32 protein-coding genes are annotated in these 40564 nt (G+C 58.4%); 20 read left to right on the forward strand and 12 right to left on the reverse strand.

Going from position 1 to position 40564, the window contains the following annotated elements; translation table 11 throughout:
- Positions 1-364: 364 nt before the first annotated feature.
- On the reverse strand, positions 365-1153 hold the full coding sequence (gene rsmA / locus FY528_RS19925) for a 16S rRNA (adenine(1518)-N(6)/adenine(1519)-N(6))-dimethyltransferase RsmA (protein ID WP_149072778.1): 789 nt from the start codon (positions 1151-1153) through the stop codon (positions 365-367).
- 197 nt (positions 1154-1350) lie between these two features.
- Here rsmA and FY528_RS19930 point away from each other — a divergent pair, with 197 nt between their 5' ends.
- From FY528_RS19930 to FY528_RS19990, 13 genes are all read left to right on the forward strand, one after another.
- On the forward strand, positions 1351-2799 hold the full coding sequence (locus FY528_RS19930; RefSeq protein ID WP_149072779.1) for a leucyl aminopeptidase family protein: 1449 nt from the start codon (positions 1351-1353) through the stop codon (positions 2797-2799).
- A 75-nt stretch (positions 2800-2874) separates the two neighbouring features.
- Positions 2875-3885, forward strand: coding sequence for a 4-hydroxythreonine-4-phosphate dehydrogenase PdxA (pdxA, locus tag FY528_RS19935; RefSeq protein WP_149072780.1), 1011 nt, complete (start codon positions 2875-2877; stop codon positions 3883-3885).
- A 225-nt stretch (positions 3886-4110) separates the two neighbouring features.
- Positions 4111-4479 carry a helix-turn-helix domain-containing protein gene (locus FY528_RS19940; protein WP_149072781.1) on the forward strand — a complete coding sequence of 123 codons (369 nt, stop codon included), beginning with the start codon at positions 4111-4113 and terminating at the stop codon, positions 4477-4479.
- 78 nt (positions 4480-4557) lie between these two features.
- Positions 4558-5094 (forward strand): YceD family protein, encoded by a 537-nt coding sequence (locus FY528_RS19945; RefSeq protein WP_149072782.1) that lies wholly within the window; start codon positions 4558-4560, stop codon positions 5092-5094.
- A 56-nt stretch (positions 5095-5150) separates the two neighbouring features.
- Entirely contained in the window at positions 5151-5375 is a 225-nt protein-coding gene (rpmF, locus tag FY528_RS19950) for a 50S ribosomal protein L32 (protein ID WP_149072783.1), read from the forward strand.
- Between the two features lie 128 nt (positions 5376-5503).
- Positions 5504-6445, forward strand: coding sequence for a phosphate acyltransferase PlsX (plsX, locus tag FY528_RS19955; RefSeq protein WP_149072784.1), 942 nt, complete (start codon positions 5504-5506; stop codon positions 6443-6445).
- Between the two features lie 62 nt (positions 6446-6507).
- Positions 6508-7521 (forward strand): beta-ketoacyl-ACP synthase III, encoded by a 1014-nt coding sequence (locus FY528_RS19960; RefSeq protein WP_149072785.1) that lies wholly within the window; start codon positions 6508-6510, stop codon positions 7519-7521.
- A gap of 166 nt (positions 7522-7687) precedes the next feature.
- Positions 7688-8251 carry an elongation factor P gene (efp, locus tag FY528_RS19965; RefSeq protein ID WP_149072786.1) on the forward strand — a complete coding sequence of 188 codons (564 nt, stop codon included), beginning with the start codon at positions 7688-7690 and terminating at the stop codon, positions 8249-8251.
- Between the two features lie 28 nt (positions 8252-8279).
- Complete coding sequence (accB, locus tag FY528_RS19970) at positions 8280-8771, forward strand: acetyl-CoA carboxylase biotin carboxyl carrier protein (RefSeq protein WP_149072787.1); 492 nt, start codon at positions 8280-8282, stop codon at positions 8769-8771.
- A 107-nt stretch (positions 8772-8878) separates the two neighbouring features.
- The gene (accC, locus tag FY528_RS19975; protein ID WP_149072788.1) at positions 8879-10225 is read left to right on the forward strand and encodes an acetyl-CoA carboxylase biotin carboxylase subunit; all 1347 of its coding nucleotides are present in this window, start codon (positions 8879-8881) and stop codon (positions 10223-10225) included.
- 27 nt (positions 10226-10252) lie between these two features.
- Positions 10253-10750 (forward strand): EamA family transporter, encoded by a 498-nt coding sequence (locus FY528_RS19980; RefSeq protein ID WP_262384069.1) that lies wholly within the window; start codon positions 10253-10255, stop codon positions 10748-10750.
- Between the two features lie 238 nt (positions 10751-10988).
- On the forward strand, positions 10989-12800 hold the full coding sequence (locus tag FY528_RS19985; RefSeq protein ID WP_187632219.1) for an alpha-amylase: 1812 nt from the start codon (positions 10989-10991) through the stop codon (positions 12798-12800).
- Between the two features lie 290 nt (positions 12801-13090).
- Entirely contained in the window at positions 13091-14287 is a 1197-nt protein-coding gene (locus FY528_RS19990) for a hypothetical protein (RefSeq protein WP_149072789.1), read from the forward strand.
- A 72-nt stretch (positions 14288-14359) separates the two neighbouring features.
- On the opposite strand, the gene FY528_RS19995 is transcribed toward FY528_RS19990, so the two are convergent.
- The gene (locus FY528_RS19995; protein WP_149072790.1) at positions 14360-14941 is read right to left on the reverse strand and encodes a DUF3109 family protein; all 582 of its coding nucleotides are present in this window, start codon (positions 14939-14941) and stop codon (positions 14360-14362) included.
- 185 nt (positions 14942-15126) lie between these two features.
- On the opposite strand from FY528_RS19995, the gene FY528_RS20000 reads away from it, so the two are divergent.
- From FY528_RS20000 to murA, 3 genes are all read left to right on the forward strand, one after another.
- Positions 15127-17379, forward strand: a complete 2253-nt coding sequence (locus tag FY528_RS20000; RefSeq protein ID WP_373281637.1) for an ATP-dependent helicase — start codon at positions 15127-15129, stop codon at positions 17377-17379.
- Positions 17380-17529: 150 nt separating this feature from the next.
- Entirely contained in the window at positions 17530-18255 is a 726-nt protein-coding gene (locus FY528_RS20005; protein WP_149072792.1) for a DUF4290 domain-containing protein, read from the forward strand.
- A gap of 121 nt (positions 18256-18376) precedes the next feature.
- The gene (gene murA, locus FY528_RS20010) at positions 18377-19681 is read left to right on the forward strand and encodes a UDP-N-acetylglucosamine 1-carboxyvinyltransferase (protein ID WP_149072793.1); all 1305 of its coding nucleotides are present in this window, start codon (positions 18377-18379) and stop codon (positions 19679-19681) included.
- A 67-nt stretch (positions 19682-19748) separates the two neighbouring features.
- Here murA and FY528_RS20015 read toward each other — a convergent pair whose 3' ends face one another.
- The 8 genes from FY528_RS20015 to FY528_RS20050 all read right to left on the reverse strand — a co-directional run bounded on the left by FY528_RS20015 (position 19749) and on the right by FY528_RS20050 (position 29974).
- A complete protein-coding gene (locus tag FY528_RS20015) occupies positions 19749-20084 on the reverse strand; it encodes a phage holin family protein (protein WP_149072794.1) in 336 nt (111 codons plus the stop codon).
- A 157-nt stretch (positions 20085-20241) separates the two neighbouring features.
- Positions 20242-21327, reverse strand: a complete 1086-nt coding sequence (locus tag FY528_RS20020; protein ID WP_149072795.1) for an agmatinase family protein — start codon at positions 21325-21327, stop codon at positions 20242-20244.
- 29 nt (positions 21328-21356) lie between these two features.
- A complete protein-coding gene (locus FY528_RS20025) occupies positions 21357-21995 on the reverse strand; it encodes a chemotaxis protein CheC (protein WP_232066312.1) in 639 nt (212 codons plus the stop codon).
- A gap of 65 nt (positions 21996-22060) precedes the next feature.
- Positions 22061-23689, reverse strand: a complete 1629-nt coding sequence (locus FY528_RS20030; protein ID WP_149072797.1) for a chemotaxis protein CheA — start codon at positions 23687-23689, stop codon at positions 22061-22063.
- Positions 23686-24726 carry a chemotaxis protein CheB gene (locus tag FY528_RS20035; protein ID WP_149072798.1) on the reverse strand — a complete coding sequence of 347 codons (1041 nt, stop codon included), beginning with the start codon at positions 24724-24726 and terminating at the stop codon, positions 23686-23688. Before FY528_RS20035 ends, FY528_RS20030 begins: the two co-directional genes overlap by 4 nt.
- 86 nt (positions 24727-24812) lie before the next feature.
- Positions 24813-25223 carry a response regulator gene (locus FY528_RS20040; protein ID WP_149072799.1) on the reverse strand — a complete coding sequence of 137 codons (411 nt, stop codon included), beginning with the start codon at positions 25221-25223 and terminating at the stop codon, positions 24813-24815.
- Positions 25224-25265: 42 nt separating this feature from the next.
- Complete coding sequence (locus tag FY528_RS20045; protein WP_149072800.1) at positions 25266-25802, reverse strand: chemotaxis protein CheW; 537 nt, start codon at positions 25800-25802, stop codon at positions 25266-25268.
- A 77-nt stretch (positions 25803-25879) separates the two neighbouring features.
- Positions 25880-29974 (reverse strand): HAMP domain-containing protein, encoded by a 4095-nt coding sequence (locus tag FY528_RS20050; RefSeq protein ID WP_262384070.1) that lies wholly within the window; start codon positions 29972-29974, stop codon positions 25880-25882.
- Between the two features lie 340 nt (positions 29975-30314).
- On the opposite strand from FY528_RS20050, the gene topA reads away from it, so the two are divergent.
- From topA to FY528_RS20065, 3 genes are all read left to right on the forward strand, one after another.
- On the forward strand, positions 30315-32777 hold the full coding sequence (gene topA, locus FY528_RS20055) for a type I DNA topoisomerase (RefSeq protein WP_149072801.1): 2463 nt from the start codon (positions 30315-30317) through the stop codon (positions 32775-32777).
- Positions 32778-32935: 158 nt separating this feature from the next.
- Complete coding sequence (locus tag FY528_RS20060; protein WP_149072802.1) at positions 32936-33838, forward strand: DUF4846 domain-containing protein; 903 nt, start codon at positions 32936-32938, stop codon at positions 33836-33838.
- 82 nt (positions 33839-33920) lie between these two features.
- Complete coding sequence (locus tag FY528_RS20065; RefSeq protein WP_149072803.1) at positions 33921-34616, forward strand: SIR2 family NAD-dependent protein deacylase; 696 nt, start codon at positions 33921-33923, stop codon at positions 34614-34616.
- Positions 34617-34697: 81 nt separating this feature from the next.
- On the opposite strand, the gene FY528_RS20070 is transcribed toward FY528_RS20065, so the two are convergent.
- On the reverse strand, positions 34698-36161 hold the full coding sequence (locus FY528_RS20070; protein ID WP_149072804.1) for a carbohydrate-binding protein: 1464 nt from the start codon (positions 36159-36161) through the stop codon (positions 34698-34700).
- A gap of 539 nt (positions 36162-36700) precedes the next feature.
- Here FY528_RS20070 and FY528_RS20075 point away from each other — a divergent pair.
- Entirely contained in the window at positions 36701-40396 is a 3696-nt protein-coding gene (locus FY528_RS20075; RefSeq protein ID WP_149072805.1) for a BamA/TamA family outer membrane protein, read from the forward strand.
- Between the two features lie 85 nt (positions 40397-40481).
- On the opposite strand, the gene FY528_RS21855 is transcribed toward FY528_RS20075, so the two are convergent.
- On the reverse strand, positions 40482-40564 hold an 83-nt coding region (locus FY528_RS21855), incomplete at its 5' end, for an integrase core domain-containing protein (protein WP_149072669.1).

A 40564-nucleotide genomic window follows, 5' to 3' on the forward strand; every position in this document is an offset into this window, starting at 1 on the left:
GCCCCCACCCGTACCCGGACGACCCAAAGTGTGCGGTTCGACCAATTTCCATTCCCGTTCGCTTAATTCATGGCGGCGTAGCATGCCGCTAAGCTACGACCACTGTCCACACTCCCTAGGGTAAACACTACTCGCGCTGCTTTATCCAGCAATTGTTTTTGGTTATCTGACAGGAATCTTTCTTTCAACCTGCGAGTGCTGATCATGATAAACGGCTGAAAAAATGCACATATAAATAGAAGCAAGGAGAGCCAATGAGCAGTTTTCATAGTGTCAAGGGCCTGTGCTGTTTGCTTTTGATCATTTTTTGAACGGCACTACCAATAGCTCGGCCCCTGACTGATCCGGCACGAATTATACCTTCCTACGCCGTCTTATGCGCCTCTACGTGCTGCGTCAGCCCCACGAAATCCTGCACGCTGAGCTGCTCAGCGCGCTTGTCGAAGATGGCGTCGGTGGTAGCTTCGGGCGGCATGCCAAAGGGCTTGAGGGCATTGCGCAGCGTTTTGCGGCGCGTCTGGAAAGCCTGCTTCACTACCCGGAAAAACAGCTTCTCGTCGCAGGCCAGGGACACCGTCTGGTTGCGGGTGAGGCGGATGACGGCCGACTGCACCTTGGGCGGGGGACTGAACACGTGCGGGGGCACCGTAAACAGGTACTCAATGTCGTAGAATGCCTGCAGTAGCACGCTCAGAATGCCGTAGGTTTTAGAGCCGGGGCCCTCGGCCAGGCGGTCGGCCACTTCCTTCTGAATCATGCCCACGCACTCGCGCACCTGCTGGCGGTGGGCCAGCACCTGGAAGTAAATTTGGGAGCTGATGTTGTAGGGAAAGTTGCCGATGATGCTCAGGGGCTGCCCGGCGTAGAGCTTGCCCAGGTCCATTTTCAGGAAATCCTGGGAGTAGATGCGGCCTTCCAGCGCCGGGTAGTGTTGCTGCAAGTACGCCACCGACTCGCGGTCAATTTCCACCACGGCGGTGCGGTACTCTTGGTGCTGGAGCAGCGTTTGAGTAAGCACGCCCATACCCGGCCCGATTTCCAGCACTTCCGTCACCCCATCGGGCAGGCGTAGGGCCTCCACAATGTTGCGGGCAATGTTGGGGTCGTTGAGAAAGTGCTGCCCGAGGTGCTTTTTGGCTTTAACGGAATCCATAGGGGAGAATGAAGAATGAGGCGTGAAGAATGAGAAATGAAAACAAGGGAACAGCCGTTGGCTTATTCCTCATTCTTCACGCCTTATTCTTCATTCCTAAAAGGCTTACCTTCGCTACCCCAAAGGTAGGGCCGGTGCTGCTCACTATGCGCGGCGGAGCCTTCCTTCCGGAGAATAAACGGTCTATTTTCCTTCTCATGCCGCTTCAATTAGCCTACGCCGCCGATTTTCCGTCCATTGCCGACACCGTTTTCATTCTCCCGGCCGGCACCAGGGAGCTTTCCGTTGAAACCGCCGCCGACCTGCCCGCCCCCGTGCGCCAGTACGTAGCCGAGCAGCTGGCCGCCGACGTAAAGCTGATTCGCATCAACCAGTATTCCCACCACCACTACTATGTGGTAGCCGAGGAAAAGAAAACAGCTGCTCTGAGCGCCGAAGCCCTGCGCAAAAGCGGCCACCAGCTGCACGCCCTCGTTAAGCAAGACAAGGTAAAAGAGCTGTTTGTGCAGGATCTGACGGAAACCGGGGCGCTGTACCTAGCCGAAGGGCTGGCCCTCAGCGCCTACCAGTTTACCGGCTACAAGACCGACGAAAAATCCAAGCAGGCTCCGCATTTGCAGCGCCTTACCCTGGTAGGTGCCAGCGTTACGGCAGAACAGGTACAGGAGCTGGAGGGTGTGCTGGCCGGCGTATACCTGGCCCGCGACCTAGTAAATGCTCCCCAAAACAAGCTCAACGCCACTCAGTTTGCCGAGCAGATGGAAGCGGCCGGCGCCGACGCAGGCTTTCACGTGGAAGTACTGGACCTGGTGCGGATTGAGGCCCTGCGCATGGGCGGCCTGCTGGCCGTCAACCAGGGCAGCCCCGAGCCGCCTACGTTCACCATCATGGAGTACAAGCCCGCCACAGCTACCAACCAGCAGCCCATTGTGCTGGTGGGCAAAGGTGTGGTCTACGACACCGGCGGCCTGAGCCTCAAGCCCACGGCCGGCGGCATGGACACGATGAAGTGCGATATGGCCGGCGGTGCAGCCGTGGTGGGCACTCTGTATGCTCTGGCCAAAAATCAGGTTCCCCTTCACGTTATTGGCCTCGTGCCGGCCACTGACAACCGCCCCGGCGGCATGGCCTTCGCCCCGGGCGACGTCATCACCATGTACAGCGGCCTCACGGTAGAAGTACTGAACACCGACGCCGAAGGCCGCCTGCTGCTGGCCGATGCGCTGGCCTTCGCCAAGAAGTACAACCCCGAATTGGTGCTGGATTTTGCCACGCTTACCGGTTCGGCGGCCCGCGCCATCGGCAAGGAAGGCATCGTGTGCATGGGCACGGCCGATGAGGAAACGTTGAGCGCCCTCAAGCAGGCCGGCCACCGCACCCACGAGCGGCTGGTGGAATTTCCGCTCTGGGACGAGTACGCCGACCACATCAAGAGCGACCTGGCCGATATCAACAACCTGGGCAAGGCCGAAGCCGGGGCCATTTCGGCCGGCAAGTTTCTGGAGCGCTTCACCGAGGGCTACCCCTGGGTACACTTCGACATTGCAGCGCCGGCGTTTCTGGCCGCCCCCGACTCCTACCGCGGCAAAGGCGGCACCGGCACGGCTGTGCGTCTCACCTACGAATTTCTGAAAAGCAAAGTGTAGCCTGGGCCTAAGCCTTCTACCCTTGCTGGCAGGGACTATATGCCCTGCTTATCCTCTAATTAGTACAGTTACAGAATGCTTCCACGCATTGGTATTTCCGTCGGCGACCTGGCCGGCATCGGGCCCGAAATCATCTACAAAACGTTTCTGGATGCGCGGCTGCTGAAGTTCTGCACGCCCGTGGTGTATGGCACCGCTACCGCGCTGTTCGACGACTTCCCCGTAGCCCAGGGAGCCGAGCCGCTGACGTTCCGGCAAGTGCGCGCGGCCCAGGATATTGCTCTGGGCAAACACAACGCCGTGACCTGCTGGGAAGATGACTTCGCCCTCACCCCCGGCCAGCCCTCCGAAGCCAGTGGCCGCGCCGCCCGCCAGAGCCTGCTCGCCGCCGCCCGCGACCTGAAAGCCGGCCTACTCGATGCCATGGTAACAGCCCCCATCAGCAAGGAGAATACCCAGGCCGATGACTTCCGCTACCCCGGCCACACGGAGTTTTTGACCAGCTTTTTCGAAGCCCGCGAAAGCCTGATGCTGCTCGTGAGCGAAGATCTGCGCGTGGCTACGGCCACCGGCCACATCCCCCTAAAAGATGTTTCGGCCCGCGTTACCCCAGCCCTGCTCACCACCAAACTGCGGATTTTGCTGCACTCCCTCCAGCACGACTTCGGCATTCTGAAACCCCGCGTAGCGGTGCTGGGGCTGAACCCCCATGCGGGCGAAAACGGCCTTCTAGGTACAGAGGAAGCCGATACCGTGACCCCGGTGCTGCGCCAGCTCCAGGACGAAGGCCACCTCGTGTATGGCCCCTACCCAGCCGACGGCTACTTTGGCACCGGGCAGTTCCGACAGTTCGATGCCACCCTTTCCCTCTACCACGACCAGGGACTGATTCCTTTTAAAACCTTAGCCTTCGAGCGGGGCGTAAATTTCACGGCGGGCTTATCGGCTATCCGCACTTCTCCCGACCACGGTACGGCTTATGGCTTGGCCGGCCAATACAAAGCCGACGAAACTTCGTTCCGGGAGGCCTTATACCTGGCTTGCGACTTAGTACGCCGGCGGAAAGAGCAACTGCAAACGAAGTAGTACCGGGCCTTTTGGCTATTGATCTACGGGGCACTGAAAGGAGCATTGTCAAGCGACAAAGCCTCTTTTAGCGCTCCGTAGGCCGTTTATTTGGGTTGAAAGCACAACTGAACCCCACTTACCAGGGTGAAATATTCTTTCCAAAAGTGAAATTTTCTTTGCTGATTCAGAACTATGCCGTAGCTTTGTGGCCTCTTCCCTGCTTTCTGCTTTTTCACTGCTTCCATGACGCTTCAAACCCCCGCTGATTACCGCACGGCCCTGCGGCGCCTTGATGCGCTGGTGGCAGCTGGGGTGGAGGGCAATGCGGCGCTGGAAGTAGAGTTTCGGGAGCTGATTGTGGCCCTCGACACCTACGAAAGCAAGCTGGGGCTGCTGCCCATTCCCAACCTGCCCACTTCCCTGGCTGAAATGATCGAGCTGAAGCGCCAACAAATGCGCCTCAAGCAAAAGGAGCTGGCCCAACTTCTCGAAGTACCTGCGGGCCGCCTCTCCCAGATCCTGAGCGGTAAACGGCGCGTTACCCTCGACTTGGCCAAGCGCCTGTACGAGCGGCTGGGCATCCCGTCAGACTTCATTCTCAAGAACGCCTGACTTGATTCCCGTTATATAGCCTGCCTTTTCATCCCGGCAAAATCTTCCTACTTTTGCCCCCTGCTATTTACTTGACTCGTGAAAAAAGACGCTCAATTTGACTTGGCCATTGCCAAACTAGCCGACAAAACGCACCATTTCGCGTTTGAGCTGGACCGTGCGTTCTTCGAGCAGTTCGACCAGCAGCTAATTCCCGACGGCAACCTGCACGCCGACGTAACGCTCCACAAAACGGACCGGCTTCTGACGCTGGACTTCGCTATCAAGGGCACCGTACGCCTGATCTGCGACCGTAGCCTGGATGAGTACGATCAGCCCCTGGATATTCAGGAGCAGCTACTGGTGCGCTACGGCGACCGGGAGGTGGAACTGGATGATAACGTCCTGCAAATTACCCAGGACACCCAGACGCTACCCATCGCCCAGCACCTGTTCGATTACATCGGGCTGGCCCTGCCCATGAAGAAGCTGCACCCCCGCTTCCAGAATGAGCCCGATGAGAACCCCGAAGCTGAAACCAAGCTCATCTTCACCACCCGCCAAGAGGGCGACGATGAGGATGACGACAACGACGGCATTGACCCGCGCTGGAACGCGCTGAAAAACCTGAATTAGACTGTGTTCAGCTAATTCTTCATTCTTTACTTCATCTTTTCTAATTTCTTTTCAACATGGCACATCCTAAACGCCGGACCTCCAGCGCAGTTCGCAGAAAGCGTCGTACCCACTATAAACTGACTCCGAAGCCAGTTTCCATTTGCCAGAACACGGGTGAGTTGCACCTGCGTCACAAAGCCTACGTAGTTGACGGCGACCTGTACCTGAACGGTAAAGTAGCCATCAAGGACTACGCGCCCGTAGCCACGGCCGCCGCGGCCGATACGGACGAAGAATAGCCTCCGCCCTCCCTGACCTTCCCTCTCCCCTCTGTTCCTCGGTATGAGGCGGCGGCGCCTCTTGTTGCCCCTGGCGGGCGGCAAGAGGTGCCCGGGGGTACTCTCCAAGACATCTTGAACGTTCGTACATGAAGATAGCCCTGGACGCTATGGGGGGCGACTTTGCCCCCCAGGCTGCGGTCGATGGCGCGGTACTGGCGGCTAAGGCCCTGGCCGGCAAAGCCCAGATAGTGCTGATTGGTCAGGAAGACGCTGTGCAGCCCTTGCTGGCACAACACGGTGCAGCCGCGGCTGACCTCCAATTCGTTTCTGCTTCGCAGATCATCGAAATGGGTGAACACCCGGCCAAAGCCTATCAACAGAAACAGGATTCCAGCATTGCCGTGGGCTACCGTATGCTCCACGCGGGCGAGGTAGAAGCCTTTTGCTCGGCGGGCAATACTGGCGCTATGCTGGTAGGCGCCATGTTCAGCGTGAAAGCCGTACCCGGCGTGCTGCGGCCGGCCATTGCGAACTTCGTTCCCAAATTGCACGGCAGCTTTGGCATCATGCTCGACGTGGGCGCCAATGCGGAGTGCAAGCCCGAAATGCTGGAGCAATTTGGAGAGTTGGGCTCTTTATATGCCCAGTATGTGCTGGGCATCGAGCAGCCTAAAGTGGGCCTCATGAACCTCGGCGAAGAGGAAGGCAAAGGCACCACGCTTTTGCAGGCAGCACACAACCTGCTGAAAGTGAATCCCCATATTCACTTTATTGGCAATATCGAGGGGCGCGACCTGTTCAATGACCGGGCCGACGTTATCGTCTGTGACGGCTACACCGGCAATGTGTTGCTGAAAATGGCTGAGTCGATTTACGACATCATGGCCGAAAAAAAACTGCACGACCCCTTCTTCGACAAGTTCAACTACGAAGCAGTGGGCGGCTCCCCCATTCTGGGCATCAACGACAACGCCATCATCGGGCACGGAGTGAGCACGCCTGCAGCCATCTGCAACATGCTCATGCAAGGCTACCAAATGGCGCACTCTGGTATTTCCGACCAGATAAAATCCACCTTCAAGTCCTAGCGACTAAGTCCGGCCCCGGCCGGACTTTTTCTTAGCCGCGCTTTTTCGTTTTCTCGTTTTCGATGAAAGTTACCGCTGCCATTACCGGAGTGGGTGCCTATGTACCCGATTACGTACTAACCAACCAGGAGCTCGAAACTCTGGTGGATACCACCGATGAGTGGATTACCACCCGCACCGGTATTAAAGAGCGCCGTATTCTGAAGGGCGAAGACCAGGGCACGTCCGTGATGGGCATCAAGGCCGTGGAGCAGCTGCTGGCCAAAACGGGTACCCGGGCCGAGGACATCGACCTGCTGATTTGCGCCACCACCACGCCCGACATGGTGTTTCCGGCCACGGCCAACCTCATTACGGCCGGCGTAGGCGCTACCAAAGCCTTTGGCTTCGACATGCAGGCGGCCTGCTCAGGCTTCCTGTTCGCCCTCACCACCGGCGCGCAGTTTATTCAAACCGGCAACTACAAAAAAGTAGTGGTAGTAGGCGCTGATAAGATGTCGTCCATTGTGGATTACACCGACCGCGCCAACTGCATTATCTTCGGGGATGGCGCGGCGGCCGTGCTGCTGGAGCCTAACACCGAGGGCTACGGCCTGCTCGACCAGCAGCTGCACTCTGATGGCAACGGCGCCCGCTACCTGCACCAGAAAGCCGGTGGTAGCCGCCGCCCGCCAACGGCCGAAACGGTAGCCAACCGCGAGCATTATATCTACCAGGAAGGCTCCACGGTGTTCAAGTTTGCCGTAACCAACATGGCCGACACAGCTGCTCTGGTGGCAGAGCGCAACCACCTCACGGCCGACGATATAGCTTGGCTGGTTCCCCACCAGGCCAACAAGCGCATCATCGACGCCACGGCCAACCGCGTGGGCATCGGGCCGGAAAAAGTGATGCTCAACATCCACCGGTTCGGCAATACCACCAATGGTACCATTCCGCTGTGCCTAGCCGATTACGAAAGCCAGCTTAAGAAAGGCGACGACTTGATTTTCGCTGCTTTCGGCGGCGGCTTCACCTGGGGGGCGCTCTACGTGAAGTGGGCATACGACGGTGCGCCCGTTGCAACCGGCATCTAAACCGGTTTAGGCGGCACGCACGCGGAAAACCTCTATACTTGCGGCTGCAAGTAAGAGTGAAGCAGTAATGAGGAAGGCTGACGCTTTACCTGGACCTTGGTTTTTTGCCTGTTCCAGCTCATTCTTCATTACTAATTCTTAATTACTAATTCCAATCTCCCACCCCATGGCCACTACTGCCGACTTTCGCAATGGGCTCGTGTTGAACTACAACAACGAGCTGCACGTCATCACCGAATTCCAGCACGTGAAGCCCGGCAAAGGCCCGGCCTTCGTGCGTACCAAGCTCCGCAACATCAAAACCGGCCGCGTGATTGACAACACGTTCAATGCCGGGGTGAAAGTGGAAACCGCCCGCGTGGAGCAGCGCCCCCACCAGTACCTCTATAAAGATGAGTACGGCTTTACGTTCATGGACAATGAAAGCTTTGAGCAGGTAGTGCTGCCGGAGGCCATGGTGCCATTTGCCGACCTCATGAAAGAGGGCCAGGTGGTCACCATCCTGTTCCACGCCGAAACCGAGCAGCCCCTCACGGCCGAGCTGCCCACCACGGTGGAGCTGGTGGTAACGTACACCGAGCCGGGCCTGCGTGGCGACACCGCCACCAACACGCTAAAGCCCGCCACCGTGGAAACGGGTGCCCGCATTCAGGTGCCGCTGTTTATTGATACTGACACCAAAATTCGCATCAAGACCAGCGACTACTCCTATGTCGAAAGAGTCAAATAAGCAGCCCAATAAGCCCTCAGCCGCCGCCATGAAAGCCAAAGAACTGCAAGACCTGATTGACTTTATTGCCAAGTCGGGCCTGAACAAAGTAAACATTGAAACCGAGGAGTTTAAGATTTCGGTACAGCGTGAGCCCAGCACCAAGGTAGTGAGCAGCGGCGTAGCCATGGCTGCTCCGGCTCCGGCCCCGGCCGCTCCGGCCCCAGTAGCGGCTCCAGCTCCTGCCCCGGCTGCTCCCAGTGCCCCCGCCGCTCCCGCGGCCGAAGCCGCTGGTGGCAACTACGTGCCCCTGAAAGCGCCGATGATTGGCACCTTCTACCGCAGCAGCTCCCCGGATGCCCCGCTGTTTGTACAAGTGGGCGACTTGGTAGAGAAAGGCCAGGTTATCTGCATCATCGAGGCCATGAAGCTCTTCAACGAAATCGAAGCCGAGCACTCGGGCCGCATTGTGAAGGCCATGGTGGAAAACGCCTCCCCCGTGGAGTACGACCAGCCCCTGTTCCTCATCGAGCCGATGTAATTTCAGAACTGAGCAAGCAGAGCTTAGAACTTAGAATTGTGGAGTTGGCCGCGCGCCGTCTCTCGTCTAAGTTCTAAGCTCTCATTTCTCACATCTACCCTAGAGCTGTGTTCAAAAAAATACTGATTGCTAACCGGGGCGAAATTGCGCTGCGCATTATTCGCACCTGCAAGGAAATGGGCATTAAGACGGTGGCCGTGTACTCCACCGCCGACAAGGAAAGCCTGCACGTGCGCTTTGCCGATGAGGCCGTGTGCATTGGCCCACCCGCTTCTTCGCAGAGCTACCTGAGCATTCCCACCCTGATTGCGGCCGCCGAAATCACCAATGCCGATGCCATTCACCCGGGCTACGGCTTCCTGAGTGAAAACGCCGAATTCTCGCGCGTGTGCCAGGAAAACGGCATCAAGTTCATCGGGGCCTCGCCCGAGATGATCAACCAGATGGGCGACAAGGCCTCGGCCAAGGACACCATGAAGAAAGCCGGCGTGCCCTGCATTCCCGGCTCCGACGGCCTGCTCGACTCCGTGGAGCAGGGTAAGAAGGTGGCGGCCAAAATCAAGTACCCGGTTATTCTGAAGGCTACGGCCGGCGGTGGTGGACGCGGCATGCGCATCATCAACTCCGAGGACGAGTTTGAGAAGGCCTGGAACGACGCCCGCACCGAAGCCAAAGCCGCTTTCGGCAACGATGGCGTGTATCTGGAGAAGTTTGTGGTGGAACCCCGCCACATCGAGATTCAGATCTGCGGCGACCAGTACGGCCGCGTGTGTCACCTCTCGGAGCGCGACTGCAGCATTCAGCGCCGCCACCAGAAGCTGGTGGAAGAAGCGCCTTCGCCCTTCATGACGGACGACCTGCGCGAGAAGATGGGCAAGGCCGCCATTGCCGGCGCCTCGGCCATCAACTACGAAGGCGTAGGCACCATTGAGTTCCTGGTCGACAAAAACCGGGACTTCTATTTCATGGAGATGAACACCCGCATCCAGGTGGAGCATCCTGTGACGGAGGAAATCATCAACTACGACCTTATTAAGGAGCAGATAAAAGTAGCCGCGGGCATCCCGATTTCGGGCACCAGCTACTACCCCAAGATGCACGCCATGGAGTGCCGCATCAATGCCGAGGACCCCTCGAAGGATTTCCGCCCTTCGCCCGGCAAAATCACCACGCTGCACATTCCCGGCGGCCACGGGGTGCGCGTGGATACGCACGTGTACGCGGGCTACCAGATTCCGCCCAACTACGACTCCATGATTGCCAAGCTTATTACCGTGGCCCAGACGCGGGAGGAGTGCATCGTAAAAATGAAGCGCGCCCTGAGCGAGTTTGTAGTAGAGGGAGTGAAAACCACTATTCCCTTTCACCTCGCCCTCATGGACAATGCCGACTTCAAGGAAGGTAACTTTACCACCAAATTCCTGGAGTCTTCGTTTGATTTCTCGTTGCTGTAACGCTGAGAACGTGGTTATTTACCTGCAATGCCCGGCCAGCAAGCCGGGCATTGTTGTGTGGTAGCCGTTGCAATTATGCTGAGTGAGTGCCCACTTTTCCCTTTGCCTATGTGGTGGTTTTACGCGTTGCTTTCGGCTGTTTTCGCCGCTTTAACGGCCATTTTGGCTAAAGTCGGGGTAAAAAATGTAGACTCTAACCTGGCTACTGCCCTGCGCACCGTTGTTATTCTCGTGTTGGCCTGGGGCGTTGTCTGCTTTCGCGGTGGGCTGGCCCAGGTACAGCACTTATCACGCACCACGCTGTTGTTTCTTGGGTTATCGGGCCTGGCAACAGGCTTATCGTGGCTCTTTTATTTCAAGGCCCTGCAGCTTGGAACCGTGACGCAGGTGGCGCCAGTAGACAAACTCAGCGTAGCGCTGGCCATCCTCCTGGCGGTAGTTTTTCTGGGCGAAAAGCTGACCTGGCAGACTGGTTTGGGCGCCGGTTTCATCCTGCTTGGCACGCTGATTTTAGTCTGGCGTTAGGTCATCTTCTCAACCTCAACCAGACAATTGTACTAATTAATTATTAGCGAATACTTTTTAAAGGCGAAATTTCGCCATAAGCAAATTAACACAAACGTTTAAAATGCTGTAGTTCAACGTTTTGAGTGATTACTCACCCGTAGAATGCAGGCTAAAAATGCCAAAATTCTATTCCAATATTTCCTAGGATTATACCTAGTATTGCTAGCATAATCTCTCTTACAAAAACCCACCATTCATGAAAAAATTACTTGCGGCGGCCCTGCTAGGGCTGTCAGCTACGGGCACCCTTGTGTCCTCGTGCACGAAAGATCAGGTGCAGCCTGGCCGGACGCAGGCACCCATGACTGCCACTACTACCAAGAACGCCGTGGCGGTGAATGGCGTGATGATGCAGGCTTTTTACTGGGATGTGCCCATTAGTAACGCCCAAGGTACTTGGTGGCAGGTGCTGGGCTCCCGGGCCGCGGAACTGAAAGCAGCTGGCATTACGGCCCTCTGGCTACCCCCGGCGTACAAAGGTGGCAGCCAGGCCGATGTAGGCTACGGCGTGTACGACCGCTACGACCTAGGCGAATTCAATCAGAAAGGCACCGTGGCTACCCGCTATGGCACCATCGGCCAGCTGCAATCGGCTATTACTTCGCTGCACGGCCAAGGCATTCAGGTGTACGAGGACATGGTGATGAACCACCTGACCTGGGCCGATGCGCAGGAAAATGTGAACGGTAACCTGGTGTATACCAAGTTCAACTTCCCTGGCCGCGGCAACACCTACAGCTCCTACAAGTATACCTTCAACAACTTTACTGGCACGCAGCAGGCGCCCAACAATGGCTGGTACCAGTGGAAAAGCTGGGACTTCCAGCCCTACGCCAACAACGACGCCTACGATAACCTGCTGGGCTCGGAAATTCAGTACAACAATAACTCCGCCAACGCCACCGAAACCATCAACTGGGGTAACTGGATTACCACTAAGCTACAACTTGACGGCTACCGTCTGGACGCCACCAAGCACATCTATACGCCCTACGTAAACCAGTGGCTGGATGCTGTGAAGGGCACCAGTGGCCGCTTTGCCGTGTCGGAGGCTTGGTTCCGTAACCTGCAGGATCTGAAGAACTATGCCGCCGCTACGGGTGGGCGTACCAGCCTCTTCGATGTGCCCCTGCACTACACCTTCCAGGACATGAGCAATGGCAACGGAGCCTGGGATATGCGCGGCCTGCAGTTCGCCGGCTTCACCGAGTCGAACCCCACGCTGTCCGTGTCGTTCGTGGATAACCACGATACCGACCACCCCGGCGCCCTGTACTCGCCCGTGACCAACCTGAAGATGCTAGCCTACGCCTACATCCTGACCCGGGCCAACGGCTACCCCTGCGTGTTCTACAAAGACTACTACAACTACGGCCTGGGCAACCAGATCAAGACCCTCATCGGGATTCGCCAGGCCAACGCCTACGGCGCTGCCTTGGAGTACACCAGCGCCAACGACGCCGACGTATACGCTTACTCCCGCGCTGGCGACTCTTCGCACGCTGGTTTGCTGATGTTGCTCAACGACGGCGGCTCGGCCCGCACCAAAACCCTGACCACGCCCTTCAAGAACGCTACGCTGACCGACAAAACCGGCAACACCAGCGGCACTGTAACCACTGATGCCAACGGCACCGGCAACTTCCCGGTAAATGCCCGCAGCTACGCCGTATGGGTACCCGGTGGCACGCCTCCTCCCCCGCCACCACCCACGGGCACCACGGCCGTTTCATTTAACGTCAACTACAGCAACACCGTAACGGGTCAGGATGTATACGTAGTGGGCAGCACCGCCCAGTTGGGCAGCTGGAACACCGCCAACGCCATTAAGCTCAGCGGCGCCACTTGGCCTGTGTGGAAAGGCACCGTAAGCCTGACCAGCGGTGTGAGCGTGCAGTACAAGTACATCCGCAAGGATGGGGCCGGCAACGTGCTCTGGGAAGGCGGTTCCAACCGCACCTTCACGCCCTCGGGCACCAGCATGACGCGCACCGACACCTGGCAGTAATTGCCTTGACAGCCTAACAACAGGCCGCCTACCTCGTAGGCGGCCTGTTTTATTATCTGCCCCCCGTTGCTCCAAAGCTCAGCATCCGCTCCTTCCAAAGTTAGGAACGGTGCCCGCTTTCACGAGGCCACCCGTGGGCATATACCCCGGGGAAAGCGGCGGGTTGAGCAAGCAACTACCTACCGCAAGTCGGCCCGTTCCAGTTGTTTCTCTTCGACTGCCTAAGTAAATCCAATGCTTGACTTTAGGAGCTTGTATTCTATATTCAAACACTACTGTATTTGCTACTAATGTCCTCCTCCCCCGCTTCTCCCGAACTGCGCCCGCGCCCCTCCGGCTGGCACCAACTGAATACCGTGGCCGCCGCCGCAGGCCTCGGACTGGTGCTAGCCCCGTGGCTGTACGAAGCATCCGTAGCCTTGGGACTGATTGAGCCGCTGGCCGAGGTAAGCTCAAGTTGCGGGGATACCCCACCGCAATGGCTGGCCCTCCGCGTTGGACTGAGTTGGGGTTTGTTGACCGGCATCAGCCTGGCGCTGGCTCAGCAGTGGACGAAGCGGCGGTGGGCCGTGGGGGCCGTCTTGCTCGACGTGATTGTCCTGTACCTGAGCATGCAGCTGTTTGTCTATGGTAGCTCGAAAGTGTTTGCCACCCAGTTTCCACGCCTGTGGGCCAACCTCGATACGCCCCCGGCCGAGCTGACGCCCATGCGCGTGGCCTGGCAGTTTTTTGGCTATTCGCGGGCGTATCAGCAATTTCTGGGGTGGGGCGAGGTCCTGCCGGCAGTGCTGCTGTTGTTTCGTCGTACCCGCACCCTGGGTGCTTTTGTTGCCACGGTGGTGATGCTCAACGTGTTCGTCATCAACCTGTTTTTCGACGTGTGCGTGAAGATTGGCTCGGGCACGTACCTGGCCCTGGCGCTGCTGCTCCTGGCCCAGGATGCTGACCGGCTCTGGCAGTTCTTCATTTTGCACCGCCCGGCCGCCCCCCGCACCCTGCCTGCCACGGGGGCCCGCTTCGGGCCGCGGGGGCGCTGGGTATACTGGGGCCTGGGCACCCCGCTCACACTGGCTATGCTCTATGTCGTGGGGCAGGACACCATTGGCGTTCGGGCCTACGCCGCCGAGCAGGCCCAGGTGCTGCCCGTTACCGGCGTGTGGGAAACCGTGCAAGCCGAGCGGTGGACGGCGGGCCGCTGGCAGCCGGTTGCCGCCACCGACTCAGCCTGGCCGTCCCGCGCCTACTTTCAGGCGGCCAACGCCGTGCTACGCAACGCCTTCCGCCGCGACCGGTTCATAACGGAACCCGACTCGGCGCAGCCCCAATTGGTTCTGCAGCTCATTGCCCGCAGCGAAAACAACGAGTACGGTGCCCCCCGCCCCTGGCAGTACACGCTGGCCAAGCCGGACACGCTTCGTTTGCTGGGCCGCTGGCGGCAGGACTCCTTGCGCCTGTCCTTGAAGATGCGGCGGGACTTGATGAAGTAAAGGACTACCAACTTCAATCAGCGGCCAAGAATCCCGGACCGTAACGCACTACCCGGCCGGCGTTTGCTTAATCTAAGAGTTAACCGGCGGGCTGTTCGTCTCAATTTCCGTCACCAGCTCCCCGTACCACGCCTCGCCGTACTTGCGAATCAGGGGCTCCTTCAGGAACTGGTAGATGCGCACGCCCAAGTTGGCCCCGAATGAGCAGGCCGGGTTGCAGATGTTCCACCGGTCGTAGTTCAGGGCCTCGAAGTCCTCGTACTTGGTGATGCGGATGGGGTATAGGTGGCAACTGATGGGCTTTTTGAACGAGGTAGCCCCGGCCAGATAGGCTTCCTCGATGCCGCACTTGAGAATACCCCGCTCATCGTAGAGGGCGTAGGCGCACTCCCGGTCGTTGATGGTAGTAGTGCTGTAGTCGTCCTCCCAGTCTTTGATGTAGAGGCCTTGCTCTTCAATAGCGGCGCGGCCGGCCTCCGTCAAAAAGGGCTTAATGTTCTCGTACTCCTGCTCCAAAATGGCCAGCTCGGCGGTTTCCAGCGGCGCGCCCAGGTCGCCCTCCACGCAGCAGGCCCCTTTACAGGCCTCGAGGTTGCAGACAAAGAAGTTGTCCCGAACGTCGTCGGAAATGACGGTATTTTGAATGATAATCATGGCAGTGGGTTCCCGCAGAGGGCGCAGAAGGTTTCGCAGGGGGCGCAGAATGTTCTGCGTATTCGGCGAAACCTTCTGCGGGAAATCGGAAACACAAAGATAACCCCGTTTCGTCACGCGGTGGCAAAGCCGTACCTTTGCTAACAAGCCAACAAGCTTAGTTTCCGACTGACTTTCGCATGGGACTGGATTATCTTTCGTTATTGAACCCTTCGCAGGCGGCCGCCGTGATGCAAATCGACGGGCCCTGCATGATTATAGCCGGCGCGGGCTCGGGCAAAACCCGGGTGCTCACCTACCGCATTGCCAACCTGCTGGAGCAGGGCGTTGACCCGTTTCACATCCTGGCCCTCACCTTCACCAACAAGGCGGCCAAGGAAATGCGCGCCCGCATCGAGAAAGTGGTGGGCCCGAATGCTAAGAACTTGTGGATGGGCACCTTCCACAGCATCTTCGCCCGCATTCTACGCTCTGAGGCCGATAAAATCGGATACCCCCGCTCCTTCACCATCTACGACACCCAGGACAGTAAAACCCTCATCGGCCAGATTCTGAAGGAGCTGGAGCTGGACGACAAGATGTATAAGCCCAACATGGTGCTGAGCCGGATTTCCTCGGCCAAGAACAAGCTGATTTCGGTGCAGCAGTACCTGAATGACCCCGTCATCCGCCAGGACGACGAAGCCTCGATGCGGCCCAAGCTGGGCGTGATTTACCAGCAGTACGCCAACCGCTGCTTCAAGGCCGGGGCCATGGACTTCGACGACCTGCTCTACCAGACCAACGTCTTGTTCAAGGACCACCCCGATGTGCTGAACAAGTACCAGCACATTTTCCGGTACGTGATGGTGGACGAGTACCAGGACACCAACTACTCCCAGTACCTGATTGCCCGTAAGCTGGCCGCCAAGGACCGCAACATTTGCGTGGTGGGCGACGACGCCCAGAGCATCTACGCCTTCCGCGGGGCCGATATTCAGAACATTCTCAACTTTGAGAAGGACTACCCCGAGCTGCAGGTGTTCAAGCTGGAGCAGAACTACCGCTCCACCAAAACCATTGTGAAGGCGGCCAACTCCGTCATCAAAAACAACCAGGCCCAGCTGCGCAAAGACGTCTTCTCCGACAACGAGGAAGGCCCGCTGATTGAGGTGCTGAAAGCCGCTTCCGACAACGAGGAAGGCAAGCTGGTGGCCAACAGCATCTACGAGGACAAGATGAACCAGCACTTGTCCTACGACGACTTTGCCATCCTGTACCGCACCAATGCCCAGAGCCGGGCCATGGAGGAAGCCCTGCGCAAGCTCAACATCAAGTACAAGATTGTGGGCGGCCTGAGCTTTTACCAGCGCAAGGAAATCAAAGACTTGGTAGCCTACCTGCGCCTCACCGTGAACCCCAACGACGAGCAGGCGCTGCGCCGCGTCATCAACTACCCCAAGCGCGGCATCGGCGACACCACCATTGCCAAGCTCATCAACGCGGCTGAGGAGTCAAACCACACCATCTGGGAGGTTGTCAGCAATGCCGACCAATTTCTGCCCACGCGCGCGGCCAACCCCATTGTAGACTTCGCCGAGAAAATCAAGGCGTACACGACCGTGGCGGCCAAGGAAGATGCGTTTGAGGCCGCTAAGTTCATTGCCAAGAACTCGGGCATGATTGAGGAGCTCTACGCCGACAAAAGCATCGAGGGCCTCTCCCGCTACGAGAACATCCAGGAACTCCTGAACGGCGTCAAGGCCTTCGTGGAAGATCCTGAGCGCGAAGAAAAAAGCCTCAGCGCCTTCCTGCAGGACATTGCCCTTGTTACAGACGCCGACACCAAGGACGCCCAGAGTGAAGGCGAGCAGGTAACGCTGATGACCATCCACTCGGCCAAGGGGCTGGAGTTTCGCAACGTGTACATCGTAGGCCTGGAGGAAAACCTCTTTCCTAGCCAGATGATGATTACCTCCCGGGCCGATCTGGAGGAGGAGCGCCGCCTGTTCTACGTGGCTATTACGCGGGCCGAGAAAAAGCTTACCCTAAGCTACGCCACGTCCCGCTACCAGTGGGGCAACCTGCGCAGCTGCGAGAAAAGCCGCTTCCTCGACGAAATCGACCCGCAGTACGTGGACTTCAAGTTCTCGGCCGGGCCCATCGGCAGCGCCGGACCGGGCGAGTCGCCGTTCGGGCACGTGTTTGAGCGGCGCAGCAACTTGGTCCCCCAGGCTCCGCGCAAGCTGGCCGCCACCAAGTACACCCCGCCCGCCGATTTCAAGCCCTCCGACACCAGCAACCTGCAAACCGGCCAGCGCGTAGAGCACCCCAAGTTCGGCTTTGGCACCGTGACCAAGCTCGAAACCGTGCAGGGCTCCACCAAAGCCATTATTGAGTTTGAGGAAGTAGGCGAGAAAACGCTGCTGCTTTCCTTCGCCAAGCTGCGGGTACACTAAGTTCCCTGCGCATCTTGTTGTTATTCGCGCTACTTTAGGTGGCGCATTTCTCTTTCGCGCTACCGCGCTTTGCCTCCTGTCCGGGTCGTAGCTAGTCAGCTGACGGTCGGCGGGAGGTTTGGCGTATATTTGGCGACCTTTTCTTTTCCCATGCCATTACCTTCCCTGCATAAACACGAGCTGCTACAGCGCGAGTACGGCCAGAGCACCTACCAGCTTATCCAGCAGCTCCACGATATAGAAGACCGGGATGAGCGCAGCAAGCGGGCCCAGCAGCTGGTGCAGCTTATTTTCCGCCTGCAGCCCGGCTTGCGCGATCAGCCCGATGCCCAGCAGAAGGTGTGGAATCATCTGTACGAAATGGCAGATGAGAACCTGGACATTGACGCGCCCTTTGAACTGAAAGGCCTGAAAGCCCTCAATGAGCACCCCAAGCCCTTGCCCTACCCCCAGAAAGCCCTCAAGCTGCGCGCCTACGGCCGGGGCATAGAGCTGCTGGTGGAAAAGGCCCTGACGATTGAAGACCCGCAGGAGCGTGAGCAGGCCACCATCACCATCGGCCGCACCATGAAGTTCCTGTACCGCTCCCACAACAAGGAAAACGCCAAGGATGTCACCATCCTCAAGCACCTCAAAGACCTGTCAGGCGGCAAGCTCACCCTCGACCCCGCTCAGGTAGAAGCGCAGGGCTTGTTTGAAACCGCCGTAGCTCCCGCTACGGCGGGTGGCCGCCCGGCACCATTCATCGTGCCCCAGCCCCGCCAGGAGCGCCCCGACCGCGAAGGACGCCGCAGCGGAGGCGCCGGCAACCGCCGGGACAAGCAGCGCCGGGGTGGCAAAAAGAGCCGCCAGGAGCCCCAGCAACCCCCGCAGTAGCTTTTATTAGCTGATAGCTACTGGCTTTTTGCTTTATGAGCAGCCACCACTTTCTCCTGCTCTATTTTTTTCTTGAACAAAAAAGCTAACAGCCAACCACTGATAGCTAACAGCTTACTCCATGGCTTCATTTGAAGTAATCGGCGGCCACCCGCTGAAAGGCGAAATTGTACCCCAAGGCGCTAAAAACGAAGCGCTGCAGATTCTGTGCGCCGTCCTGCTCACGCCCGAGCCCGTTACCATCAGCAACATCCCCGATATCCGGGATGTAAACAAGCTCATTGAGCTGCTGCGCGACATGGGCGTGAAAGTGGGCAAGCTGGCCTCCGATACCTACCGCTTCCAGGCCGACGCCGTCAACCTCGATTACCTTGATACGCCCGAGTTTGTGGCCCAGGCCGGGGCTTTGCGCGGCTCGGTTATGATTTTGGGGCCCATGCTGGGGCGGTTTGGCAAGTGCCAGCTGCCCAAGCCCGGCGGCGACAAAATTGGTCGGCGGCCTATGGATACGCACTTCCTGGGGCTGGAAAAGCTGGGCGGCAAGCTAACCATGGAAGGCTCCGACTTTTACCGCATCAAGGCCGAAAACGGCCTGACGGGTACGTACATGATGCTGGACGAAGCCTCCGTAACGGGTACGGCCAACATCGTGATGGCCGCAGTGTTGGCTAAAGGCACTACTACCATCTACAACGCAGCCTGCGAGCCGTACCTGCAGCAGCTCTGCAAGATGCTCGTGCGCATGGGCGCTCAGATCAATGGCATCGGCTCCAACCTGCTGACCATTGAAGGTGTGGAAAGCCTCGGCGGCACCGACCACCGCATGCTGCCCGATATGATTGAAATCGGGTCCTTTATCGGTCTTGCCGCCATGACGGGCTCGGAAATTACCATCAAGGACTGCCAGATTCCGGAGTTGGGCATCATCCCGGACACGTTCCGTAAGCTGGGCATTCAACTGGAGTTCCGCGGCGACAACATCCACATTCCGGCCCAGGCCCACTACGAAATAGCTACTTACCTCGACGGCTCCATCCTCACGGTTTCCGACCACACCTGGCCCGGCTTCACCCCCGATCTGCTCAGCATTGTGCTGGTGGTGGCTACCCAGGCCAAAGGAACCGTGCTCATTCACCAGAAGATGTTTGAGTCGCGCCTGTTCTTCGTGGATAAGCTCATCGACATGGGCGCCCAGGTTATCCTCTGCGACCCGCACCGCGCCACCGTTATTGGCCTGGACCGCCAGAAGCAGCTGCACGGTATCAACATGACCTCCCCCGACATCCGGGCGGGCGTGGCCCTGCTCATTGCGGCCCTTTCCGCCGAAGGCCGCAGCGTGATTGACAACGTAGAGCAGATTGACCGCGGCTACCAGTACATCGACAAGCGCCTCACGGCCCTGGGTGCTCAAATCCGTCGGCTGTAGTACCCACTAAGCAACAAAAAAGCCCCGACCGAATCCGGTCGGGGCTTTTTTGTAACGCAGACCTGATTTAGTCTACCACCATATCGACAATGGCCGTAACCACCGACAGCACAATGCTGAATAGCAAAGCTGACAGGAAACCATCTACCTTGAAGCCAGGCAGAATCCAGGCGGCCAGCAACACAATCAGGGCGTTGATGACGAGCAGGAAAAGACCCAACGTGAGAATGGTGATGGGAAAGCCCAGGATTTTCAGGATGGGCTTCAGCACAGCGTTCAGCACGGCCAGCACCAGCACCAGCAGGATAGCGTCGCTGAAGCCGCCGATGTGCGACCCGGGCAGGTAAGTGGCCAGCACATAGGTGATAATGGCCGTAAGAATGAATTTGAGGATGAAACCCATAAGCGTGCGGAGAGATGAGGGAGTGAAGGGAAGAGAGAATAGCCCGAAGTATTGGGCCGGGCTAATGTACTGTTTCCCGTCGTTTTGGTTTTTGACCGGCACAAAAAAGGCAGCTTCTTTCGGAAGCTGCCTTTTCTACTTAGCTTGAGCAAGTGGGTTAGCTCTCCATCCCGGTGGCTTTCAGCCGCCCTTGGGAAACGGCCATCCAGTTGCACATCTGGTACAGGAGGCGGGCACCCACGTTGCCGTTCCAGTCAGTTTCGCCGGGGGCTACCTCGTTCAGGTCGCAGCCGATGATCTGGCGGCCCGAGCGCACCACGGCCCGAATCAAGTAGAGGGCTTCTTCAAACTCCAGGCCGCCGGGCACGGGCGTGCCGGTGCCGGGGCAGAGCTTGGGGTCAAGGCCATCGATGTCAAAGCTCAGGTATACTTTCTGGGGAAGCTGCGCAATGATTTTCCCACACATCTTCTTCCACGACTTCTTCTCGTACATCTGGTCGCGCAGGGAGCGGTGGTGGAACATGGCCACCCGCCCCCCAGACTGCGCAATCAAATCGGCTTCCTGCTGGCACAGGTCGCGGATGCCCACTTGCACCAGCTTCTTTACCTGCGGCAGTTGCAGGGCATTGTACATGATAGACGCGTGGGAGTACTCAAAGCCTTCGTAGGCGGGGCGCAGGTCGCAGTGCGCATCAATCTGCAGAATTCCGAATTCTTCGTGCCGTTCTGCCAGGGCATGCATGTAGCCCAGCGGGGTGCTGTGGTCACCGCCCAGTACCACCACACCTTTGCCCGCATCAAGCAAGGCGCCGGTTTTTTCTTTGAGCCAGAGCAGCAGCTCTTTGCCTTTGGCCGTGATGGAGGCGGGAACTGTAGCAAAGGAGGCGCCTTTTTTACTGGGGCGGCCTTCTTCCAGCCAGCCGATGTACTCGGCTGCCTGAGCGCGCAGGGCATGGCTTTGGGCGGCCCAATTTTCATCTATGTCCTCCATGGCAATGCCCAGGCGCCAGGCATCGGCAACGTCCGGGTCATAGAGGTCCACCTGCATAGAAGCCTCGTGGATAGCGGCGGGACCTTGTGCCGTGCCGGCTTGGTAAGAAACGGTTACTTCCCAAGGGACTGGTACTACCACAACCTGGGCTTCGGCTGGGGTAAAGGGCAAACCAAATAAGCCACCAGAAGCGTCACCTACACCGTTAGGATCAAATTCAGCTAGCTTTTTTTCGAGTGATGTAGATGCCATAAGCTCAAGCAGAGTCAACGCGGCGCAGGTTATGCCCCGGCCGATTGCGTATCAAGGAAGTTGTAACCCCGGATGATTTCCAGAATCTTAACGAAGGTAGCGCGGTCAAAAAACAGCATCAGGGGCAGCTCTACCGAGCTGTTCTGGTCGGAAAACTGCGTGATGACTGAGAAGATAAGGGGCTGAAACTCGGGGTTGTGGCTGATGAGGTTGTGCAGGGAGTGCGCCACGTCGCCGTTGGAGGCCGCCGGGGGCGCCCCATAGATGTGCGCCTTCAGGATGTTGGCCAGCTGGGTTACCAAGGCGCCGGTGATGATGTTGCTCATCTCCAGCAGCAAGGATTCCTGCATTTCATTTACCTCAATGGTTTCCGGCACATTCAGCCGTAAGCACACTTTGGAGAGGCGCTGCACATGCTGCCCCGAGAAGAGCATAAGCGTGGTGCCGTTAAAATCCCCCCGAATATCGGACTGGATAATCCGGTGGCTGCTTTCATACTGCCGGACCATATCAATGATCCGGTCGGCCGTCACCAGGTCCAGGTTCGGAACTTCCAGCAACACCTTTTCCTGCGCAATCACGGCAAACGAGTCTGCCGCGCGCGCCAGGCCGATGTTGAGAATCTCACGGATGATATCCCGCTCTAGTTCCGTCATGTGCAACTCCATACGCTCATTCAGTTGGTCAGCCGTAAGTACCGAAGAGCTTACAGCCGGGGTATGCAATACGTAGATTAAGGTCTTTTGGCCAGAAACACGCGGGTAATGGCCGGCACGTCCAACACCAGACACACCTGCCCACTGCCCAGCAGCGTGACGCCACCAAACAGGTCAATAGTATCCAGGGGTTGAGACATGGGTTTGATGACAATGTTTTGCTGCCGCACAAACCGGTCGACGATTAAGCCCAGGCGCCGGTTGTTGTAGTTAGCAATGATGATGTCCTGCCGGCCGTGCAGCTCGCTGCGGTCGGCGGGCCGGAGAGGTTCGTCGCTGGTGTGTAGCAGCTGGCGCAGGCTCACTACGGGCACATTTTCGCCCTGCACCTCGGCCAGCAGCATTCCCCCTACCACGTGCAGTTGCTCGGGCCACAACGACACCACCGAGTCGATGTGCATGAGCAGCAGAGCATAGCTGCGGCCTTCCAGCTCAAACAGCAGGGCGCCTTTTACGGCAATAGAGGTGGGCAGTACCAGCGTAAAGGTAGTGCCTTTGCCTAGTTCCGACTCTACGCGCAGTTGCCCGCCCAGCGAGTCGATGGCCAGCTTTACTACGTCCAGTCCCACGCCGCGCCCGGAAATATCGGTAACCTCCTTGGCCATGGAAAAGCCGGGCTCGAACAGAAACGCCCGCACGTCGGCGGGGCTGAGGGTAGCGGCGGCGTTGGCACTCACCAGTCCGCGCTCCACGGCTTTGCGGCGCACACTGTCCACGTTGATGCCGCGCCCATCATCCCGCACTTGGATAAGTACATCGTCGCGCTCCGTAGAGGCGAGAATGGCTAGCTCACCAATGGCAGGTTTACCGGATTTTTCCCGTTCCTGCGGGGTTTCAATCCCGTGCCCAATGGCATTGCGCACCAAGTGCAGCAGAGAGTCGGTGATAATCTGCAGAATGTTGCGGTCAATCTGGATATCCTGCCCGCTAATGGTCAGGTTAACTTCTTTCTGCTCGGCCGTGGCCACGTCGCGCACCACGCGCGGAAACTTGTTGAACAGGGACCCAACGTTTACCAGACGGGCATCCATCACGCTGTACTGCAGCTCGTCGGCAATGCGGAACAGGTGGGAAGCCACCGACTGCAACGCCGGGTTCCCGATTTCCTGACCCAACGTAAAAATACGGTCCCGGTCAATAATCAGCTCCCCTACCAGGTTCAGCAGATGATCCAGCTTTTTAATCTGGATATAAACCAGATCCGACAGTTCCAGCTTGCGGGCATCATCGGTGGTGACCAGCTCGCCTTCGAGCACCGGCTCCTCCCCTTTCACTAGGCGGTCGAGGTTGGCCAGCAGCACATCTACCTCCGGCATGGCGGCATCCTCGCCAATGGCCCGGATCATGGTGCCAATGGTGTCGATACCGCCGAAGATGACTGGAATAATCGACCCGGTAAAGTCTTTTTCCTTGCTGCGGATCAGGCCAAAGATGGTTTCCATCCCGTGCGCAATTTCCCCGAGCTCATTGAAGCCCATGGCCCGCGCATTTGCCTTTAGGTTGTGCATGAGGCGGAACAGCTCGTTGAGAGCCGCCTCAGCGCTGGGGTTTTTCTCTAGTTCGCTGATGTGGCGGCCCATGGCGTCGTAGTACTCCAACGCCTCGGCCATGAACATTTCGCGATATTCCTGCTCCCGTGATTTCATCCGTGCTTGAGTTGGGAAACGGAATGCCGGGCTCCGGCCCCAAGGCCGGTGGCCGTGCTACCACGGTTAATAAATGCCGCAATGCCACTCAGGGGCAGTACCTGCGAAGCCAATCCGGCTTGAATAACGGATTTGGGCATGCTAAATACCGAAGCTGACTCCTCATCCTGCGCAATGATGGTCCCGCCGTGGGCGCGCACTAACTGAGCGCCAGCGGTACCATCGCGGCCCAGCCCGCTGAGAATCACGCCCGACACTTTTCGGCCCAGCGTTCGGGCGGCCGAGGCCAGAAGCAAATCAATGGAAGGCACGTCGAAGCTGGTTGGCGTTTCTATGGCAAACTCCGTTTGCCACCCCATCCAAGGGCCATTGCTGGTAGGCCGCACTACCATATTATGGCCACCTGGCACCACTAGGACCTTACCGGCTTCGAGCCGGGTTTCGTGGGTTGCTGCCTGCACCGGTAGCGGCGAAACCCGTTGTAGCCGGGAAACAAAAGAGCTGGTAAATTGGGCTGGTAAATGCACCGCTACCAGCACGGCCTGTTTCAGCCCCGGCGAAAGCCCCTGTATCACGTACTCCACTGCCGCGGCGCCACCCGTTGAGCCTCCTAGTACCACCAGCCCCTGCGGAGGCGCCAGCAGCAGGGCGGGGTTGGCCGCCGCAGGCTTTTTAAGGGGTAATACTGCCCTGATCTTGCGCCAGAATTCGGCGCGCTGCTGCCCTGCACCGCTGTGCTCGCGGGGCAGCAGGGGCAGTATATAGTCGTACACGCCCCAGCGGGCGGCTTCCCGCAGCATGCCGGGCAACGGCGTGCCATTGGCATAGAGCAGGATTGGCACCGACCGCGCCTGACTAAGCTGACTTAGGGCCGCCAGTGCCTTTTCGCCCGCAATGATGAGCCCGGGACGCAGCCGGCGACACTGCTGCACCAGTTCTTCCGCGGTTTCCGCTGCTCCTACCACCCGCATATCGGGCGCAGCCGCCAGCCACCGGGTCAACTCCAAGCGGGAAAGCCCCGGGAGTTCACCAAGCAAGACGGCAACAGGTTCAGGAGAAAAACGAATCACGGGGCGGGGAAAGCGGGCAGGGAAAAGTACGCTGTAATGGGATGAGCGAGGAGTTAGCCTTCAGCAGGGGTATCGTCGGCTTCGGTAGTGGCGGCGCTGCCTTGCTGCAAGGCCGAGCTAACGATTTCCAGCACTTTTTCCTCGGAGAAAGGCTTCACGATGTAGGCAACTGCCCCGCTTTCCAGGGCTTCGTTGACAATAACTTCCTGCCCCACGGCGCTGCACATCACAATGCGCACTTCGGGCTGGTCTTGCCGGATGCCCTTGAGTACGTCCAGGCCGGTGTTGTCCGGCAGGATAACGTCGAGCGTAATCAGGTCGGGCCGGGTAGCAGCCGCCATTTCGATGGCTTGCTGGCCGTTTGCAGCCTCGCCCACCACGTCGTAACCGGCGTCGGTGAGCATATTCTTAAGCATCGTGCGCATGTAGAACGAGTCGTCCACGATGAGGATGCGGTTTTTCATATGGTTGGGGAAATCGGGGTTTGACGGAAAATTTTCTCAGGCCTAAGTACGGGGGCGTGCCCCAGAAGATTCTCCGCGCGAATTCAATTGCATGATTTCCGCTGGAGTTAGCAGCTTCATCATATCCAGCACGATGATTATGCGGCCTTCCAGACGAGCTATACCTTCGATGTATTTCTCCTGAATACCGTTGTCTTGGATGAACTCGGGCGCCTTCTCAATAGCTGAAACCGGCAAGGAAAGCGGTTGGGGAACTTCCCGTACCACAATGCCAATAGTGTAATCCTTGGCTTCGATGGCGAGAGTATAAGACAGGGCCTCGGTGGTGGGCTGGTGCCCGCGGCGCAGGCCGAAACGCTCTTCCAGGTCGATAATGGCAATAATGTCGCCCCGCAGATTGGCAATGCCTTTGACAAAAGCCGGCGTCTTGGGCATTTGCGCAATTTCCGGGGTGATGGTCACTTCCTTTACCTGCTCAATGCGCACACCGTATTCCTCATTACCCAGCTTAAAGATGATAAGCTGAATAAGGGCTTCCTGAACAACCTGTTTTTTACTAACGCTGGTTTCTGTTTGCATGATCTGGCGCTTCAAACGATAATGGCCTTCCGCCGGCGGCCCTGGTTAGGGCTACCGGCGGGGCTTGCGTTCGGAAACTATTTGCCTTTCGTCTTCTGAGCTTTGGAAGCGGGACCCTTCTTGCCATTTTCCGGCGTTGGAGCTTCCTCCTTCTTCGGAGCCGCTACCTTCGGCGCGGCGGCCCGCTGGGTTTTGGAAGGTCCCTTGGTCACTTTGGAGTCGTTGTTTCTACTATCGGTGGCGCGGGCGGCAGGCAGAGGGCGCGCCGCCGGGGCCGCTGGGCGGGCCGCCTGACGCGTAACGGGACCCTGCTGACGTCGGGCCGGCTGCGTGGGCTCCGGGGCCGCTACCTGCACGATGCGGCGCAACCCACGACGAACTACAGGCTCGGGCTCGGGCTCCACAAATTCAATGAGCTGGAAGTTAGACAAACCAGCCTGCAGGTCGTCGGCAATATCAGCCAGCTTCTGGCTGGAGGCGGTGAGTTCCTGCATGCTCGAGGAAAGCTGCTTGGCGGTACCGGCCACTTGTTGGGTGCCCGAGGCCGTTTGCTCGGCAATGGCTACCACTTCCTCTACGTACTTTACTACATCGCCAATCGAGGTTTTCTGTATCTCGGTGGCCGTCAGAATGTCGCGGGAGGTGCGGAGCGTTTCACCAGAGGAAGTGGCAATGTTCTTAAAGGCCGAGCTGGCCTCGAACGTGGCGTTTTTCCCTTTCAGTACGCGCCCTTCCATGGTTGAAATTGCTGTGGCAGCGGAAGTGGTGTCCTTGCGAACATCTTCTACCAGCGTGGCAATTTCGTTGGCCGACTTGCGGGAGCCTTCGGCCAGCTTCCGGATTTCTTCGGCTACTACGGCAAAACCACGGCCGGCTTCCCCGGCGCGGGCGGCTTCGATGGCCGCGTTCAGGGCCAGCAGGTTGGTTTGCGAGGCAATGTCCGTAATTACGCCCAGCGACTTGCTGATTTCCCCGGAACGAGTACTCAGTACTTCGATGGTGCGGGCCGTTTGGGCGGCGGCGTTGGAAATTTCTTCCATGTTTTTCACCACCTCAGCCACCGTTTTCAGACCCAGCTGCGAGGTTTGCTCCCCGAGGATAGCGGCCTTGATACCAACGTCGGCCTTGCCAGCCGTTTCCTTGGTAGCCGTCATAATCTCTTCGATGAGTTTGAATGCCTGGTCCGTTTTCAAGGCTTGGTTTTGCGCGCCTTCAGCCATCTGCTGCATAGCCAAGGCTACGTCGACCGTCACGCGGCTCATTTCCTGGCCCTTGCCCGCCATTTCCTCCGACGAGGATCCTACTACGAGAGACGACTCGTTGATTTCTCCAAGCAGTTCGTTCAGGTTTTCTACGGCGAGGTTCAGGGCATCGGACATGGCCATGATGTCGCCGGCGGTGGGCACTTCCACGCGCTGGGTCAGGTCACCTTCCGAAATGGCGCGTACTACGCGGGCCACTTCCAGTACCGGGGAGGCAATGGATTCAAGCAGGGCGTTGAGCGTGTCCACGAGTTCTTTCCACGAGCCCGATACCCCGCCTACCGTGGCGCGTTCCGTCAGCTTACCTTCTACCCCGGCTACTTTGGCCACCCGGCTAACTTCTACGGCCAGTCGGTTCAGGTCATCCACCATTCGGTTGATGGTGTCGGCCAGGTCGGCTACTTCGCCTTTGGCTTCCAGGGTCAGCTTCTGGGTCAGGTCACCTTTCGATACGGCGGTTACTACTTTCACCAGTCCACGTACCTGCGTGGTGAGGTTCGAGGCCATGGTGTTTACCCGGTCGGTCAGCTCTTTCCACACCCCGCTCACGCTGGGCACGTTGGCCTGACCACCCAGGCGACCTTCGGTACCTACTTCAAGGGCCACACGGGTTACCTCGCCGGCGAAGATGTTGAGCGAGTCCACCATTCGGTTGATGTTGTCCTTCAGGTCGAGCAGCTCGCCTTTTACATCAACGGATACTTTCTGGCTTAGGTCGCCGCGGGCTACGGCGGTGGTTACATTGGCAATGTCGCGCACCTGGCTGGTGAGCGAAGCAGCCATGAAGTTTACGTTGTCGGTGAGGTCTTTCCAGGTACCGCGCACGTTGGGCACTACGGCCTGGCCACCCAGCTTGCCTTCGGTACCTACTTCGCGGGCCACGCGGGTTACTTCGTCACCGAAGGTGTTCAGCGAGTCCACCATCTGGTTGAGGTTTTCCTTCAACTGGAAAAGCTCCCCTTTTACGTTTACCGTAATTTTCTGGCTCAAGTCGCCGCGGGCTACGGCCGTGGCTACGTTAGCAATGTCCCGCACCTGAGAGGTCAGGTTGCTGGCCATCGTGTTTACGTTGTCCGTCAGATCCTTCCAGGTACCCGAAACGTTTGGCACGTTGGCCTGGCCACCCAGAATACCCTCGGTGCCTACTTCGCGGGCTACCCGGGTTACCTCGCCCGCGAAGATGTTCAGCGAGTCCACCATCTGGTTCAGAATGTTCTTCAGATCCAGCAGCTCGCCTTTTACATCAACCGTAATCTTCTGCGTCAGGTCACCTTTTGCTACGGCGGTAGCTACGTTGGCAATGTCGCGCACCTGAGAGGTCAGGTTGCTGGCCATCGTGTTTACGTTGTCCGTCAGCTCTTTCCAGGTGCCACCTACGCGAGGTACGTTGGCCTGGCCGCCCAGCTTTCCTTCCGTACCTACTTCGCGGGCTACGCGGGTTACTTCCCCAGCGAAGATGTTGAGCGAGTCCACCATCTGGTTCAAGATGTTCTTGAGCTCCAGGATTTCCCCCTTCACGTTCACCGTCATTTTCTGCGACAAGTCGCCGCGGGCTACGGCGGTAGCTACGTTGGCAATGTCGCGTACCTGGCTCGTCAAGTTCGAGGCCATGTAGTTTACATTGTCGGTCAGCTCCTTCCATACGCCGGCCACGTTCGGCACTGATGCTTGTCCACCTAGCTTTCCTTCCGCGCCTACCTCCAGGGCCACGCGGGTTACTTCGCCGGCAAACAGGTTCAGCGAGTCCACCATCTGGTTCAGGTTCTGCTTCAGTTGCAGCAGTTCCCCTTTTACATCGACCGTAATCTTCTGCGACAAGTCGCCGCGGGCTACGGCGGTAGCTACGTTAGCAATGTCCCGCACCTGAGAAGTCAGGTTGGCGGCCATGGTGTTTACGTTATCGGTCAGATCTTTCCAGGTGCCGGCTACGTTCGGCACTACGGCCTGGCCACCGAGGCGGCCTTCCGTACCTACTTCCTGGGCCACCCGGGTTACTTCGCCGGCGAACAGGTTCAGCGAGTCCACCATCTGGTTCAGGTTCTGCTTCAGTTGCAGCAGCTCGCCTTTCACATCTACCGTAATCTTCTGGGTCAGGTCACCCTTCGCTACGGCCGTAGCCACGTTGGCAATGTCCCGCACCTGACTCGTCAGGTTGCTGGCCATGTTGTTTACGTTGTCCGTCAGATCTTTCCAGATGCCGCCTACGTTCGGTACGGAGGCCTGGCCACCCAGCTTACCCTCTGTACCTACTTCCTGGGCCACCCGGGTTACCTCGCCGGCGAAAACGTTGAGGTTGTCAATCGTTTTGTTGATGGTTTCGGCCATCACCTTGAAGTCGCCGGAAACCGGAATCTGGAACGACTCATCGAGGTTACCGCGGCTGATGTTCTTCAGTACTTTACCTACCTCCAATACCGGTACGGCAATGCTGTCCACCAAGCCGTTGATATTGTTGATCATGTCGCGCCAGAAGCCGGCGGCATTTTCGGCGGAGGCCCGGGCTTTCAGGTTTCCTTCAACCCCGGCCACCTTCGAAATGCGGGACACCTCGCCGCCTACCCCGCCAATCATTTCCACCATGGAATTGTAGGCTTCGGCTATTTCGGCGAAGATGTCGTCGTTCTGCTTGGTGAGGCGAACTGAGACGTCACCTTTCTTAAAGGCGTCGAGGGCGTAGAGCACGCGGTTCAGCTGCTCGTTTACGTAGTCCGGGGCCTGATCGGCAATTTCGGTGCGGACCACGCCCCGCTTGCGGGTACTGTCACTCGTCACGGCCGTACCCCGGCGGTTGGGCCCGGCGGCCTCCGACAGGCCGTTGCGCCCCGAAGGCGTAGGCGCGTCGGGCGTGGTGGTAGGGGTAGCAGTAGGATCGGCTGGTTTAGCGGCGCGGGTGGATTTGCCAGAAGCCATAGAGAAGGAAATTGCGAAGCCGGAAATAAAGGCGGTGCAGATACAGACCATAGTGCCCGATGCACTAGCGTCAGACTAACAAAGGTAGTAAAAGGGACATAGCAGCCTAATTTGCGGTGATTTTTCCCATTTCACAGGACTATATAGTTCAATCAACATCAGCTGAACCACTTAACAGACATCTTTGTATAACTCAGGCTGACCTATTTCGACTTTTAATAAGGAAATAAAATTCTGGGCCGGAATATTCCAGCATCTTTGCGGCAAAATTCAACTTCCCTGCGCTGCTTCGCGTTCTACATAGGAACGTACTGTCAGCTCCCGCCCTGCTTCCCCTTATATGGTTAAGAATCTAGTCATTGTCGAGTCGCCTGCCAAGGCCAAAACCATCGAAGGGTACCTTGGCAAGGACTTTATCGTCAAATCCAGCTTTGGGCACGTGCGCGACCTGCCCAAGGATAACAACGCCATTGATATCAGCAATGGGTTTAAGCCTACCTACGTGGTTTCGGCCGACAAACGCGAAATCATCAGTCAGCTGAAAAAGCTGGCTAAGGAGGCCGAAACGGTATGGTTAGCCAGTGACGATGACCGCGAGGGCGAAGCCATCAGCTGGCACCTGGCCGAAACGCTGAACCTGAGTGACCAGAAGACGCGGCGCATTGTGTTCCGCGAAATCACCAAGAATGCCATCCTCACGGCCATTGACAACCCGCGGGAAATTGACCTGAACCTGGTAAATGCCCAGCAGGCCCGGCGGGTGCTCGACCGATTGGTAGGCTTCGAGCTGAGCCCGGTGCTTTGGAAGAAGGTAAAAGCCGGACTTTCGGCGGGCCGCGTGCAAAGCGTGGCCGTGCGCCTGGTGGTGGAGCGGGAGCGGGAAATCAGCCAGTTCAAGACTAGTTCCGCCTACCGCATTGTGGCCCGCTTTGATGCCGGCCGCGGCGCGGTGCTGGAGGCCGAGCTGCCCACCCGCTACAAAACCCGCGACGAGGCCGAAGCCTTTCTGGCGCGTTGCGTGGGCGCGGGCTACCGCATCGAGAACCTGGAGAAAAAGCCGGGTAAGCGCAGCCCGGCTCCTCCCTTCACCACCTCCACCCTGCAGCAGGAAGCCTCGCGCAAGCTCGGTTTCTCGGTGGCTCAGACCATGAGCGTGGCCCAGAAGCTCTACGAAGCCGGCCGCATCAGCTACATGCGGACTGACTCTGTGAACCTTTCACAAGACGCCTTGGCGGCGGCCCGTGTGGCTATTTCCCAGGCCTACGGCGAGGAGTACGCTCAAACCCGCCAGTTCAAAACCAAGTCCGCCTCGGCCCAGGAAGCCCACGAAGCCATCCGCCCCACCGACTTTGCCTTGGTAAAAGCCGGAGAAGACTCGGCCGAGCAGCGCCTCTACGACCTGATCCGCAAACGCGCCCTGGCCTCACAAATGGCCGACGCGGTGATTGAGCGCACGGTAGCTACCATTGGCATCAGCACCCAGCCGGGCGTAATGCTCACGGCAACGGGCGAGGTCATCACCTTCGAGGGCTTCCTGAAAGCCTATGCCGAAAGCAAGGACGAGGACGAGCAGGACGGAGAATCGTCGTTTTCGCGTGGCCTGCCACCCCTGAGCGTGGGCCAGGAGTTGCCGCTGCAGCAATTGCGCGCCACGGAGCGCTACTCCGCACCGGCAGCCCGCTACACGGAAGCCTCGTTGGTGAAAAAGCTGGAGGAAATGGGCATTGGCCGGCCATCTACCTACGCGCCTACCATCAGCACCATCCAGAAGCGGGGCTACGTGGAGAAAGACACCCGCGAGGGCAAGGAGCGGAAGTTCCATGTGCTAACCTTGGAAGGCAGCGAAGTGAAGACCGAAGTGAAAACCGAAACCTTCGGGGCCGACAAAGCCAAGCTGTTTCCCACCGATACAGCCATGGTGGTCACCGACTTTCTGGTAGAGCATTTCCCGGTGATTGTGGACTTTCAGTTCACGGCCAAGGTAGAAGACGAATTTGACCGCATTGCCGACGGCCAGGAAGTGTGGACGGATATGCTGGCGGGCTTTTACGGCACCTTCCACGAAACCGTGGAGCGCGGCCAGGATATTGAGCGCAGCACGCTGGGCAGCACCCGCGAAATCGGCACCCACCCCGAAACCGGCCAGAAGATTACGGCCCGTCTCGGCCGCTTTGGCCCTTACGTGCAGATCGAGCCCCTGGAAGGCGCGCCGGAAGGGGAAAAGGCCGTATACGCCAGCTTGCGCAAAGGTCAGTTTATTGAAAACCTCACGGTAGAGGAAGCCCTGGACTTGTTTAAGCTGCCCCGCAATGTTGGTCAGTTTGAAGACAAGGATATGACGGCGGCCCTGGGTCGGTTTGGGCCCTATATCCGGCACGACAGCAAGTTCTACTCCTTAACAAAAGAGCAGGACCCGCACACCATCACGGCCCAGGAGGCTATTGACCTGATTGAGGCCAAGCGCAAAGCCGACTCGGAGCGGCTGATCAAAACCTTCCCCGACCGGGAAGATGTGCAGGTGCTCAACGGGCGTTTTGGGCCTTACATCGTGGTGGGCAAGAAAAACGTGAAGATTCCGAAGGGCGAAGAACCCGTGGAACTGAGCCTGGAGCGGTGCCTGGAGCTGGCTGAGGCCACGCCCGACAAACCCGCTAAAGGAGGCCGCTTCGCGAAGAAAGCCGCCCCCGCCGCGGCCGAAAAGGCTGACACCCCTGCTAAAAAACCGGCGGCCAAAAAACCCGCCGCAAAAAAGGCTGCAGCCAAGAAGCCCGCGGCTAAAAAGCCCGCCACCAAAGCTAAATAGCCATTCTTATTCCCAGACAGAATTCCCTAAGACTCCTTGGGAATCAGCAGGATATTAAAAAGCCCCGATATGGTATCGGGGCTTTTTTCTTGCGAGCTGCGGAAAATATGTAGCCGATAGGTCCGTTGTAATAACCTACTCATCCTATTTCTCCAGCTATGAAATCAGCGCTACTACTGGTGTTGCTGCTCGGTTGCACCGGCTTCCCAGCAGAATCGACAGGAACGGCGGACACTGCCCGGGGTGAACAAGCGCGTCCGGTGCCCAGTGCCGGCAAAGCCCAGGATTATGCCTGGCTGGAAGCCGGCCGCTACAACCCTAGCCAGACCCTGGGTGCACGTTTTGCTCCTCCCCAGGGGTATCAACGCGTAACGGTTGCGCCCGGTACTTTCGGCGCCTGGCTGCGGCATTTGCCGCTGTTGCCCGGGAAGCCACTGGTAAAGCTGCACAACGGCCAGTTGAAAAACCGCCAGGACGTGCACGCTGCCGTATTGGATCTGGACGTGGGCAAGCAAGACCTGCAGCAGTGCGCCGACGCCGTTATCCGGCTGCGCGCCGAGTACCAGTTCAGCCGGCAGCCCGACCAGATTCACTTCCACCTCACCAGCGGCGACGATATTCGTTTCCAGGATTGGTATTCCGGTACGGGCTTCCGCGTGGCAGGGGATGCTGTGCAGCCTGCCCCGCGCCCCGCTGAGGCCCCCACGCACACCAGCCTGCGCCGCTACCTCGACCAGATTTTTACTTACGCCGGTACCCTGTCGCTGAGCCGGGAGCTGCGGACTACTCCCCTGGCCCAGGTGCAGCCCGGCGACGTGCTCATCCACGGCGGCTCGCCGGGCCATGCGGTGCTGGTGCTGGATGTGGCCGTACAACCCAGCACGGGACGTCGGGTGGCATTGCTGGCGCAGAGCTACATGCCCGCTCAACAAATGCACGTGCTTGAAAATAGATGGGACAACACGGGCCTGGGCGCCTGGTTTCTGCTTGACCCGGCTGCCCGCAAAGTAAGCACCCCGGAATGGACGTTTGATCGGGAGGAATTAGGCCGTTTTGAGTAGCGGCTCCAGGTTAGCCACGGCTGGCTAAACCACCGTGCCGGCGTCGGGGTATAACTAGCTGAAGCCATTCATTTGAGTACTTATGAAAAAGAAAATCGTAGCCCTGACTGGGGCAGGAATATCGGCTGAAAGCGGCCTGGCTACCTTCCGAGGCTCCGATGGACTGTGGGAAGGACACCGAATTGAGGACGTAGCCACCCCCGAAGCCTGGGCCCGAAACCCCGAGCTGGTGCTGGAATTCTACAACCAGCGGCGGGCCGCGGCCCGGGCTGCCCAACCCAATGCCGGCCACCTCGCTCTGGCCGCACTGGAGCAGGACTTTGAGGTGGTTATCGTCACGCAGAACGTAGACGACCTGCACGAGCGGGCCGGCTCATCGCGCGTGATTCACTTGCACGGCCAGCTGTTTGAGTCGCGCAGCTCTTACTTTGAGCAGCTGGTGTATCCCATGGCTTCGGACCGGATTGAACTGGGCGACCTGTGCGAAAAAGGTCACCAGCTGCGGCCCAATATTGTATGGTTCGGCGAGGCCGTTCCCTTGATGGAGCGCGCCGTGCAGGAAGCCGCCACTGCCGACTTTTTTCTGGTGGTGGGCACTTCGCTGCAGGTGTACCCGGCAGCGGGCCTTGTCGACTTTGTGCGGCCGGGTACGCCCATCTACATCATTGACCCCAGCCGCCCCCCGGTAGCCTCCCGCCCCGACTTGCATTTCATTACCGAGCCCGGCACTACCGGCGTCCCCAAAGTAGCGGCTGAGCTGATGCGCACCGCAAGCTGATTCTTATTAAGTACCTACAAATGAAAGCCCCACCGCAACGTTGCGGTGGGGCCTTTTGCTTTAGGTCGAATACTTGGTGCGCTACTGGATTACCAGCTTTTGCACTTGCGTAGACTCTCCACTGGTCACGCGCAGCAGGTAGAGGCCGCTTTTGAGCGACTGGCAGTCAAGCTGCAGTTCCCCATTGGCAAACGTGGTGCGCTGGAGCATTTCCTGCCCGCTCATGCTGGTGATACGTACGCCTACTGGAATTTTGGCGTCGTGGCCGCTCAGGCGCAGTTGCAGGGTGCGGCCGGCGGGCAAAGGGTTTGGATAGACATCTACTGCGAACGGGCCGCTAGCTGTTTTGGCTTTGGCGTCGGTAGCCGTACCCAGCGTGGTACCGCCGGGGCGGGCCAGCGCATTTACTTTGGTAATGCGAATCCAGTTAAGGTTCCAGCCGCCGCCCTGGGCAAATACCCCGAAGTTATACGTACCCGCGTTGACGTTTACCGTTTTGGAAACTGTGGTCCAGTTTTGCCAGCCGCCCGTGGCCGGAATGGCTACGTTGCCCAGCTGAATAGCTCCGGCGTTTAAGTCCGAAGACAAGGTACTGCCGCTTGGGCTGGCCACCCGGTACTCCAGCAGGTAGGAGCCGGAGGTCGGGAAGTTGACGTTGTTGTAGGCCATCCAGTCGCCAGCATCAATGTAGCCCACATTTTGGCCACCTTCTGAGCAGGCCTCTACCTGCACACCATTCATGGCGGAGTAGCTTTCTGCCTGCAGCGTAATGCTGGAAGTAGTCGGGGTGCTTGTCTTTTGATATACTCGCACGTAGTCAACGTACATGGTGGCGGGCAGCTTGCTTTCGTCTACCGTCTGCCCGGGCCAGTTGCCGGCTACGGCCAGGTTCAACAGCAGGAAGAAGGGCCGCTGGAACTCCTCGGTGCCCCCGGCATTACCGGAAATGTTGATTTCGTGGTACTTCACGCCATCCACAAACCAGCGGATGTAGGTGGGCTCCCACTCTACCGTATACACGTGGTAGTTCTGGGGCGAGGTTACGATGTTGCCGCCGTACTCAGCGTGGCCGTTGCTGTCCCAGTGCACTGTCCCGTACACTTTGGTTTCGGAGTTGATGTGCTCCATTACGTCGATTTCGCCGCAGGCGGGCCAGCCAACCTGCCCGATGTTGGCGCCCAGCATCCAGAAAGCCGGCCACAGGCCCTGCCCCAGGGGCAGCTTCATGCGGGCTTCTATCTTGCCGTAGGTGAACTGCTTGAGGCCCTGCGTTTTCATCCGGGCCGAGGTATAGGGCATGCCGCCCACATTTTCTTTGCGGGCGGTAATCATCAGGTCCGTGCCGTTGACGGTGGCGTTGGCGCGCTGGTAATACTGTTTTTCGTTGTTGCCCCAGCCGCCGCCGCCGGTTTCAAATACCCAATTGGAGCTGATACTGCCGTTGAATTCATCGGCCCAGACCTGCTGGTAGGTTTGCGCCTGCGCTACGTGGGTGGCGCCGGCCAAAGCCAAGGCACCACAGAGAGTGGTAAAGAGTTTCTTCATACTGGTGGGGTTGTGGAAAGGAGGAAGAGCGAGAGAAGCGGGTTGTCAGCCCCGGGAAACAGGGTGCCAACTGAGGCAATATTCGGCGGTTGCGGCGGAAACACAACCTCAGCAAAAAGGCCTTTGCTATCAACAACAGGACCTTTTCCAGCCTTGTGCACACTTACATCACACGCCGGGCGGTTCACTTTCCACCTAAGCACTTCACCAGTAAGCTAGCGGGTGGGCACAACCACTGCGGTTAAAAAACAAGCAAAAAACCAAGATTTTATACGCCTATAATTTAGGTTTCAGCAAAATCTTCGCCCTATTGTTATGACATAGCCAATTACCCTCCCCCTTCAGGCTAGTTCCCTTCTCATTACTTCCTGTTGCTCCCAGGAAAGAATACTGCGCTCAGGCTCGGGGTTTGGGTCGCCTTGGCTGACTTGGATTAAGAAATCTTAATCCTGGCTTATCCCTGTTCAGCTTTCTGCGTAAGTAAGGCTCCTACTACTGGCTTTCTTACCTGCTTTATGCGAAAACACTATTCCTGGCTTTTGGCTGCTGCTCTTCTGACAGCAGTGGGGGCAGCCAAGGCGCAATTATCACCTTCCCACACCGTTTTTCTGCTCGGCAACACCGCTACAACTGCCCCCACACCTGCCCATCTGCAAGCGTTGCGGCGCACCCTGGAGCAGCAAACCGGCCCATTTACCGTTGTTCACCTTGGGGATATAGTGGGCAATGAAGGCCTGGCGGGTAAGCAGGACAGCAGCGCCGCTGGCCAGAAAGCCCGAGCCGACGTGCTGATTAATCTGCTCACCGGTCTGCCCAACGGCAAGCTGTACTTCGTACCCGGTGATAAGGACTGGGCCAACTCCGGCCCCGACGGCCTCAAGCGCGTGCGCCGCCTGGAAGAATACATTGAAAAGCGCCTGCCCGGCCAGAACGCCTTTGTGCCCACCGGCGGCTGCCCTGGCCCCGAGGTGGTGGATGTTGCGCCCAACGTGCGCCTGGTCGCCATAAACTCGCCCTGGTGGACCCACCCCTACGACCGGCCCGAGGCCCCCGATACCGACTGCAAAACCATGACCCAGGAGGAGTTCCGGGAGCAGCTGCAGGATATTCTGGACGACACCAAGGGCAAAAACGTGCTGCTGGTAGGTCATCAACCCGTCGTCAGCAATGGCATCTATGGGGGGCATATGCCGGTGCTGCGTCACTTTCTGCCCCCGCTGGTGGGCTCGTTCTACACGGCTTATCGCCAGAACGTGGGCTCCCCGCGCGACATGGCTAACCCCGCCTACCAGAACTTTCGCAAGGAGCTGCTGAATACGCTCCAGGAAAACCCCGGCGTGGTGTTCGCCGCCGCCCACGATTATAGTCTGCAGCTCACCCCAGTGGCTGGCAACTACCACTTGGTGGCTGGCTCCTTTACCGAAAAGCAGCACGTGGGTGCCAATGCCAAGTCACTATATAATAAAGCGGAAGAAGGCTTTTCCAAGCTCGAATACTACGAGGATGGCACGGTAAAAGCGGCTTTCTATACCTTCCAAGGTACTACCGACGCGGTAAAGGAATCCTACACGGGTACGCTGTTCCAGAGTGCCTGCCAGGAGCCGCGCTTGCCGGGCGTGCCCGTCAATGCCTTTATTCCGGAGTGCCCTACGGCCCCACGCGGGGTAGCCGATGCCAAACCCGACGTGCCTTTTGTGGCTACCACTACTGTAACGCCCGGCCCACAGTACAAGGGCGGCCCGGGCAAGCGGTTTTTCCTGGGTCCTCTTTACCGCACGTCTTGGACGCAGCCGGTGCAAGTGCCTACGCTCGACTTGGCTACCGATAAAGGGGGTTTACGCCCCTTCGGGCGCGGCGGCGGACGCCAGACTACTTCGCTTAAGCTCATTGCTGCCGACTCCTCGGAATACGTGTTCCGCTCAGTAGACAAGGATGTAACCAAGATTCTGCCCCCCGAGCTGCGCAACTCCATTGCCGCCGACGTACTGCGCGACATCACGCCCACGGCCCACCCCTACTCGGCGCTGGCTGTTTCGTCTTTGCTCGATCAGACGGATATCCTGCATGCCCGGCCGCGCCTGTTTGTGCTGCCCGATAACCAGCAGCTTGGCCCCTACCGCGACCAGTACGCCGGCTTGCTGGGGACTTTGGAAGACCGCCCCGTGGACCCCAAGCCCAACCTGCCCGGTTTTGGCGGGGCCGATGATGTGCGCCGCTCGTTCAGCTTTTTCCGCCAGCTCTACAAGGACCACGACAACCGCGTGGACGCCCTAGCTCTGGGCAAGGCTCGGGCCTTCGACATGCTGGTGGCCGACTTTGGCAAACACGAGGACAACTGGAAGTGGGCCGGCTACAAGCAAGGCAACACCACCATCTACAAGCCCATTCCGCGCGACCGGGACCAGTCGTTTACGCTCTGGAACGGGCTCCTGACCTGGACGGCCAACCGTGAGTGGGCCGTGCCCAGCATCGAAGACTTCCAGAGTGAATTTCACGACATGGAAAGCCTGAACTGGCCGGCCCGCCACCTGGATAGGTTCCTGCTCCAGTCGCTTACGCGCGAGCAGTGGCAGGAAATTGGGAAATACCTGCAGCAGCAGATTACCCCCGCCGCCATCGACCAGGCCACGGCTCAGTTCCCCCAGGAAATCCAGGCGCTGTCGGGGCAGGAAATTAACCGCAAGCTGAAAGCCCGTATTCAGGAGCTGCCGAAGGCGCTGGACGAATATTACTTCATGCTGGCTAAGCGCGTGGATGTAGTAGGCTCCAACAAGAGTGAGGTGTTCCAGGCAGAGCGCCTACCCGACGGCAACCTGCGCGTGCGCATGTTCGACAAGGCCAAGGGGACCGACCAGCCCGAGGGTGAGCCGCTATTCGACCGCACCTTCAAGCGCCAGGAAACCGACGAAGTAAGCCTCTACGGCCTCGGCGACGACGACATTTTCACCGTTACGGGTCAGGCCAAGCACAGTGTCTTGCTGCGCATCATCGGCGGAGATGGCAAAGACCGGATTGCTGATGAATCTGCCGTGGCAGGCCTGCGGGCCCTAACGAAAGTATACGATGTGCCCGATACCGAGCTGAAGCTAAGCAAGGAAACCGACAACCGTACCTCTTCCAAGCTCGAAGTAAACCGCTACGACCGGGAGCAGTTCGAGTACGACGGCTACAACCCGCGCGCCACGCTCATCTTCAACCAGAGCGACGGATTCGGGGCCGGTGCGGGCTTCGACATTGTACACCAGGGTTTCCGTAAGCCCGGCTTCAAGAACCTGTACGGTATCGACATTCAGGGCTCTACCAACGGCAATTTTCAGGTGTCGCTGAACTCGCGCTACCGCTATGCCATCAAGAAGTGGGACATTGGACTGCGCACCGAGTACGGCAACTACTTCCAGTACTACAACTTCTTCGGCCTTGGCAACCAAACAACCAAGGACGACGACCTCTACAACGACAACTTCTACAAAGCCCGCTATAAAGGCTATACGGCCAACGCCTTTCTGGAGCGCACCTTCCTGCAGCGCAGCCTCTTCCGGATTGGCCCCAGCTACGAGCATTACAAGTCTAACTTCACGGCCAACTCCCTGCTGGGCACTGAAAATCCCAACCCCATTCCCAACGACCTGCGGCCCAATACCCAGTTTCAGCGGCTGGTGGGTTTGAACGCCGTGCTGGACCTGGATTTGCGCGACCGGCAGAGCTTTGCCCGGCGTGGGGTGCGCCTGCGGGCCCAGCACGACTCTTACCGCCAGCTTAATCAGGCTAAAGCCAACTTTGGCCTCACCCAGGCTTTCGGGGAGTTTTACGGCACGGCCCGCATCCTCATCCCGGCCACGCTGGTGGTGAAAGTGGGCGGCGCCAAAAACTACGGCGACCGTAACCAGATTCCCTTCTACAAATACACCAACCTGGGTTTGCGCGAGGGACTGCGTGGCTACGTGCGCAACCGCTTCACCGGCGACGCCAGCGCCTATCTGAATACCGAGCTGCGTCTGGCCCTGGGCAAAAGCAAGAACTCCATCCTGCCCTTCTACTACGGCGTGTTCGGCTTCTACGACCAAGGCCGCGTGTACTACCGCGGCGACTCGCCGACGGGCTGGCACGCGGGCTATGGCGGCGGCTTCTACATTGCCCCGGTTTCGGAGCAACTGGCTTTGTCGGTTTCTTACCAGACCTCCGAGGAAGAAAGCGCCTTGCTGCAGTTCGGCGTTGGGTTCAGGATAGACCAGTAATATCGAGGTTGATATGGTCTACTCTGGGCTGAGCTGTTTCCAGCGTGTACGCTTCCCCGTTCGATAAGCCAGTGGTAGGCAGAGGTTAAGCGGCTTGTTTAAATTCGAGTGGGGTCATGAAATTCAAGGCCTGGTGGGGCCGTTGGGTGTTATAGTCGTGCCGCCACT

It is taken from the genome of Hymenobacter lutimineralis (assembly GCF_008271285.1).
Taxonomy (GTDB): Bacteria; Bacteroidota; Bacteroidia; order Cytophagales; family Hymenobacteraceae; genus Hymenobacter; species Hymenobacter lutimineralis.

Bases quoted from the DNA above. Each gene is read 5' to 3' on its own strand.
- rsmA (WP_149072778.1), bottom strand. From the start codon at position 1,153: ATGGATTCCGTTAAAGCCAAAAAGCACCTCGGGCAGCACTTTCTCAAC.
- FY528_RS19930 (WP_149072779.1), top strand. From the start codon at position 1,351: ATGCCGCTTCAATTAGCCTACGCCGCCGATTTTCCGTCCATTGCCGAC.
- pdxA (WP_149072780.1), top strand. From the start codon at position 2,875: ATGCTTCCACGCATTGGTATTTCCGTCGGCGACCTGGCCGGCATCGGG.
- FY528_RS19940 (WP_149072781.1), top strand. From the start codon at position 4,111: ATGACGCTTCAAACCCCCGCTGATTACCGCACGGCCCTGCGGCGCCTT.
- rpmF (WP_149072783.1), top strand. From the start codon at position 5,151: ATGGCACATCCTAAACGCCGGACCTCCAGCGCAGTTCGCAGAAAGCGT.
- plsX (WP_149072784.1), top strand. From the start codon at position 5,504: ATGAAGATAGCCCTGGACGCTATGGGGGGCGACTTTGCCCCCCAGGCT.
- FY528_RS19960 (WP_149072785.1), top strand. From the start codon at position 6,508: ATGAAAGTTACCGCTGCCATTACCGGAGTGGGTGCCTATGTACCCGAT.
- efp (WP_149072786.1), top strand. From the start codon at position 7,688: ATGGCCACTACTGCCGACTTTCGCAATGGGCTCGTGTTGAACTACAAC.
- accB (WP_149072787.1), top strand. From the start codon at position 8,280: ATGAAAGCCAAAGAACTGCAAGACCTGATTGACTTTATTGCCAAGTCG.
- FY528_RS19980 (WP_262384069.1), top strand. From the start codon at position 10,253: ATGCCCGGCCAGCAAGCCGGGCATTGTTGTGTGGTAGCCGTTGCAATT.
- FY528_RS19985 (WP_187632219.1), top strand. From the start codon at position 10,989: ATGAAAAAATTACTTGCGGCGGCCCTGCTAGGGCTGTCAGCTACGGGC.
- FY528_RS19990 (WP_149072789.1), top strand. From the start codon at position 13,091: ATGTCCTCCTCCCCCGCTTCTCCCGAACTGCGCCCGCGCCCCTCCGGC.
- FY528_RS19995 (WP_149072790.1), bottom strand. From the start codon at position 14,941: ATGATTATCATTCAAAATACCGTCATTTCCGACGACGTTCGGGACAAC.
- FY528_RS20005 (WP_149072792.1), top strand. From the start codon at position 17,530: ATGCCATTACCTTCCCTGCATAAACACGAGCTGCTACAGCGCGAGTAC.
- murA (WP_149072793.1), top strand. From the start codon at position 18,377: ATGGCTTCATTTGAAGTAATCGGCGGCCACCCGCTGAAAGGCGAAATT.
- FY528_RS20015 (WP_149072794.1), bottom strand. From the start codon at position 20,084: ATGGGTTTCATCCTCAAATTCATTCTTACGGCCATTATCACCTATGTG.
- FY528_RS20020 (WP_149072795.1), bottom strand. From the start codon at position 21,327: ATGGCATCTACATCACTCGAAAAAAAGCTAGCTGAATTTGATCCTAAC.
- FY528_RS20025 (WP_232066312.1), bottom strand. From the start codon at position 21,995: ATGGAGTTGCACATGACGGAACTAGAGCGGGATATCATCCGTGAGATT.
- FY528_RS20030 (WP_149072797.1), bottom strand. From the start codon at position 23,689: ATGAAATCACGGGAGCAGGAATATCGCGAAATGTTCATGGCCGAGGCG.
- FY528_RS20040 (WP_149072799.1), bottom strand. From the start codon at position 25,223: ATGAAAAACCGCATCCTCATCGTGGACGACTCGTTCTACATGCGCACG.
- FY528_RS20045 (WP_149072800.1), bottom strand. From the start codon at position 25,802: ATGCAAACAGAAACCAGCGTTAGTAAAAAACAGGTTGTTCAGGAAGCC.
- FY528_RS20050 (WP_262384070.1), bottom strand. From the start codon at position 29,974: ATGGCTTCTGGCAAATCCACCCGCGCCGCTAAACCAGCCGATCCTACT.
- topA (WP_149072801.1), top strand. From the start codon at position 30,315: ATGGTTAAGAATCTAGTCATTGTCGAGTCGCCTGCCAAGGCCAAAACC.
- FY528_RS20060 (WP_149072802.1), top strand. From the start codon at position 32,936: ATGAAATCAGCGCTACTACTGGTGTTGCTGCTCGGTTGCACCGGCTTC.
- FY528_RS20065 (WP_149072803.1), top strand. From the start codon at position 33,921: ATGAAAAAGAAAATCGTAGCCCTGACTGGGGCAGGAATATCGGCTGAA.
- FY528_RS20070 (WP_149072804.1), bottom strand. From the start codon at position 36,161: ATGAAGAAACTCTTTACCACTCTCTGTGGTGCCTTGGCTTTGGCCGGC.